Origin of the sequence: Pseudomonas sp. PDNC002, assembly GCF_016919445.1 — a bacterium.
GTDB lineage: Bacteria > Pseudomonadota > Gammaproteobacteria > Pseudomonadales > Pseudomonadaceae > Pseudomonas.
In genome coordinates this window covers 6,294,758-6,351,656 of record NZ_CP070356.1, presented here as the reverse complement: position 1 = coordinate 6,351,656, position 56,899 = coordinate 6,294,758, and the positions used below count along the sequence as shown (strand labels likewise).

Genomic DNA, 56,899 nt, shown 5'->3' with positions numbered 1-56,899 from the left:
GTTCTTCGCCGAGCCCGAGTACCGGCAGGCGCTGGTGGAGAGTGTGAAGCCGTATCTGGAACAGCCTTACGACCACCTGCTGCTGAGCTTCCACGGCTTGCCCGAGTCGCACATCCGCAAGCTGGTGAAGGACAAGGGGCATGACCTCACGGCCAGCTCCAGCCGTGGCGTGCGCGATGAGGTGTTGGCGGTCTGTTACCGCAGCCAGTGCCTGCGCACGGCGGAGGATTTCGCCGCGGGCGCGGGCCTGGAGGATGGCCGCTGGTCGGTGTCCTTCCAGTCGCGCCTGGGCCGCAACAAGTGGATCGAACCCTACACCGAGGCGCAGTTGGACAAGCTGGGCAAGCAGGGCGTGAAGCGCTTGTTGGTGATGTGCCCGGCGTTCGTCGCCGACTGTATCGAGACGCTGGAGGAAATCGGCCAGCGGGGGAACGAACAGTTCCGTGCGGCGGGCGGGGAAGAGCTGGTGCTGGTGCCTTGCCTGAACGACCAGGAGCTGTGGGCGCGGGCATTGGCCAAGTTGTGCGAGCGGATGCCGCAGGCGATCTGAGCTGGATCGGCGCTCGGGCCTCCCCTCACCCCAGCCCTCTCCCGGAGGGAGAGGGGGCGGATCGTGCCGGCTGACACCGCAGCTTCATCCTGCGTGATTGATCTCTGAGTGCGGTTCGCCGCCCTCACCCCAGCCCTCTCCCGGAGGGAGAGGGGGCGGATCGTGCGGGCTGATACTTCAGCTTCATCCTGCGTGATCGATCTTGGGGTGCGGTTCACCACCCTCACCCCAGCCCTCTCCCGGAGGGAGAGGGGGCGGATCGTGCGGGCTGATACTTCAGCTTCATCCTGCGTGATCGATCTTGGGTGCGGTTCGCCACCCTCACCCCAGCCTTCTCCCGGAGGGAGAGGGGGCTGATTGTGCGGGCTGAGACCATAGCGTCATCCTGCGTGATCGATCTTGGGGTGCGGTTCGCCACCCTCACCCCAGCCCTCTCCCGGAGGGAGAGGGGGCTGATTGTGCCGGCTGACGCCATGGCTCCACCCTGCGCCGAACGGTCCCCTCTCCCTCTGGGAGAGGGTTAGGGTGAGGGGCGCCGGTACGTCCGGCGAACACCTCGCGTACAGCCCGCTCCAACTCCTGCTTCCCGCAAAACCCTCCAGCCAGTCCCTGACCGCCCATTCATCAGCCAACGGTCGCCGCGCGCATTCAGAGACCTGATAGTGCGCGCGCGACGGATTCGCAATGCCTACTCTGCGGGTTCTCCCCTTCGCCTTCGCCGCGATTGGCGGCGTCTCAGGAGCCCGGCATGAACAACAACAATAACGGCTACCCCTCCAGTGCCGTGGCCTGGTCCACGGTTGCGATCCTCATGGTCGCCTACGTGCTTTCCTTCATCGACCGGCAGATCCTCAACCTGCTGGTCGGCCCGATCCGTCGCGACCTGGAGATCAGCGACACTCAGATGAGCCTGCTCATGGGCCTGTCCTTCGCGCTGTTCTACACCCTCTGCGGCATCCCGCTCGGACGCATGGCCGACAGCCGCAGCCGGCGCGGGCTGATCACCGTCGGCGTGTTGATCTGGAGCGCCATGACCGCGGCCTGCGGCCTGGCCCGGCAGTACTGGCACTTCCTTCTGTTCCGCGTCGGTGTCGGCGTAGGCGAGGCGGCGCTGTCGCCGGCGGCCTATTCGCTGATCGCCGACAGCTTCCCGGCCCAGCGCCGTGCCACCGCCATCAGCGTGTATTCCATGGGCATCTACCTGGGGTCGGGCCTGGCCTTCCTGCTTGGCGGGCTGGTGATCAAGTTCGCTTCCGCCCAGGGCGACGTGCACCTGCCGATCCTCGGCGAAGTGCGTCCCTGGCAACTGATCTTCCTGATCCTCGGCGCCGCCGGCGTGCTGTTCACCCTGCTCATGCTCGCGGTGAAGGAGCCGACCCGTCGCGGCGTCGGCGCCGGCGTGGTGGTGCCGATGAGCGAAGTCGGCGCCTATCTGCGCGCTAATCGCAAGACGGTGCTCTGCCACAACTTCGGCTTCGCCTGCATCTCCTTCGCCAGCTACGGCAGCGGCGCCTGGGTGCCGACCTTCTTCGTCCGCACCTACGGCTGGGATGCCGGCCATGTGGGCGTGGTGTACGGCAGCATCGTCGCCGTGTTCGGTTGCCTGGGCATCGTCTGCGGTGGCCGCCTGGCCGACTATTGGTCCAAACGCGGGCGCACCGATGCCAACATGCGCGTGGGCCTGCTGGCCGCCTGCCTGGCGATTCCGCTGAGCCTGGTCTATCCGCTGCTGGACAGCGGCAACGCCGCCGCCGCGATGATGGCGCCCATCGTCTTCTTCCTCAGCATGCCCTTCGGCGTCGCCCCGGCGGCCATCCAGGAAATCATGCCCAACTCCATGCGCGGGCAGGCCTCGGCCATCTACCTGTTCGTGGTCACGCTGCTGGGCCTGGGCGTCGGCCCGACCGCCATCGCCCTGGTGACCGACTACGTCTTTGCCGACGACATGGCGCTGCGCTACTCGCTGCTGATCGTCAGCGTGGTGGCGCTGCTGGCTGGCGCCATACTGCTCGCCAATGGCCTCAAGCCTTACCGCGCGAGCCTGGAGCATCTGAAGAGCTGGAGCCTGAAGGGGGAGAGTTCGAGCGGCGCCATGCAGCGTCAGCCGGCCTGATTGCCAGTCCGTGAAACACCGAGCCCCCGCGCAGCGATGCGCGGGGGCTTTTGTTTGGGCGATGCGGGCGAAGGCGGTGGCACAATGCGCCAGGCAACGGATTGGAGCGGAGGCCCGAGAGCATGGATGAGAAACGCATTCGCCACTGGCTGATCGCCCTCGGCGCGCTGGTGCTGGCTGCGCCTGGATGGGCCGCGGACGAGTCCTGGATCGCCTTCAGCGAAAACGACCTGATCGGTTTCAAGGACGCGCAGGGCAGGGTGAAGATCGCGCCGACGCTCAGCCCGATGTTCACACTGGCACGGCGCTTCGACCGCATCATCGCCACCGGCGAAGAGACGGCCAGCGGCTACCGCACTTATCACCTGCTCCGCGACGGCCGCCAGGTCGCGGCGGATTCGCTCTACTTTTTCGACAATGCCCCCATCTGCGAGAGCGAGGACAGCATCCGATTCCGCGACCGTGCGCGCGACATGGTCGGCTTCCTCGATGGCAATGGCCAGGTAGTGATTCCCGCACGATTGAACGACGCCACCGCGATGCGCAATGGCATGGCGGTGGCGCTCGTAGGCGCGACCCGCAGTTGCGCCGACCCAGGTGTGAACCTGCAGCAATGCGAGCACAAGGGCTGGAAGGGCGGCACCGAACTGCTGATCGACCGCCACGGCTCGACATTGGTCGAAGGTTTCGATGCGGCGCGCGCCGATGCGCTGGACTGGTTCTCCCTGGAGACCAGCGCCCAGCCATCGAGCGACCCGCGCCGCGTGTCCTTCAAGGGTGTCGATGGGCGCTACTACAGCTTCGTCGACATCGAGAAGGACTTCGCCGCCTGGTTCCGGGATAGGTTTCTACCGCACCTCGATGATGCGTCGCTGAAAGCGAACAGCCTGGGACAGGTCTGGACCGGACAGGGCAGTGAACCACTGGATGACTGGAAGGCAGCCACCGTGGCCGACATGCTGCGCCAGCACGGCCCCGCACTGCGCAAGCGGTTGGAAGCCCTGCGGGCCTCCGGCGGCTACGGCGTACGCCAGGATGATATGGGCTGGCCGTTCGACCCCGAGCGTGACCCGCAATACTTCGACAACTGCGGCGAATTCGCGGCGTGGAAGACGCCGAAAATGTCGGTCATGGAGCATTGGGAGCAGGGTTCTTTCGAGCCGGACAAGCACGCCAGCTTCGACTTCATCCGTACCGCCGAGGGATATCGGCTGGTGGCGTTTTCCCTTCCGACGAACGACTGATACGCGGACTTTTGTAGGAGCGGACCTTGTCCGCGTTGGCTTCCGGCGCGAGGAGGACCTATCGCGGACGGAGTCCGCTCCTACGCAGGTTTTACATCGGCATTCACGGGTAGGGGCGGATTCCGCCGCGCCATAAAAAAGCCCCGCAGGTGCGGGGCTTTTTCGTTCAGTGCGCCGTTGCCGGTGCGTGGTCTTCGGCAGGCTTCTTGTCCGGCTTGGCCAGCAGCGTATACACGCAAGGCAACACGAACAGGGTGAACAGCGTACCGACGCTCATGCCGGTGGCGATCACCACGCCGATGTCGAAGCGGCTGACCGCGCCGGCACCGGTGGCGAACAGCAGCGGCGTCACGCCCAACACCATCGCCGCGGTGGTCATCAGCACCGGGCGCAGGCGGATCGCCGCCGCTTCCTCGACCGCCTCGCGCACCGACAGGCCGCGCTCGTGGCGCAACTGGTTGGCGAACTCGACGATGAGGATGCCGTGCTTGCTGATCAATCCGATCAGCGTCACCAGCCCCACCTGGGTGTAGATGTTCAGGCTCGACAGGCCGAGGAACAGCGGAATCAGCGCGCCGCAGATCGACAGCGGCACCGTGACCATGATCACCAGCGGATCGCGGAAGCTCTCGAACTGCGCCGCCAGCACCAGGAAGATCACCGCCAGCGCCAGGGCGAAGGTGATCATCAGCGCACTGCCTTCCTGCACGAACTGCCGCGAGGCGCCGGCGTAATCGAACGAGAAGCCGCGCGGCGATTCCTCTTCGGCGATGCCGCGCACCGTCTCGATGGCCTCGCCCATGCTGACCATCGGCACACCGGAGATGATCGCCGAGTTGAGCTGCTGGAACTGGTTGAGCTGGCGCGGGCGCGCTCGCTCGTGGAAGGTCACCAGGGTGGACAGCGAGATCAGCTGGCCGCTCTGGCTCTTCACGTAGTAGTTGTTCAGCCAGCTCGGGTTGTCGCGGTAGGCGCGCTCGACCTGGGCGATCACCTTGTAGCTGCGCCCGTCGATGGTGAAGCGGTTGATCTCGCCTTCGCCCAGCAGCGCGCCCAGGGACACGCCCAGATCCTGCATGGTGACGCCCATCTGCGCAGCCTTGGCGCGGTCGATGTCGACTACCAGTTCGGGCTTGTCGAAGGCCAGGTCGAGGTCGAGGAAGGCGAACTTGCCCGACTCTTCGGCGCGCTTCTTCACCCGCTCGGCGACCTGCAGCAGGGACTGGTAGTCGCTGGCGGTGTTGATCACGAACTGGAAGGGCAGACCCTCGCCGGTGCCCGGCAGCGACGGCAGGTTGAAGCCGAAGATCTGCAGGCCGGGAATCTTGTCCAGCTCGCCCTGCACCGCATGGAGCAACTCCATCTGGCTGCGATCGCGCTCGTCCCAGGGCTTGAGCAGCATGCCGCCGATGCCGGTCTGCACGCCGTTGTAGCCATTGATCTGGAACGCCGAATAGTACTCGGGGAACTTGCGGAAGATGCCCTCGAACTCCGCCGTGTACTTCGACAGGTAGTCCAGGTTCGCCGTCTGCGGCGCGTTGGCCATGATGAAGACGATGCCCTGGTCTTCCTCCGGCGCCAGTTCCTTGTGGGTGAACATCAGCAGCAGCGGGATGATCGCCAGCACCAGCAGGGCGAACACGATCACCACCGGACGGCTGTTCAGCGTGCCGTGGAGCATGCGCTGGTAACGCCGCTTGAGTCCCTCGAAGATCAGGTCCAGGCGATGGGCAAGACCGCTGGGGTTTTCCTCGTGGCGCAGCAGGCGCGAGCACATCATTGGCGACAGGGTCAGCGCGACGATGCCGGAGATGATCACCGCGCCGGCCAGGGTGAAGGCGAACTCCTTGAACAGCGCACCGGTCAGGCCGCTGAGGAAGCCGATGGGCGCGTACACCGCGGCCAGGGTGATGGTCATGGTCACCACCGGCACGGCGATCTCCCGCGCGCCTTCGATGGCGCCCTGGAACGGCGACTTGCCCTCCTCGATATGGCGGTGGATGTTCTCCACCACCACGATGGCATCGTCCACCACCAGGCCGATGGCGAGCACCATGGCCAGCAGCGTCAGCAGGTTGATCGAGTAGCCCATCATCTGCATGAAGAACAGCACGCCGATCATCGACAGCGGGATGGTCACCACCGGGATGATCACCGAGCGGAATGCGCCGAGGAACAGGAAGACCACCACGATGACGATCAGGATCGCCTCGGCCAGGGTCTTCACCACCTCGTCGATGGAGGCCTGGATGAAACGCGTGGCGTCGTAGGCGATGGACACCTGCAGCCCTGGCGGCAGCTGTTCTTCCAGCTCCGGCATCTTGGCGCGGACTTCCTTGATCACGTCCAGCGGGTTGGAGCTGGGGGTGCCCTTGATGCCGATGTACACGGAAGGGATGCCATTGAACGAGCTGACCGCGTCATAGCTCGCCGCACCCAGTTCGATGCGCGCCACGTCGCCCATCAGCACGCGGCGGTCGCCCGCGGTCTTCAGCGGGATGGCGGCGAAGGCCTCCGGGGACTTCAGGTCGGTGGTGGCATTCACCGAGGTGACCACCATCTCGCCCTTCACCTCGCCGGCAGCGGAGAGGAAGTTGTACTCGCGCACCGCGCTGGCCACGTCGCCGGCGGTGATGCCGTAGGCGGCCATCTTCACCGGGTCGAGCCACAGGCGCATGGCGAACACCTGGTTACCGAGGATTTCGGCCTCGGAGATGCCCGGCAGGGTGGCAAGCTTGGGCTGGATCACGCGGGACAGGTAGTCGGTGATCTGCGGGTTGCTCATCTGCTCGCTGAAGAAGCTGATGTACATCAGCGCCGAGGCGTCGGCCGCTTCCTTGTCGAGGATCGGGTCCTCGGCGTCCGGCGGCAGCTGGGTCTTCACCTCGCCGATCTTCGACAGCAGTTCGGTGACCAGGCGATCAGTGTTGGCGCCGATGTGCGCGTAGATCGAGATCACCGAGTAGTTCTGCCGGCTCACCGAGGTCATGTAGTCGATGCCTTCGGCGCTGGCGAGACTCTGCTGCAGCGGCTGGGTGATGTAGCCCTGGATGGTTTCGGCGTTGGCGCCGGCATAGAAGGTGGTGACGGTGATCAGCGCGTTTTCCATCTGCGGATATTCGCGGATCACCAGCTTGCTGAAGGCCTGCATGCCGAGCAGGACGATCAGCAGGCTGACCACGGTCGCCAGCACGGGGCGACGGATGAATGGATCGGTAAACATGCTCTCAATCCTTTGTGTTCGGATTTGCTGCGCGTCGCCCATGCGGCGTTGGAGCGGAACGTCGAAATGCTCATTGGCTATGGCCAACTCCGCTTTCGCCGTCCCCCTCCGCCTTGCCTGGCTCTAGCTCGCGAAATCCGGGGCGGAGCGGTTGTCTCTGGTTACCTCCGCCCAAAGGCGAAGGCACTGTTGTGCGATTACTGCGGGTCCTTGACGATGGCCACGGCGGTGCCGTTGTCCAGCTTGAGCTGGCCGGAGGTCACCACCTGCTCGCCGGGCTTCAGGCCCTCGAGGATCACCACGCTGCCTTCGCGGCGTTCGCCGGTCTTCACGAAGCGGCGTTCGACTTCCAGCTTCGGCGCGTCACCGGCCTTGGCCTCTTCGGCTTTTTCGCCGTCCTTGGGCTTGTGCGGCACCACCACGTACACCGAGTTGCCGTACAGGGTGAAGGCCACGGCGGTCTCCGGGACGACCACGCGCGGCGCGCTGTCGGGCAATTGCACTTCCAGGTTGGCGAACATGCCCGGCAGCAGCTTGCCGTCGGGGTTGGCCAGGCTGGCGCGGACCAGCAGGTTGCGCGTCTGGTTGTCCACGCGCGGGCTGATGGCGTCGATCTGTGCCTCGAAGCTCTGGCCCGGATAGGCCGCCACGCGCACTACGACTTTCTGCCCGCGCTTGAGCAGCGGGAAATCCTGCTCGGGCAGGAAGAAGTCCACCTGCAGGGTGGAAAGGTCCTGCAGGGTGACGATCTCGGTGCCGGGGGAAACGTAGTCGCCGACGTCCACCTGGCGGATGCCGATGGTGCCGGAGAAGGGGGCGAGGATGCGCTTCTTCGCCAGGCTCGCGCGCAGTTGCGCGACGGTGGCGATGGAGCGGTTCAGTTGCGCGGCGAGGCGGTCGTACTCGCTCTTGGAGATCGCACCACGATCGATCAGGCTGCGGCCGCGCTCATACTCAACCTGGGCCAGCCCAAGGTCCGCTTCGGCGGTGCGCAGGGTGGCCTGCTCGACGTCGGATTCCAGCTGCACGACGGGCTGGCCGGCATTGACCTTCTCGCCGGAAACGAACTGCACGGCACTTACCGTGCCGGAGACTTCGGCGGTCAGGGTCACGCCCTGGATCGCCCGCAGGGTGCCGATGGCGGGCAGGCGGCTTTGCCAGTCGCGTTGTTCGGCCAGGGTCGCGTTCACGCTCACCGGCGGGCGCGGTGCCGAGAACATGGCGATCTGTTTGGTGATAGAGAGGTATTTCGAGCCGGCGAGCACCGCAACGATGACGGCAACTACGCCCAGCATGATCAGCATGCGGCGCAACATCTTCCTGTTCCTTGGTACGTGCCTGGCAGCAATCGGCCGCGATCCGCTCGCCCGGTTTTCACTGGACGGCCTTCCGTTCGCGTAGATGTCGATCAGGCTCTGAAGCCGATACGGGGACGCCCCATTGCGGGGCGAATTGCGCACCTTATTCCTGAATCGACGGCGAGTCAAAGGGCCGCGTTTACAAGACGTTTCCCGCAGGATTTGAAGGGATTACGAGAAATAGGCGCTGAATCGGTGCGGCAGTAAATACCGGAGGAGGGGCCACTTCCGTGTGGCCGAAGCAGGTCAGGCGCTGAGCTTGCGGGTGACCTCGGCGATTTCGCCGGAAAGACCGTGCAGGTGGCGGCTGGCGCCCTGGGTGCGCACCACGTTTTCCTCGTTGGTGGCGCCGATGGCGGTGATCTCGGTGAGGTTGCGCGAGATGTCCTCGGCGACCGAGGTCTGTTCCTCGGCGGCGGTGGCGATCTGGCGGTTCATGTCGCGGATCGCTTCCACGGCGAGGGTGATGCTGCGCAGCACTTCGCCGGCCTGGGTGACGCGCTCCACGCCCTGCTCGCTGCGGGTCTGGCCGTTCTCGATGGCGCGCAGGGCGTTCACCGAGCCGGTCTGCACGGTGTCGATGATCTGGTGGATCTCGGCGGTGGACTCGGCGGTGCGTTGAGCCAGGGTGCGGACCTCGTCGGCGACCACGGCGAAACCACGGCCGGCTTCGCCGGCGCGGGCGGCCTCGATGGCGGCGTTGAGCGCCAGCAGGTTGGTCTGGTCGGCGATGCCGCGGATCACTTCGAGCACCTTGCCGATGCGCCCGCTGTCGCTTTCCAGGCGGCGGATCACTTCGGCAGTGTTGGCGATCTCGTTGCTCATCTCGGTGATGGTGACGATGGTGGTCTTCATCACCTCGCCGCCCTGTTGCGCATGTTGGTCGGCGTCGTCGGCGGCGCGGGCGGCGTCCGAGGCATGGCGGGCGACTTCCTGCGCGGTGGCGGACATCTCGTGCATCGCCGTGGCCACCTGGTCGGTGCGCGAGAACTGCTCGCGGGTGCCTTCGGCCATCAGCGTGGCGATGGCGTTCAGCTCGCCGCTGGCGGTGTCCAGTTCGGTGGTGCTGTGCTTGAGGCGGGTGAAGGTCTCGGCCAGGAAGTCGCGCAGGGTATTGGCGGCGCGGGCCAGGCGGCCCAGTTCGTCGCGACGCGTGGCGTCGACGCGCTCGCCGAAGTTGCCTTCGCTGAGCTGGGCGATGTGCTCGATCAGGCGGGCGATCGGGCCGATCAGGTTGCGGTTGACCAGCCACAGGCTGAGCAGGCCCAGGGCGAGGCCGGAGATCAACAGGATCAGGCTGCCGCTGATGACGGTGCTGCTGGCGTTGGCGGAGATCGCCTGGGACTGCTCATGGGCTTCGCGATGCAAGCCGTCCACCAGGGCGGCCATCTGCTCGCTGGCGGCGCGGTCGATGCCTTTCACGGCGGCGTCACCGGCGCGCGGGTCGCTGCCGGCGGCGAGGTAGGCGTCGCGGCCCTTGCGATAGGCCTGGCCGAGCTGGCGGTGCTCGTCGCGCAGGCGGGTCACCTGGGCCTTGAGCTGCGGCTCGTCGCCGGCGTTCTGCTCCAGGCGACCGAGGATGTCCTGTACGGCGCGCTCCTGGTCCTCGAACTGGCCCCAGTACTTGTTCAGGTCGGCGGGCTGCTGGCCGCGCAGCAGGACGTTCTTCCACTCCTGCACCTGGACCTTGAAGGCGAGGTTGGCCTGGTCGACCAGTTGTGAGGATTGCAGCGGGCCGTCGAGCAGGCGCTGGTAGGCGCCGACGCTGCCGGAGAGGAAGTGGAAGCAGGCAAGGGCGATCAGCAGCACGAGCAGCAGGCTGCCGCCCAGCAGCGAAAGGATCTGGGTACGCAAGGAAGTGTTGGGGGACATCGGGTTTACGCCTCTAAGACGCAGAGTGGGAATCGGTCAGTCTCTGCATCGGCCGCGCGGGGCCCTTCCTGAGGGCGAGCAGACGAGTGGTATTGATGCGGCAGACGCTCTGGTACGGGCGTTCCGGGCGGGCGGATGGTGGGCGCAAGGCGGGTAGAGCGATTCCCAGCGGATAAGAAAAGGCCCGGCGTGAGCCGGGCCTTTACTCAAGCTCGCGGGATTACCACTGGTAACCCACGCCCACGGAGACACCGAAGTCCTGCTGGGTATTGGCGCTGCCCTGCAGTTTGGTGACCCAGTGGCCGTCGTTGGAGATGCGCGACACGCCCACCGCGAGGGCCGACTGCCCCCTGTAGTTACTGGCGCTGGCGGCCGTCATGCTGGCCCCCGGAACGTACGGCTGGGGCAGGGCGGCCTGGGCCATCGCGCCAGCGATACCGGCACTGAGGATGTCGTCCTGCTCCTTCAGGTCACCTTTCAGCTCGTTGTAGCGCTGGTCGGTGTAGCTGTGGTCGGTGGAGATGTTGGCCAGGCTTTCGTTCAGCTGGGCGACGTTGACCGCATCGGTATCGCTGGTGCCAGCGGCCACGTTGGTGACCTGCCGCTCGTTACCGGTGCTGCCCATCGACACGCTGTTCTCCCGGTCGGCCACCGAGTTGGCGCCCAGTGCGACGGAATTGCTCGCCGTGGCCTTGGACTGGGTGCCGATGGCCGTGCTGTTGGCCGCGGACGCCACTGCCCCCGAGCCGCCGGCGACGGCGTTGGTTCCAGTGGGCGTCGGCTTCGAGTAGCCGCCGGTGTTGTTCACCTGGAACATGCCGTCGGTGCCGTTCTGGATGTTGCTGATATTGGTTTCGGCGGCGTTGATGCGCACGTCGTTGTTGGCGACGTTGGTATTGAGCGTGCTGATCGAGTCGTCCGTGTATTGCTTGGCCTCGGCGACGGCACCGTCGAGCTGGCGCATGTTGACCGCGTCGTTCGCTTCCTTGCCATCGGCGACATTGCTGATGGTGCGGGTTTCACCCGTCGTCGCGTTACCCACCGATACAGTGCCCGCCGTGGTGTTGCTGGCGCCGGAATAGGCCCCCGCGTAGGTTTCCGCGCCACGGCCGCCGTCACTGGAGCCCTTGCCCAGTGCAACGCTGCCATCGGCGGATGCTGCCGCGCCTTCGCCCATGGCGACGGCGCCGGCTCCCGAGGCGCTGGCGTCGTTGCCGACCGCACTCGATCCGGCCGCGGACGCCTGGGCATTCGGCCCCAGGGCCAGGGAGTCGGCGCCACTGGCAACAGAGTCCGCCTTGCTGGAGTTCGCGTGCAGGTATTTCACACCGCCACCGCCCACCACGGCGTTCTCGATGGTGGTCACGCGGCCATCCAGGCCGATGATCTCGGTGGTGTTCTGGGTGACCCGGGAGTCCAGGTTGCCCAGCGCATTGTCCACGGTGACGAACGCGCTCCCGACGTCGGTTGCCGCCCCGCTGGTGTTGTCGATGCGGTTGGCGTTGCTCAGGGCGTAGCTGGGTGCCGCGATGAGGCCGTTGGTGGCGTCATAGGTCGCACCCAATACAGCGGCCGCCGAGGTGCCGAGCTGGTCGGCCTTGCCTTCCACGCGGGTCACATTGGCATTGGTGGTGTTGAGCTGCGACATGTTCACCGCATCGGTGGCGGCGACACCGGCGCTGACGTTGGTCAGCGAACGGCTGCTGCCGTTCTTGTCGGCGAAGCTCACGGCCACGCCATCGGTGTCCTTGCCGACGGTCAGGTTGGCGCCGGCGCTGGCTTGCTGCACGAGCCCGACGGTGCCGTTGTCGATGTCGTTGACCGTGGTCTGCAGGTCATTGATGTCGGTGGTGTTCTGGCTGACGCGGGTATCGAGCGCACCCAGGGCACCGTCGACCTTGCCGAAGGCCGAGCCGACATCGCTTGCCGCGCCGGTGGTGCCGCCAATGGTGTTCGCCTTGTCCAGGGCATAGCTGGGCAGGGACAGGCTTCCGGCCGCGCTGTCGTAGCTGGCGCCGCCGCCCAGCGCGGTGGCTGCCGTCGTGCCGAGCTGGTCGGCCTTGCCTTCCACGCGAGTCACGTTGGCATTGGTGGTGTTGAGCTGCGACATGTTCACCGCGTCGTTAGCGTCGACCCCGGCGGTCAGGTTCTTCAGTGCACGAGTGTTGCCGTTTTTGTCGGCCAAGAGGATGGCGGCACCGTCGGTTTTGGCGCCCACGGTCAGGTTGGCGCCAGGAGTGGCCTGTTGCACCAGGCCGGCCTTGCTGGTGTCGAAGTTGCTGATCGTGGTCTGTATATCGTCGATGTCGGAAGTGTTCTGGGATACGCGGGTATCAAGCGTACCCAGGGCGCCATCCACCTTGCCGAAGGCCGTGCCGATATCGCTTGCCGCGCCGACGGTGCCACCGATGGCGTTGGCCTTGTCCAGCGCATAGCTCGGTGCGGAAAGGCTGCCGGCGGTGCTGTTGTAGCTGGCGCCGCCACCCAGCGCGGTGGCTGCCGTCGTGCCGAGCTGGTCGGCCTTGCCTTCCACGCGGTCCACGTTGGCGTTGGTGGTGTTGAGTTGCGACATGTTCACCGCATCGGTGCCGGCGACCCCGGCGCTGACGTTGGTCAGCGAGCGGCTGCTGCCATTCTTGTCGGCGAAGCTTACGGCCGCGCCATCGGTGTCCTTGCCGACGGTCAGCACGGCGCCGGCGCTGGTCTGTTGCACCAGACCTACGGTGCCGTTGTCGATGTTGTTGACGGTGTTTTGCAGGTCGGTGATCGATGCGGTGTTGCCCGCGATGCTGGTGGTGTTCTGGCTGACGCGGGTGTCGAGCGCCCCCAGGGCGCCGTCGACCTTGCCAAAGGCCGAGCCCACGTTAGTTGCCGCGCCGGTGGTGCCGCCGATGCTGTTGGCCTTGTCCAGCGCATAGCTGGGTAGGGACAGGCTGCCGGCGGTGCTGTCGTAGCTGGCGCCGCCACCCAGCGCGGTGGCTGCCGTCGTGCCGAGCTGGTCGGCCTTGCCTTCCACGCGGTCCACGTTGGCATTGGTGGTGTTGAGCTGCGACATGTTCACCGCATCGGTGCCGGAGACCCCGGCGCTGACGTTGGTCAGCGAGCGGCTGCTGCCATTCTTGTCGGCGAAACTCACCGCCGCGCCATTGGTGTCCTTGCCGACGGTCAGCGTGGCGCCGGGGCCGGCTTGCTGCACCAGGCCAACCGTGCCGTTGTCGATATTGTTGACCGTGTTCTGCAGATCGGTGATCGATGCGGTGTTGCCCGCGATGTTGGTGGTGTTCTGGCTGACGCGGGTATCGAGCGCCCCCAGGGCACCGTCGACCTTGCCGAAGGCCGAGCCGACGTTAGTTGCCGCGCCGGTGGTGCCGCCGATGCTGTTGGCCTTGTCCAGCGCGTAGCTGGGCAGGGACAGGTCGCCGGCCACGCTGTCGTAGCTGGCGCCGCCGCCCAGCGCGGTAGCCGCCGTCGTGCCGAGCTGGTCGGCCTTGCCTTCCACGCGGTCCACGTTGGCATTGGTGGTGTTGAGCTGCGACATGTTCACCGCATCGGTGCCGCTGACACCGGCGCTGACGTTGGTCAGCGAGCGGCTGCTGCTGTTCTTGTCGGCGAAGCTCACCGCCACGCCATCGGTGTCCTTGCCGACGGTCAGGGTGGCGCCGGCGCTGCTTTGTTGCACCAGGCCCGCCGTGCCGTTGTTGATGTTGTTCTGCAGATTGGTGATCGAGGTGGTGTTGCCCGCGATGTTCGTGGTGTTCTGGCTGACGCGGGTGTCGAGGGAACCGAGGGCACCGTCGACCTTGCTGAACGCCGTGCCGACATCAGCTGCCGCGCCAGTGGTGCCGCCAATACTGTTGGCTTTATTCAGCGCATAGCTTGGAGCGGCGATGGTGCCGTCGGTATTCACCGCTGCGCTTGTGCCAAGCGCCTGCGTCACCCCTTGGAGTTGGCTGACGTTCACTGCATCGGTGGCCTGTACACCGTTGCTCATGTTCACGATCTGCCGTTCCGTACCAACGTCGCCCACCGAGACCGTATTGGCACGGTCGGCGACCGAACGTTTTCCCAAGGAAATGCTGTTAATCCCGGAGCTCGATACTGATGCAGCGTTACCAATAGCGACGCCATATGTAGCTGCGGCATCGACAGAGGCTGCGGAACCGATGGCAATGCTGCCATCCGATAGGGCGTCCGTCTCGCGACCCACTGCAACGGTGTTCGTATTAGGTGCATTGCTAAGCAGGCCGATGGCCACACCACCCCAACCCGCGGCAGCGGCGGTCTGACCCAGCGCGATGCTATTGGTTCCGGACGAGACGGCGCCCGGACCGATTGCCAACGACTCCTGTCCCGTTGCCTGCGAATCTGGCTGGGTCGTGTTTGCGTGGAAGTACGTGATACCGCTCACGGCCGTGCTGGACAGCTTGGCTGCACTGCGTAGTACCAGGGGGCAATTAGGCTGATTCGCGGTGCCCGGTTGCGCTGTTCCGTTCGAAATACCTGTGCAGCTACCGTCCGCACTCTCATTGACTGAGCCTGTGGCAGGCTCGGAGAGGGCGTATGACTGAATGCTTGCGGCTAGTAATCCAGCGCTTGCCGTAAGTCCGACGCGCGCTGATGACTTGACCCTATCCAGAATTCGCTCAGAAACAAAGGACGACTTGTTAGACGTGCTGCTTTTTTTACGGCCTTTGGCTGTTTCCACGGCAACAGTCCAGCAGGAGCGCGATGTGTTCCAAACGACAGAGAATACCTTATTCATAAGTGTGATTAGCTAAAGCTGACCCCCGGAGGTAATATAAAACTTTCTGCGAAGATCGAGTTTTATCGGCTCTTCGGTGTTGCTACTGAGTCAGTAGTCGAGGGTATGAAAAGGCATGGGGGAAGTTATGGCAATTCAAGGAATAACTAATAATATTATTGGTTTTTAATATATATTTCTGCTGATTAATCCCTTGTCGTGCCTGGGTTGAAGGCTTGGTTTGTGGTTTTGTAAGTTGTGGCGATAAATCTATGTTATTGGCGGGTTCTAGAATATTTCAGCGGTGAGATTTGCAGGTGTGCATGCGGCCGGTCAGATTCTTCGTCTGATATTTTGCGGGTAATTGACTCGTGAAACGAGGTGGGGACTTTGAGTTTTATATATTGAACGGATAAGCGAGCCAGTGAATGGCTTTGAAATCATGAGCAATGAATTGCCGATATTCCAGGTTGATTTTAGCGAATGATAGTCGAGGGCTTTGCAGTCTTGAACTCAAGGAAGACTTGGGCCTAATTGTCGCCGGGTATTCACCGACTCGCGGCACTGCGGTTGGACTTGTTATTCAAGTCCAACCCATTTCGCAGGGTCAGGCCAGGTGCAGGTGGTTGTCCCAGAACGCCGGGGGCAGGTCCAGCGGCGTGCCGGCGATGCGCTCGCTGCGGCAGTCGTAGACGCGGCAGCGGCCCTGGCCGGAGGTAACGACGAAGCCGTCCTTCACTGCGCCGACGCCGGCGCAATCGGGTAGCGGCGCGTCCAGGCGCACGGCGCCGGTGTCCAGGTCCCAGATGAAGAAGCGGTTGCCGCGCGGCGCGGTGAGCGCGACCAGGCGCAGTTCGTTGTGCACGGCGACACTGGCGGTGTACTGGGTCATGGTCAGGCGTTGCTCGTCGGCCAGCGGGAAGGGCTGGAACGGTTGGCCGGGGCGCTTGATGGCGAGCAGGTCGGCGCGGTCGTGGGCATCGCCCATGTATTGCTGGCCGGCGACGATGGTGCCGTCATCGGCAATCGCCAGGTGGCGCACGCTGTTCATCTGCTGCGGCAGGGTTTCCTTGGAGATCAGCGAGCCGTCGCGGCGCATCAGCACCAGGCTCGGCTCCATGGCGTCGAGGTTCATTTCCACGCGGCTTTCGGCTTCGGTGCGGATGCCGCCGTTGGCGACCACCAGCGTCTCGCCGTCGGGCATCCAGGACACCTGGTGCGGGCCGAGGCCGTGGGTGGAAATCTCGCCGGTATGCGCGAGGCGCTCACCGTCGAAGCGGTACACGCCGAGCATGCCGCGCCCCGGATCGGTGGTGTCATTCTCGGTGGCGTAGAGCCACTCGCCGTCCTTGTGCCAGACGCCATGGCCGTAGAAGTGGCGGTCGGCCTGCGAGTCGAGGGTCTGCAGCAGGCGGCCGTCGTTCAGGTCGATCAGGTAGCTCTGCCGCCCCGGACGCCGGGCCACGAACAGCGCCAGTGGCAGCTCGGGATGCTGCACCACGTCATGGCAGCGCAGGCCGACTTCGGTGGCGAAGGCACAGCTGCCATCCAGGCGATAGCCCACGGCGTAGTGCTTGCCATCCGCGTCGTCACGGGCGGACAGCACCAGGGGCTCCTTGCCCTTGCGTGACAGCGTCCAGCCGCCGAAGGTCAGGGCGCCGAGCAGCAGGCTGCCTAGGCCGATCACGTGACGTCGCAACATGGCGTTCACCTCGTTCGCTTCTTGTTTCCCGTCGATCTTGCGAGCTAGCGCCAGGCTAGGCGGGAAGGTGCAGCGGATGCGGAGTTGGCTCTAGCCAATGAGCAATCCGACGCACCTTTCCAACGACACCTGGCCGACGCGCAGCAGATCGAATCAATCGCCGTCGTTGGCGTTGAACCCCAGTTGTACGCCCAGGGCTTTCGCCAGGTCGCCTTCGTGCAGGCGGTGGACGACGTTGAGGCTGTCATACAGCTCGTTCAGTTGCTTGAGGCCAGCCTCGTCCTTCAGCAATTCGCTGAGGGGTTGGTTGATGGCTTTCAGCTTGCCGTGGACATCGGCGTAGGCCGCGTCGATCTTGCCGGCCAATTCTTTCTGCTCGGCCGGCAACAGGGCGCGCAGGCCCTTCTTGTCGGTGCCGTCCCACAGCGCCTGGGCGCCGGTCAGGCTGGAGTCCAGGCTCGCCAGCGACATGTCGCTACGCCAGCCTTCGGCCTGGAACGGCTGCGGGATGCCCTTGCTCTGGCGGCCCAGCGGGGTGCCGAGTTTTTTCTTCAGCATGTCCAGCGCGGTGACCTGCACGCGCAGCAGTTCGGCGATGGCCTCGTGGGCATCGGCGTAGCGCTCGTTGGGGAACTTGGAGAGCTGGGCGAGCATGCCGCCGTCCTGCTTCCACTGCGCCAGAATGCTCTCCGCCAGGGCCTGCTGGTGGCTGCCGATGGCTTCCAGCAGCGGGCAGTAGCGGGCCTTGGTCTCGGCATTGGCGAGGTCGATCTTGGCGTCGTAGAGGATGTATTCGTAGGCCGTCAGGCCCTGGACCACGACGCTGGATTTATCCAGGGTCGCCGGGGAAATCGCGTTGCCGCTGTTGAGCAGTTGCTCGACCTGGCGCGCCACGAGGTTCTTCTTGTCCGGCCAGAACTGTACCTGCCAGGAGCGGTTGCCCTCGGCCAGCGGGCCGACCAGCAGCGGTTGCAGTTCGGCCCAGGCCTTCTGCGCGGCCATGAAGTCGGCGCGCGCCTTGGTCAGGTCTTCCTTGCCCTGGCAGTAGGCCAGGGCGCTGGCGGCCAGCGCGCGGTCGGCATCGACCCAGCGGCTGTAGGTCGGCAGGATCACCTGCTGGGCCAGCGTGGCGCTGGTGGTGGCCTGCGGGTCGGTGGGCGAGCAGGCGCCCAGGGCGATGGCGAGGCTGGTGATCAGAAGTCGGGGGCGGAACATGGTGGGCTCGGCTCCTTAGAGTGAGTTCAGGAACGCCAGCAGGGCATCGCGCTGCCCGGCGTCGAAATTCAGTACGCGTTGCTTGGCCGCTTCGGCTTCGCCGCCGTGCCAAAGCACGGCTTCGAGCAGGTTGCGGGCGCGGCCGTCATGCAGGAACTGGGTGTGACCGTTGACCGTCTCGGTCAGGCCGATGCCCCACAGCGGCGCCGTGCGCCAATCGCGGCCGCTGGCAAGAAATTCCGGGCGATTGTCCGCTAGTCCCTCGCCCATGTCATGCAGCAGCAGGTCGCTGTAGGGGCGGATGACCTGGTTGGCCAGTTCGGGCTCGGCGGCGTTCGGCCCGGTGGTGAATTTGGGTGTGTGGCAGCTGGCGCAACCGGTGTCGAAGAACAGTCCCTTGCCGGTCAGCACCTGCGGGTCGTCGACCTTGCGCCGCGCCGGTACCGCGAGGTTGCGGGCGTAGAAGGCGACCTGGTTGAAGATGTGCTGGCTGACTTCCGGCTTGCCGCCGTCGATGGCGTTCTTGCAGTCGGTCTGCGCTGCCGTACAGTCGTCGCTGGGCAGCAGGTCGCTGGTCAGGCCCATGTCACCGGAGAAGGCGTGGGCGTTCTGTTGGGCGACGTTGGGCTGCCCGGCCTTCCAGCCGAAGCGGCCGAGGACGGTCTGTTGCGTGGCATCGTCCCAGACCCGGTTCGGTCGGCCGTGGATGCCGTCGCTGCCTTTGGCCTGAAGCTCGGCGTTGGCCAGGATGTCCGCTTCTCTGATGGACTCCAGCAGGCCCAGGCCGATCATCGGCGGGGCGATGCGGGCGGAGAACATCGTGTCCGCGTGCATCGGGCCATAGCCCAGGTCGCTGATGCGCAGCTTGGGTTTGCGCAACTCGACCACGGTGCCGTCCTTGAAGGTCACCGGCACCGCGTCGTACTCCACGCGGACCTTGCCTTCGGGCGCCACGCCGGGGATCGCCGAGTCCTGGAACTGGCCGCCGTACACCGGCTCGGGCACCACGCCCAGGCGCTTGATGGTCTCGACATCGGCGGAGCCGGCGGGGATCGACAGGCGCACCAGCATCGACACGGCGTTGACGTCGTTCAACTCCGGCGGATGGCCGCGGCCGTCCTTGATGTGGCAGTTCTGGCAGGCGTTGGTGTTGAACAGCGGGCCGAGGCCGTCGCGCGCAGTGGTGGTGGTCGGCGCGATCACCCAGGGATTGCGGAAGAAGCTGTTGCCCACGCTGAAGTCCAGGCGGCGGCTCGGCGTGAGGTTGGCCGAGGGCATGGAATAGGCGTTGCGGTCGCTCTGGCGGACCGTGGTGGCACCGCCGGACAGTGCTTCGCCGGGCTCGGCCACGGCGTGCTGGGAGGTCTCCGGCTTGCACGCGGCAAGGGCGAGGGCGGACAGCAGCGGCACGAGGCACAGGGCGGTACGGCGGTGGAGCATCGACAGGTTCCAGAGCGGTATATGGCAGCGCGCCATGGTATCAGGGGCGTCAAATGCAAATATGAAAAATTTGTATTTGAGAACGACATCGTTTGCCGCCCGGAAACGACAAAGCCCCGCAGTGCGGGGCTTTGCCTTTGCCACTTCAGTAGCTGCGGCCTGGAGCCGCAGTCACTTCAGGACGCGCGGATCAGAACTGGTGATCGGCGTTGTCCGGCTTCAGGTCCTGCACGCCAACCGCGGTAGCGGCTTTTTCGATGGCGCCGGTCTGCTTGACCAGCGAGGCGATGGCGTCGCGGATTTTCTGCTGATCGCCCTTGTCGTCCGGAGCGATCATCTGGTCGAAGTGCACACCGTCCTTCTCGGCACGGTCGACGATGACCTGCATCTTGGCTTCGGTGTTGGCCAGGTCATTCTTCAGATCGGTGTCGGCGGCGGCGTCGGCCTTGGCGACCAGGTCGGACAGGCTCGGGCCCTTCACGACGCTACCGTCGGTGCGCTTGTACTCACCCAGGTAGATGTTGCGGATGGACTTGGCGTTGAAGAACAGGGTGTTGTGGGTGTTGTCGCTGAAGCAGTCGTGCTCGTCTTCGGTGGAGTTGGCTTCCAGCGCGACCTTCATGCGCTCGCCGGCCAGCTCGCCCAGGGACAGGGAGCCCATGCCGAAGAACATCTTGCGCAGGTTGTTCTCGGCGGTGTCGGCCTCGACCTTGGCGCGGTAGTTGTCGGCGACGCCGGACTTGAAGTTGCCGACCATTTCTTCCAGGTCAGCGACCAGCAGGTCGGTGGCGGCTTTCAGGTAGGCAGCGCGACGGTCGCAATGACCGTTGGTGCAGTCCTTGCCCTGGGCGTAGTCGGTGTACTTGCGATCGCCGGCGCCCGGCTTGGTGCCGTTCAGGTCCTGGCCCCAGAGCAGGAATTCGATGGCGTGGTAGCCGGTGGCGACGTTGGCTTCGGAACCGCCCAGCTCGTTCAGGCCCTTGAGTTTCTCGCCGGTGATTTCCTTGACGTCGATCTTGTCTTCGCCGACCTGGATTTCGGTGTTGGCGATGATGTTGGCGGTGGCGCCGGCGTTGCCTTCGGCGTGCTGGTAGTCCTTGGCAACGTAGTCGATCAGGCCTTCGTCCAGCGGCCAGGCGTTAACCGCGCCTTCCCAGTCGTCGATGATCGAGTTGCCGAAGCGGAAGGCTTCGCTCTGCGAGTAGGACGGGCGGGAAGCGATCCAGGCTTCGCGGGCGGCCTTCAGGGTTGCTTCGCTGGGCTTGGCGATCAGCGCGTCGACGGCGGTCTGCAGGGCCTTGGCGGTGGTCAGGGCGTCGCCGTAGGTGGCTTCGGCGATGTCCAGGTAGTTCTTCACCACGGCCTTGACCGCGGCCTCGTCGACCTTGGCGGCCGCCGGGGCAGTGCTCTGGGTGCTGGCAGCCGGTGCGGCGGCGGCGGGGGCTTCGGCTTTCTTGTCATCGCCGCAGCCGGCGAGGGAGATGGCGATGGCGAGCAGGCTGACAGTGGCCCAGGGCATACGAGTCATGACGGGTTCCTTTGCATGGAGAGGAGGCGCACGAAAAAGGACTGCGCAAGAAAATCCGCAACATAATGCGAAAGATTTGCATTTTTGAAAAGAGAGATCGGTAGTGCTGTTTGGCCAGAGGGCAGCGGATGGCCAGCAGAAGGGGGATTGGCTTGTAGGCGCAACAGTCTACTTCTGAAGGTCTGTGCCTGGGTCTCCCTCTCCCCCGCCCTCTCCCTGAAGGGAGAGGGAGCAGATCGTAGAAGAGGGCGCCATGGTTTCATCCTGCACCGAACGGTCTCCTCTCCCTTCAGGGACAGGGAGCAGATCGTGCCAGAGCGCGCCATGGTTTCATCCTGCACCGAACGGCTCCCTCTCCCTTCAGGGACAGGGAGCAGATCGTGCCAGAGCGCGCCATGGTTTCATCCTGCACCGAACGGCTCCCTCTCCCTTCAGGGACAGGGAGCGGATCGTGCCAGAGGGCGCCATGGTTTCATCCTGCACCGAACGGTCTCCTCTCCCTTCAGGGACAGGGAGCAGATCGTGCCAGAGCGCGCCATGGTTTCATCCTACTCCGAACGGTGCCCTCTCCCTTCAGGGAGAGGGTTAGGGAGAGGGCATGCGCTTCAAGAGGAGATTGGGGGTCAATGGCGCTCGACGGACCCGCCCGGATTGCCGCCGGCCGCTTCGGCCAGGCGCCGTGCCTGCTTGAGGTAAAGCGTCAGCTCGCGCGCCGGCAGCGGCTTGCTGTAGAGGTAGCCCTGACCTTCGTGGCAGCCCTGGGCGATGATGTAGGCCTCCTGCTCGACAGTCTCCACGCCCTCGGCGATCACCTGCATGCCCAGGCTCTTGCCCAGCTGGATGATGGCGCGAACGATGGTGGCGTCGTCGTCGTCCAGCAGCAGGTCCTGGACGAAGCTCTTGTCGATCTTGATCTTGTCCAGCGGCAGGCTCTTCAGGTAGCTCAGCGAGGAATAGCCGGTGCCGAAGTCGTCGATGGCGATCAGCGCGCCGGCGCGGCGCAGGCTGAGCAGGTGTTGGGCGGCGGTGGAGATGTCCTCCATCAGGCCGGTCTCGGTGACTTCCAGCTCCAGCGAACGCGGCGGCAGGCGGTGCATCTGCAACAGGTTGCTGACCACGCGCGGCAGGGCGTTGTGGCGCAACTGCACGGTGGACAGGTTGACCGCCAGGCGCAGGTCGTCGAAACCCTGGTCGTGCCATTCGCGCAGTTGGCGGCAGGACTGGTCGAGCACCCATTCGCCGATGCTGAAGATGCTGCCGTTCTGCTCCGCCAGCGGGATGAACAGGTCCGGCGCGACCCAACCCTGGGTCGGGTGCTGCCAGCGCAGCAGCGCCTCGACGCCGACCACGCGGTGATCGCGGTAATCCACCTGCGGCTGATACACGAGATGCAGTTCGTTGCGCGCCAGGGCCTCGCGCAGGTCCTTCTCCAGTTCGCGGCGGCGGCGCATCTCGCTGTCGACGCTGGCGATGTAGAACTGGTAGCGGTTGCGCGAGCGGCTCTTGGCCAGGGTCATGGTCTGCTCGGCTTTCTGCAGCAGCTTCTCGGTGGTCTCGCCGTCCTCGGGGAACAGGGTGATGCCGATGGTGGCGCGCAGGTGTACCAGATGCTGGTCCAGTTCGAAGGGCGCTTCGAGGTCGTCGAGGATCTGCTGGGCGAGCTCCGCCGCTTCGTAGGGCTGTTCGATATCGGCCTGGACCAGGGCGAACTGGTCGCCGCCCAGCCGCGCCAGGGCGCCGAGGTGCGCGCTGCGGGTGCGCAGGCGGTCGGCGAGGGCGATCAGCAACTGGTCGCCGAACTGGTAGCTGTATTGCTCGTTGATGCCTTTGAAGTCATCCAGGCCCAGGCAGAGCACGGCGACGCGGCGTTGCAGGCGCGAGGCACCCTCGAGGATCTGGTCGAGGCGCTGTTGCAGCAGCTTGCGGTTGGGCAGGCCGGTGAGGAAGTCGTATTGGGAGATGCGCAGCAGGCTGTCTTCGGCCTCCCGGCGCAGATGACCATTGCGCTCGATGGAGGCCAGCAACTGGTTGGCTGTATTCACCCATAAGCCCAGCTCGTCCTTCTCGTGGCCGTCGGGCATCGGCAGCTTGTGTTGGCTGGGGCGGTCCGGATTGATCGAGGCCAGGTGCTCGATGATCTTCGACAGCGGCTTGGTCAGCAGCCAGTGGTAGACCATGAACAGCACCAGGCTCAGGGCCATGGCGCGGAAGATGCCGGAGATGAAGATGATCACCGAGGTGGCGACGAAGTCGTCGCCGTAGGGCGCGGTGTCGAGGGTGATCTTCAGGTCGCCGTAGTATTCGTTGGAACCGCCGCGGCCGGCGAGGCGGATGGAGTAGTTCTGCTCGGCGCCTAGGATCGGGTCGGTCAGCCAGCGGGTATTGGAGTCCAGCAGAGGGCGGGATTTCTCGGCCAGCATGGGTTCGTCGGGATGGCCGATGGCGGCGTAGCGCACGGCTTCGTGCTGGAACAGGCCTTCGAGGACCTGCATCGCCATGTCGCGGTCGAGGCTGTAGACGGCCTGGGTGGAAGGGTCACGGACCATCGCCAGGATGCGCTGGGCGTCGTTGTGTACGTTCTGGCGCGCCTTGTGGGCGTCATAGACGATCTGGGCACAGCTGAGTACCACCCCGACCACGAGGGCCGCGAGCAATACCATTCGCAGCAGCTTGAGGGAGAGGCTGTGCCGGGGATCCAGTTTCAAGGTCTTTCCTTGTTTCTCGCCAGGGGCGAACGACTGGGGCTGAGTATTGGCAATTGGCGCAATGACGTCAAAGGGCCATCGTTGTGTTTCGTGACGGTACCGGCCTTTCAGGTTAGCCGACACGAAGGTGTTACGCGCCCCTTACGAAAAAACCCGGCACAGGGCCGGGTTTTTTCAGATCAGTCGGGGTGCGATCAAGCAGCGAACTGCTCGGCCACGAAGTCCCAGTTGACCAGGTTCCAGAACGCCTCGACGTACTTCGGACGCAGGTTGCGGTAGTCGATGTAGTAGGCGTGTTCCCAGACGTCGCAGGTCAGCAGCGGGGTGTCGCCGCTGGTCAGCGGGCAACCGGCGCCGATGGTGCTGGCCAGGGCCAGGGAACCGTCAGCTTTCTTCACCAGCCAGCCCCAGCCGGAGCCGAAGGTGCCGATGGAGGTCTTGCTGAACTCTTCCTTGAACTTGTCGAAGGAACCGAAGGCAGCGTTGATGGCGTCAGCCAGGGCGCCGGTGGGCTGGCCACCGCCGTTGGGGCTCAGGCAGTTCCAGTAGAAGGTGTGGTTCCACACCTGGGCCGCGTTGTTGAAGATGCCGCCGGAAGAGGTCTTGACGATGTCTTCCAGGCTTTTGCCTTCGAACTCGGTACCCGGAACCAGGTTGTTCAGGTTCACGACGTAGGTGTTGTGGTGCTTGTCGTGGTGGAATTCCAGAGTCTCCGCGGAAATGTGCGGCTCAAGGGCATTCTTCGCGTAGGGCAGCGGAGGCAATTCGAAAGCCATGGTGTCTCTCCTATCTCACTCAGTCTGGGCTAGCGCGGCGAACGCGCGACCGGTACACGGGGCCGGTATCGTAGGTGTCGCGGCATCCGGGCGTAGCTGCAAGACGTCCCTCAAAGGGACAGGCAGCGCGCCAGTTGCGTCTGGCAGCCTTGGCCGCCAGCGCCGCGAAGGTCGGATCATAGCACCCGACCTGTGGCATATCCACGCAGCAACTGTAGGGGCAAAGGCCCTGCCAGGCGGCTTGCGTTGGCGCCCGGCCCTCACTCTATACGGACCGGGATGACGGAATGTCGTTCGGACTGATTTCGCGCGCTGCCCTGAATCAGTTGGCGAACACCAGTTGCGCCGCCATCCCCAGCATCATCACCGCGACCATCAGGTCCACCAGGCGCCACGTCGCCGGCCGTGCAAGCCAGGGCGCCAGCCAGGCGGCGCCGAAGGCCAGGGTGAAGAACCACATCAGCGAAGCACTGGCCGCGCCCATGGCGTAGGCGCCGGGTGCGGTTTGCTGGGCGCCGAGGGAGCCGATCAGCAGCACGGTGTCGAGGTAGACATGGGGATTGAGCAGAGTCACCGCCAGGGCCGCCATGAGCACGGTGCGACGGGAACGCGGACCGGTCTGCGTGGCGTCGGCCATGGCTTCGGGTGCGACTGCGCGACGCAGCGCCTTGAGCCCGTACCAGACCAGGAAGGTGACCCCGCCCCAGCGGGCGATGGCCAGCAGCGTCGGATTCTCGGCGAGGATCTTCGCCAGGCCGAAGACCCCGGCGCTGACCAGGATCGCATCGCACAGCACGCACAGCGCGGCGACCGACAGGTGATGCTCGCGGCGCAGGCTCTGGGCGAGGACGAAGGCGTTCTGCGCGCCGATGGCGATTATCAGGCCGGCGGCGACCAGCACGCCGTTGAGGTAGCTCTGCCACATGATTCAGACCCCTTCCGGGTTGAGCGCGAGCGCGTGCAAGACGTCCAGCGCGCGCGGGCCGTCGGCGTGGGCGACGAACAGGTGATCGTGGTACCAGGCTGCAACCACGTTGCAGCTGATCCCGGCCTTGGCCAGGGCGCTCGCCACGGCGGCGGTGAGGCCGACGGCCTGGAGCGCCGAGTGCACTTCCAAGGTCAGCCAGGCGGCGACGTAGTCGAAGGCCAGCCCAGCCTGTTCGGCCTCGGCGCGCGACAGGATCAGCGTCAGTCCTTCGCTTTCGCGGAAGCTGCCCAGCGGCTGCAGGCCGGCCGGAAGCTGGCTGTCGGGAAGGGTGCAGAACACGTACTCGCCGTCGTTGAGTACCGGGGTCATGTCGCGCAGCAGCGCGGCCAGGGAGGTTTCGCCAGCCATGGTGAAGTCCGTAAACAGTGGTGGAATGCTGGCGATTGTCCGCGTTGTGGCTGTATAAGAAAAACCAATACTGCTGATATCTCATTAGGAAAACTGATCATGTTCGACTACAAGCTGCTTGCCGCCCTGGCCGCCGTGGTGGAGCAGGGCGGTTTCGAGCGTGGTGCCCAGGTGCTGGGGCTGTCGCAGTCGGCGATTTCCCAGCGCATCAAGCTGCTGGAGGCGCGCGTCGGCCAGCCGGTGCTGGTGCGGGCGGCGCGGCCGCAGCCGACCGATATCGGGCAGCGCCTGCTCAACCATGTGCAGCAGGTGCGTCTGCTGGAGGGCGATCTGCAGCAATGGGTGCCTGCCCTGGACGATGGCGCCGCGCCCGAGCGCCTGCGCCTGGCGCTGAACGCCGATAGCCTGGCGACCTGGTGGGCGCAGGCGGTCGGCGACTTCTGCGGCGAGCGCCACGTGCTGCTGGACATTGTCGTGGAGGACCAGGAGGTCGGCCTCAAGCGCATGCGCGCCGGCGAGGTAGCCGGCTGCGTCTGCGCCAACCCACGCCCGGTGGCCGGTGGCCGCTGCGAGCCGCTGGGCGCCATGCGCTATCGCGGGCTGGCGAGCCCGGAATTCATCGCCCGGCATTTCCCCAAGGGGGTAAAACCAGAGGGATTGGGCCGCGCGCCGGCCATCGTCTACGGCCCGGACGATCAACTGCAGCACCGCTACCTGAAGGACCTGGGCGTCGACGGCCACTTCAGCTATCACCTGTGCCCATCTTCCGAAGGTTTCGTGCGCATGACCAGTGGCGGACTCGGCTGGGGCCTGGTGCCTGAGCAGCAGGTGCGCGGCGAGCTGGAACGCGGTGAGCTGGTGGACATGCTGCCAGGGCGGGTGATCGACGTGCCGCTCTATTGGCACCACTGGCGCAACGGCGGCGAGTTGCTCGCCGCGCTGACCCGGCACCTGCTGGCGAAGGCGCCGGGCCTGCTGGTGCCGATCAGCCGCGAATGACGATGCTGCCGCTGCCCGGCAACTGCTCGATGCAGCGCGCGCCGAACAGTTTCGACGGGGTGAAGTAGCCGGACGTGTTCGCGTTGGCCAGCAGGTGGCGCACGGCGAAGAGCACGCCGTGGATGGTCACGTCGTAGCCGTTGGCGGTTTCCAGGCGTGCCGTGCGGCGTTCGCCACGGGCGTTGCGCACTTCCCCCCAGACCCAGGTGCGCAGTTTGCTGCGCGCCACTTCGTCCGGACCGTGGACGCGCTTGTCCACCTGTTCCTTGAGCCAGTCCTGCACGCGGTCGCGGCCCAGTAGCGGGCGGAATGTATCCATCACCCGCATGCCGATGGCGGCGGCCGGCGGCACCGGCAGGTAGACCTCGATGTCGCCGATGCCGGTGGAGTAATAGGCCGTTGCCACGTCGCCCCAGGGGATGGTCACGGCGTGCTTGAGGCCGCGGCCGAAGTCGATGTCGCGGCGCTTGTAGCCCAGCGGCACGTCGCGCAGGCGTCCAGCCTCGCGCACCTTGCCGCCCAGCTTGAGGCCTTCCACGGTGGTCTTGGCGGTGCCCGGCGACAGTCCGCTGCCGCTGTCGAAGCCCAGCGCCAGGTGCGCGGCGTCGGGCATGGCTTCCTTGAGGCAGGCGGCGACGCAGTCGGTGGGGATCACGTCGAAGCCGACGCCGGGGCAGATCACCACACCCGCCGTACGCGCTACTTCGTCCAGCCCGTGGGCGTACTCGAAGACGGAAATCTCGCCGGTGATATCGACGTAGTGGGTGGCGCTGGCGATGCAGGCCTCGATCATCGGCGCGGCGGTGGCGGAGAAGGGGCCGGCGCAGTTGGCGAGCACGGCGACATCCTCCAACGCGGCCAGGGCGGCGGCGCTGTCGTTCAGGTCGAACACCCGGCACTCCAGTCCCAGCGAGCTGCCCAGTGCGTGCAGGCTGGCCGGGTTGCGGCCGCCGAGGATCGGCGTCAGGCCCTCGCGTTGCGCCTGCTCGGCCACCAGCCGGCCGGTGTAGCCATTGGCGCCGTAGATCATCCAGTGGGACTTGCTCATGATGTGGCCTCGTGGAAACGCGTCAGTGCCTCAAGGGTAGTCGCAACCACCCCCGGCATGTCGCCGAACTCAAGTCGTGCAACCCTGCCGGCGCGCTGCGGCCTGCAAGGATTCGTTTCTGGCGTGCAAGGCCAGAGTGGTAGCGTGCGGCGGCTGATAGAGTCGCCGGAAATAAAAACAGGAGTGGCGTGCATGAAGATTCTGGTCACCGGAGCCAGCGGGTTCATTGGCGGGCGTTTCGCCCGTTTCGCCCTGGAGCAGGGCCTGGCGGTGCGGGTGAACGGACGCCGCGAGGAAGCGCTGCAGCCGCTGGTGGCGCGCGGTGCGGAGTTCATGGCCGGCGACCTGTCGGACCCGACGCTGGTACGCGCGCTGTGCAGTGATGTCGATGCCGTGGTGCATTGCGCTGGTGCGGTCGGCGTTTGGGGTAGTCATGACTACTTCCACCAGGCCAACGTGGTGATGACCGAGTCCATCGTCGAGGCCTGCCTGAAGCAGAAGGTGCGCCGCCTGGTGCATCTGTCGTCGCCGTCGATCTATTTCGACGGCCAGTCCCATGTCGGCATCAATGAAGAGCAGGTGCCCAAGCGCTTCGCCAACCATTACGGCTCGACCAAGTACCAGTCGGAACTGGTCGCCCTCGGCGCCCAGGAGTTCGGCCTGGAAGTGCTGGCGCTGCGTCCGCGCTTCGTCACCGGCGCCGGCGACACCAGCATCTTCCCGCGGATGATCGCCGCGCACCGCAAGGGTCGCCTGCGCATCATCGGGCAGGGGCTGAACAAGGTGGATTTCACCAGCATCCAGAACCTCAACGACGCGCTGTTCGCCAGCCTGATGGCGGGTGACGAGGCGCTCGGCCAGGCCTACAACATCAGCAACGGCCAGCCGCTGCCGCTGTGGGACGTGGTGAACTACGTGCTGCGCCGCCTGGATATGCCGCCGGTGGAGGGACACATGCCCTACGGGTTGGCCTACAGCCTGGCGTTGATCAACGAAGGCGTGTCCACGATCCTGCCCGGCCGCCCGGAGCCGACCCTGCATCGCCTGGGCATGGCGGTGATGGCCAAGGACTTTTCCCTGGATATCTCCCGCGCCCGTCAGTACCTCGACTACGACCCGCAGAACAGCCTGTGGGATGCGCTGGACGAGTTCTGCGATTGGTGGCGGGTGCGGGGTGCCTGAGGGCTCGCTCCTACGGGATGCCTCTGCGCTTGGGTCGGCCCTCACCCTAACCCTGGCTACGCGCCCCGCTCCTGAGGGAGAGGGGACCAGTCGGTGCAGGGTGAAACCATGGCGTCAGTTGGCACGGTCTGCCCCCTCTCCCTTTGGGAGAGGGCTGGGGTGAGGGGAATGCAGTGGCACAGAGTGACCGAAGAAGATCGTTGCTCCTACTAGAACATTCCCAATCTAGCGCGCGCTGCGGGCACCGCCCCGCAAAGGCCCGGAGTATTGCTGCTCCCCGCCACCCTGCATCGGCAGGAAGCTCGGCTCCTGCACCACACGCGGCAGCTTCACGCCGCTCAATTCGCTGAGGCGCTCGCCCATCTGGCGAGTGTCTTCGCATACCGAGTCGGCACAGGCGCGCAGCATCCGCTCGATCGCATCGCTCTGCTGATACTGGATGTCCAGTGCCTGTTCTTCACGCAGACGGCGGCGCAGTTCGCGCATGCAATCCAGGATGGCCTTGTTGAGTTCGATCACCCGACTTCCTCCCCCGCGAAGGGCGCCAACACGGCGCCAAGTATCTGGAGCGGGAGCAAGGGGCGTGCCACGGTGTCGCAAAGCCACTATTGGCGGGTCGCCTGGGGAACTGCGACCTCCGTCACGGGTCTTCTGTGCGCCGACGAGGTGCGTCGCGCCCCGTGATGGCACGCTGCTCACGGCGTCACATGAACGGATATACTGCGCGCTGCGCAGGCAACACGCCGCTTTATCCCCACAGGTTCATTCCATGCGTAACGATGCATTCGACGAGTTCGATGATGTTCCCAGCCTCTCGACCGACTCCGCGGACCGCGACGAGTTCGGTCATCACCCGCGCCGCGTGGTCGAGCCCAATGGTCGCCCGCTGCCCGAACCGGTGAAACGCGGCGCCAGCACCGGCCCGCTGTGGGCACTGGTCGCGGCCATGGCCATCGCCCTGGGCGGCGTGGCCTGGTGGAGCCACCAGCAACTGATGCTGATGGAACAACAGCTGATCGCCACCCAGGAAAGTTTCGCCAAGATCAGTGAGGAAGCCGCCGGTCGCCTCGACGATATCCGTGGCAAGTTCGTCGCCAACGAGTCCAACGGCATGAGCGACCGCGAAGCACTGAAGCTGCAGGTCAAGCAGCTGCAGGGCCGTCTGGCCGAGCAGGCCAAGGCGCAGCAGACTTCCCTGTCGGAGTTCGACGGTGCCCAGGGCAAGCGCCTGGCGCAGATCAACGATGACCTCAAGGCTCAGCAGGACAGCGCCGCGCAACTGATCGCGCAACTGGACGGCAAGCTCAAGGCCATTTCCGATGAGCAGGCCAAGTTCAAGAACGTGCAGACAGACCTTGCCGCCGCCAATCAGCAGATCCAGGCGCTCAACACGGAAATCGCCAACCTGAAGAAAGACGGCAGCCAGGCCAAGGCGATCAAGAGCATTCAGGACGATCTGTTCGTGCTGCGCTCCGAGGTCGACGGTCGCCAAGGCCAGGCCAACAGCGATACCAAGGAGTTCGATGTCTTCCGCATCCAGGTGATGCGCAACATCAACACCCTGCAGACTCAGGTGCAGAACCTCCAGCAGCAGCTCAGCAGCCGCTGACCGCAAGCACTGCAAAAAGCCCCCGCGCCGTAAGGTCCGGGGGCTTTTTTCTGGCTATCCCTCTTTGGGGGTAGCAAGGGCATTTCTTGTCTTGAGTCAGGTTTGGCTCGGAGCGCGGGGCGAATAATGGCCGACAAATGAGAGTTATTTAGATTCTCTCGTGTCGCCGATTTCGCCAGGAGGCCCTCCATGCTCGACCTTCAAGCACAACGCCGGTACCGCATCACCGGCTACCGGCCCGGAATCGGCGCCGCCTTCCGCCAGCGGTTGTTTTCCATGGGGCTGTTGCCGGGCGCCGAGCTGAAGGTGCGCCGCGTGGCGCCGCTGGGCGATCCGGTGCAGGTGGATACCCGCCAGTGCAGCCTGGTGCTGCGCCGCCGCGACCTGGCGTTTCTCCAGCTCGAAGCGCAGGACTGATCGACCATGGATGAACTGCGCATCGGCCTGATCGGCAACCCCAACGCGGGCAAGACCACCCTGTTCAACCAGCTCACCGGCTCGCGCCAGCGCGTCGGCAACTGGGCCGGCGTCACCGTGGAGCGCAAGGAAGGCAGCTTCCGCACGGCGCGTCACAACGTGCGACTGGTGGACCTGCCAGGCACCTATTCGCTGACCACCTTGTCGACCCAGGCTTCGCTGGACGAGCAGATCGCCCGGCGCTGCATCGTCGATGGTGAGGTGGACGTGCTGGTCAACGTCGTCGACGCGACCAACCTCGAACGCAATCTCTACCTCACCGTGCAGCTGCGCGAGATGGGCCTGCCCTGCGTGGTCGCGCTGAACATGCTCGATATCGCCCGCACCCAGGGCCTGAACATCGACCGCGAGGCGCTGGCACGGGAGCTGGGTTGCCCCGTAGTGCCGCTGGTGTCGACCCGTGGCGAAGGCATCGATGCGCTGAAGGAGGCCATCGACGGCCTGACTGCCCAGACGCCGCTGCAAGTGCCGTATCCCGCTGCGCTGCGCAACGCCGTCACTCAACTGTTGCCCGCCGACGCGCCGCCAACCCAGGCGTGGATGGCCCTGCTGGCGCTGGAAGGCGACCTGCACAGCGCCCGTCAGCTCCAGCTCGAACCGGCGAGCCTGCTGGCCGCGCGTGACGCAATCCGCTGCGCCTGCGGCGAAGACCCGGAGCTGCTGCTGGTAGATGCGCGCTACCGTCTGATCGGCGAACTCTGCGAGCGCGCCAGTAACCATCGTGACGCCGCGCCGCATCGCCTGACCCAGGTGCTGGACAGCATTGCGCTGAACCGCTGGCTGGGCATTCCGGTGTTCCTCTTGGTGATGTACCTGATGTTCTTCTTCGCCATCACCCTGGGTGGCGCATTGCAGCCGATCTTCGACCAGGGCTCCTCGGCGCTGTTCATCGACGGCATCCAGTGGCTGGGCGCGCGCACCGGCGCGCCGGACTGGCTGACCGCGCTGCTGGCCCAGGGCCTGGGCGGCGGCATCAATGCGGTACTGCCGCTGATCCCGCAGATCGGCCTGATGTACCTGTTCCTCGCGCTGCTCGAAGACTCCGGCTACATGGCTCGCGCGGCCTTCGTCATGGACCGCCTGATGCAGGCCCTCGGCCTGCCGGGCAAATCCTTCGTGCCGCTGATCGTCGGCTTTGGCTGCAACGTGCCGTCGATCATGGGCACCCGCACCCTGGACAACCCGCGTGAGCGCCTGATGACCTCGATGATGGCGCCGTTCATGTCCTGCGGTGCGCGGCTGGCGATCTTCGCCGTCTTCGCCGCGGCCTTCTTCGGGCAGAACGGTGCGCTGGCGATCTTCTCGCTGTACCTGCTGGGCATCGTCGTGGCGGTGCTGACCGGGCTGCTGCTCAAGCACACGCTGATGCGCGGCGAGGCCTCGCCCTTCGTCATGGAGTTGCCGCTGTACCATGTGCCGCACCTGCGCAGCCTGCTGCTGCAGACCTGGATGCGCCTGCGCGCCTTCGTGGTCCGCGCCGGGACGGTGATCATCCTGGTCAGCCTGGTGATCGGCGGCCTCAACAGCGTCACCCTCGACGGCCGCCCGGTGCAGGGCGACATCGCCGACTCGGCGCTTTCCAGTCTCAGCCACAAGGTCACGCCGCTGCTCAAACCCATGGGCGTGCACGAGGACAACTGGCAGGCCACGGTCGGCCTGGTCACCGGCGCGCTGGCGAAGGAAGTGGTGGTCGGCACGCTGAATACCCTCTACACCGCCGAGCACATCCAGGGCGAAGCCTTCGACGCCGATGCCTACGATCTCTGGGGCCAACTGAAACAGGCTGGCCAGGACACTCTCGACGGTTTGCGCGACTCCTTCAGCCTCAGCGTGTTGGCCAACCCGGTCGCCGCGAGCATGGCCGACGGCGAGATGGAGGAGGGCTCCATGGGCACCTTCGCCGCCAAGTTCGGTAGCCCGCTGGCCGCCTACAGCTATCTCGTCTTCGTGCTGCTCTATGTGCCCTGCGTGGCGACACTCGGCGCGCTGACCCGCGAAAGCGGCCGTGGCTGGATGACCTTTGCGGTGTTCTGGGGACTCAACGTGGCGTACTCGCTGGCGACCCTGTGCTACCAGGTATTCAGCTTCGCCGAACATCCGCAGTACAGCGCGGTAGCTATCAGCGTGGTGCTGATATTCAACCTGGCGCTGTTCCTGATCCTGCGCTGGGTCGGCCGGCGCGGCCTGGAGCTGGATAGCGAGCGCGAGTTGCGCGCGGCTCCGGCGGGGAGCTGTCACTGATGGTCACGGCAATCGCGGTGCGCAACCTGCTGGGCGAGATGGGGGAGGCGGATGTGCCGACCCTCGCTCAACGCCTCGGCGCCTCCAGGGCGCTGCTCGAAGCTTTGCTGGAAAGGCTGCTGGTGATGGGCGTGGTGGAAAAGGTCGCGCCCGAGCCGGCGGTCTGCGGGAGTTGCAAGGGATGCGCGGAGGCGACGCGGTGTTCGACGACCGGGTATCGCCTCTCCGGTCGCCATGTCGCCACGCCCTTGCGCTGGAGCAGCTCCTATAGGTAACTCCGGGCGACCGGTGTAGGAGCGGACCCTGTCCGCGATGTGCCACCGGCCAACTCGGAGCTGTCGGTAATCGATCGCGGACGGAGTCCGCTCCTACGAGATGCCTCTGTGCTTGGGTCGGCCCTCACCCTAACTCTCTCCCAGGGGGAGAGGGGACCGTTAGGTGCAGGCTGAAACCTTTGCGTCAGCCTGCGCGGACGGCTCCCTCTCCCTCAGGAGCGGGGCGCGTAGCCAGGGCTGGGGTGAGGGGAAAGCGTCGGCGCGGGCTTCCCGAGAGACAGTTGCTCCTACACAGGGTTGTTGCCTTGCGCAGAAATGAAAAGGGCGCCTTCAAATGAAGGCGCCCTTTTCGTTGGCGCTAGTCCGAACCCTTACAGGCGCGGGTAGTCCAGGTAGCCGACCGGGCCCTTGCCGTAGAAGGTTTCCGGGTGCGGCTCGTTCCAGGCGGCGCCTTTCTGCAGGCGAGTCACCAGGTCCGGGTTGGCGATGAACGGAATGCCGAATGCCACCGCATCAGCCTTGCCGCTTTCCAGCCACTCGCTGGCGGTTTCCTTGGTGAAGCGTTCGTTGGCGATGTACACGCCGCCGAAGATTTCCTTCAGTTTCGGGCCGATGCTGTCGTCAGCGGCCTTCTCGCGGGTGCAGATGAACGCCACGCCGCGCTTGCCCAGCTCGCGGGCCACATAGCCGAAGGTGGCCAGTGGGTCGGCATCGCCCATGTCGTGGGAGTCCATGCGCGGAGCCAGGTGCACACCGACGCGGCCGGCGCCCCACACGCCGATGGCGGCGTCGGTGACTTCCAGCAGCAGGCGGGCGCGGTTCTCGATGGAGCCGCCGTATTGGTCGTTGCGCTGGTTGGTGCTGCTCTGCAGGAACTGGTCGAGCAGGTAGCCATTGGCACCGTGGATTTCCACGCCGTCGAAGCCGGCGGCCTTGGCGTTCTCGGCACCGATGCGGTAGGCCTCGACTATGTCGGCGATCTCTTCGGTTTCCAGGGCACGCGGGGTGACGAATTCCTTGATCGGGCGCACCAGGCTGACATGGCCGGCCGGTTTGAGGGCGCTCGGTGCTACCGGGGTTTCGCCGTTCAGATACAGCGGGTCGGAGATGCGGCCGACGTGCCACAGCTGCAGGAAGATGCGGCCGCCATTGGCGTGTATGGCCTTGGTGACGTTGGTCCAGCCGCGAACCTGATCGTCGGACCAGATGCCGGGGGTGTCCGGGTAGCCGACGCCCATCGGGGTCACCGAGGTGGCTTCGCTGAGGATCAGGCCGGCATCGGCGCGCTGGGAGTAGTACTCGGCCATCAGCGCGTTGGGCACGCGGCCTTCGTCGGCGCGGCAGCGGGTCAGCGGGGCCATGATGATGCGGTTGGGCAGTTCCAGGTCACCGATGACGATGGGATCGAAAAGCGTAGTCATTGCGTTACTCCAATACGGGGTGAGGGTGGAGGATCAATCGAGGACGGTTTGGGGCTGGTTGGGCTTGCCGCTGAACGCGATCATCACCGCGATCAGCGCGAGTACGGAGAGCACGGCGCCGGCCAGGGGCACGCGGGTCAGGCCCAGGCCGTGGTCGATGACGCTGCCGCCGACCCAGGCGCCAATGGCGTTGCCGACGTTGAAGGCGCCGATGTTCAGGGTGGCGACGAGGTTGGGCGCGGCGCCGCCGACGCGGACCACGTTGACCTGCAGGGCAGGCACGGCGGCGAAGGCAGCGGCGGCCCAGATGAACAGGGTGATTTCGGCCGGGATCAGCGAGGCGCTGGTCCAGCTCAGCACGGTGGAGACGACGGCCATGGTGGCGAACACGCCGGCCAGGGTCGTGCCCAGGCGCCAGTCGGCGAGGCGGCCTCCGATGATGTTGCCCAGGGTCAGGCCGAGGCCGATCAGTACCAGGGTCCAGGTGATGCCGCGCGGGGAAACCTGGGTGACCTCCCCCAGCAGCGGCGCGACGTAGGTGAACAGCGCGAAGACGGCGGCGGAGAACAGCACGGTGGTGCCCAGCGCCAGCCACAGCGGGCCGTTGCGCAGCGCGGCGACTTCCTTGCGCATGTCCACCGCTTCTTCATCGTGTTGCTTGGGCAGCACGCGCCACAGGCTGATCAGGGCGACGACGCCGATCAGGGTCACCGCCCAGAAAGGCGAGCGCCAGCCAGCGACCTGGCCCAGCGCGGTACCGGCCGGAACGCCGAGCACGTTGGCCAGGGTCAGGCCGGTGAACATCAGGGCCACGGCGGAAGCCTTGCGGTTGGCCGGCACCAGGCTGGCGGCGACCACCGAGCCGATGCCGAAGAAGGCGCCGTGGCAGAGCGCAGTGATGATCCGCGCCAGCATCAGCAGGCCGTAGTTGGCGGCCACCGCGCAGAGCAGGTTGCCGAGGATGAAGATGCCCATGAGCATCAGCAGCGCGGTCTTGCGCGGCAGTCGGGCCGTGAGCAGCGCCATGATCGGCGCGCCGATGGCGACGCTGAAGGCATAGCCGCTGACCAGCCAGCCGGCGGCGGGAATGGAGACGGACAGGTCGCCCGCGACCTCGGGCAACAGGCCCATGATCACGAATTCCGTGGTGCCGATGGCAAACGCGGACAAAGCGAGGACGAGAAGCGAAGTGGGCATGCGCCTGCTCCTGGAAAGTTGAAATTGTCTTGGCTGGCAGTAGCCGGTCAAACCCGTCCTGAATCTGCTGCGCGTCGGCATAGCTGCGTTGAAAACAGACTCGGAATGCTCATTTACCGCTTGTAAACTGCGCTTCCTCGTCTGTTTTCGCCTTGCTCTGCTCTAGCTCGCAAGATCCTGAACGGGTTTGTTACAACGCTTCGCTCAAGTGGCGAACAAAGGCCTCGATGGTCTCTTCATTGCGTTTGAAGAAGTTCCACTGGCCGACTTTTCGACTGGTCACCAGACCCGCGCGCTGGAGGGCGGCCAGATGCGCGGAGACGGTGGATTGCGACAGACCGGTACGCTGGTCGAACTTGCCGGCGCAGACGCCGATCTCGAAGGATTGGTGCTCCTGCTCGACGAAGAATTGCTCCGGGTCCTTGAGCCAATACAGCATGTCGCGCCGTACCGGATGGGCCAGGGCCTTGAAGATTTCGTCGAGGTCGAGATTGAGTTGTTCAGTCATGTGGGCGTATCGGTATATCGCGTTGGGACGAACTATATATCGGTCAAAAGCGATATGAATTCGTTTGGGGCGATAGTAATGATCACTATCGGTGATATTGCCCAGCTGGCGTATGAGCGGACTCCGTCCGCGATGGGCGCCCGGCGCGATACGGACCTATCGCGGATGAATCCGCTCCTGCGTGAAAGTTCTGCGCTCGGGTCGGCTCTCACCCTAACCCCCTCCCAGGGGGAGAGGGAACCGTTAGGTGCAGGATGAAACCTCAGCGTCAGCCGGCTCGGGCTGCCCCCTCTCCCTGAGGGAGAGGGCTGGGGTGAGGGGGATGCATCGGTACGGACTTCCCAGGAAAAGACAGCTGCTCCTACGCATCGACCAGGCATGGCGTTTACAGGTTGGCTACGGTTCCGCGCTAAGCTCACCTTATGAATTACCTCGCGCATCTCCATCTGGGCGGCGACCGGCCCGCCCAACTGCTCGGCAGCCTCTACGGCGATTTCGTCAAAGGCCCGCTCGCCGGCCAGTGGCCCGCCGAGATCGAGGCGGGCATCCGCCTGCACCGGCGCATCGATGCCTTCACCGACAGTCATCCCTTGATACACAGTGCCAAGACACGTTTCCCCAGCGAGCGCCGGCGCATGGCTGGCGTGCTTCTGGACGTGTTCTTCGACCACTGCCTGGCCCGTGACTGGGGGCGTTTCTCCGAGGAGTCGCTGGAGCACTTCACCCAACGGGTCTACGGTGTACTGGGCCGCACGCCCGGCCTGCCGGAGCGTCTGGCGCGCATTGCACCGCGCATGGCGGCGCAGGATTGGCTGGGCAGTTACCGGCAGTTCGAGGTGTTGCAGGACGTGGTGACCGGTATGTCCCGGCGCCTGTCGCGGCCATCCCTGCTGGACGGCGCCTGGGAGGAACTGGAGCGGCTCTACGTGCCACTCAGCGCGGATTTCCGCGAGTTCTATCCCGAACTGCAGGCCTTCGTCAGAAATCCGCCGAAATCGATGGACGGTCCGGCCTGACTTGATATGCGTCAACCGCCCGGCGGTCCATAGCGTGTGCAATAGACACATCTGAAGGACGACGAGAGGAACAGCATGATGAAGTCGTTAATGGTCGCAACGGATCTGTCTGGCCGTTCCGAAAAGGCTTTGCACCGTGCGGCGGCGCTCGCCAAGCGCTACGCCTGTCCCTGGACCGTGATCTACGTGGTCGATGAAGACCAGCCTGCCGCGCTGGTCGAGCAGGAAGTCACCCAGGTGCGCCTGATGCTCGAAGCGCGCCTGGTGGAACTCACCGAACTGGGCGGCACCTGCCCGAAGCTGCTGGTGGAGCGCGGTGACCCGAATCAGCAGATCCTCGCCGCTGCAAAGAAACAGAATTGCGAAGTCCTGGTGATGGGCGCGCACCGCAAGAGCGTGCTGCGCGACATCTTCGTCGGCACCACGGTGGAGCGAGTGTTGCGCGCCGGGCAAGTGCCGGTGCTGGTGGTCAACCAGCCGGCCGCCGGCGAATACCGCGATCTGCTGCTGGCACTGGACACCTCGCCAGCCTCGGCCCACGCGGTGGAAGTGGCCGATGAGCTGGGCCTGCTAGAAGGCGCCGTGCGCCGTGGCGTCTACGCCTTCAGCCCGCTGGCCAAGGGCATGATGCAGTACTCCGGGGTGAGCGAAGAGCGCATCGACGAATTCGTCAGCAGCGAATCGCGCCAGGCGGTGGACGAGCTGAAAAAGTTCCTCCACGACCAGCACCTGGAAGAACGCATCGACGAACAACTGGTGGCCGTCGGGCTGCCGGGCAACGTGTTGCAGCGGATGGTCGACAAGCATCGACCGGATCTGCTGGTCATGGGTACTCGGGGTATGGGTGGAATCAAGCGTGCCCTGATCGGCAGTGTCGCCGACTACGCTCTGCGCGAACTGGATTGTGACATCCTGGTCGTGCCGCCGGAGGCTTGAGCCTTCGGCGTCTGGAGACTGTTTTCAGGCTTCACCGGGCGGCTCGAGGGTGTCGCCCGGCGCAGTTTGAAAGCCGTTTCGTCAGAGTGGGAACCCGCCGGCCGTAGGTTACGGCGGGCTCCAAATTCTCTTCGCTGCTTTCGTCAGCGAACCTCAGGCCGCGATGGCCGACTCTTCCTGAATATCACACACCACGGCGTGGATCGCGCCTTGCGCCTGTTTCGCCAGCAGATTGCGATCCTGGTGGGCGCTGGACAGCGCCGGCAGCAGGTGGATTTCCACGACTCCCCGATCATTGTCGAACAGACGCTTCAAGTGGCTGACCAGATCATCGTCACCGATGAAGGGCGCCAACTCGCACGCCTGGCCGTTGCGGCGGTAACGCAGTGCCACCGGCTGTACCGGCACGCCGGCCTCGATGGCACTGGCCATCAGGCGACCGTGGAAGGTGCGCAGGCCCTGGCCGTCGGTGGTGGTGCCTTCGGGGAAGACCAACAGTGAACGCCCGCGCGACAGGTGCGTGGCCAGTTGCGCGTTGATCATCCGCGCATCGCCAGAACCCCGGCGGATGAACAGCGTACCGGCCTTTTCCGCCAGCCAGCCGGCGACCGGCCACTGGCGCACTTCGGCCTTGGACAGGAAGGTCAGCGGCAGCAGGGCGCCGAGCAGCGGGATATCGACCCAGGACACGTGATTGGACACCCACAGCATCGGCTGGCCGGGCAACTCGCCGTGCACCTTCACGTCGAAGGGCAGGGCGCCACCGAGACGCGCCAGGTACCAGCAGGTCAGGCGCTGGCGCAGGGGCATCCAGTCGCGGCCGGGCAGGCGCTCCAGCAGGCTGACGAAGGCAGCCAGCGCGAGGCCCACCGTCAACACCAGCAGCAGGCGGGCAACGCGCAGCCAGGCGCGCAGGCTGCGCATCAGACCGCGGCCTTGAAGTGGCGGGCGTAGCGTGGGCAGAGCTCGTCGCGCTTGAGCAGGATGAACACGTCGGCGACGCCGAAATCCGGGTCCCAGCAGGGCTCGCCGCAGATTTTCGCGCCCAGGCGCATGTAGGCCTTGAGCAGGGGCGGCAGCTCGGCGGTGAGGTTGTCCGGCACGTCCAGCTGCGGCAGCGGGGTCTTCGGCTCGGCACGCAGGTTTTCCTGGCACAGATAGCGATCACGCAGACGCTGCATGACGGCGCGGGCCTGGATGCCGCCATCGCGCATGGGGATGCTGGCGCAGCCCATCAGGTAGCGGTAGCCGCCTTCGTTGAGCACTTCCGCCAGCTCGCTCCACAGCACGGCGATGGTGCCGCCGTTGCGGTAGGCCGGGTCGACGCAGGTGCGGCCAATTTCCAGCACCGGGCCTTGCAGGTTGTCCAGGCCGTCGAGGGCGAATTCCTCTTCGCTGTAGTAGCGCCCCAGGCGCTGCGCGGCGCGGTGATCGAGCAGGCGCGTGGTGGCCACCAGCGCGCCGGTGTTCAGGTCGCGTACGCCGATGTGTGCGCAGTGGCGGTCGTAATCGTCCATGTCCAGGCCTTGGTCCGCGCCCTTGAGCTGGGCATCGAACTCGCTGCTGAACACGCGGTAGCGCAGGGCCTGGGCTTCGCGCAGGGCGCGGGCGCCGCGCAGACGCACGGCCTTCAGACGGCGTTCTGCGGGGGTGTCACAGGAGAGGGCGATCTGACTCATGCGAGTGCCTCCGTGAACCGGCCATGCGGGTTGCGGCCGGTCGGCTTTGTTGTGCAAGCTCAGGCTAGGAATGACCGGTGTCACCTCCGTGACGATGCGGTGATGCTTGTATGACAACAACAACGACCTCGAAGGAAGGAGTGCCTCGATGACCTGGAAATGCCTGATAGGCCAGCAGGAACGGTTACCGATCGGGCTGGCCCTGGACGACTGGTATGCCGAGTTGCTTGCGCGCGCAGGCCATGCGGGCAGCTTCGAGCTGGCGGTGCTCGGCGGACGCCTGGCGACTTCGCCGGGCCTGGCCTTCCTCGCCGGTTATCAGGCCGCCCTGCGCGCACTCTGGCCAGCGGCCCCGCTCAGCCTTGGCGCGCTCTGCGTGACGGAGAGGAAGAGCGTGCGTCCCGCCGACTTGCAGACGCGCCTCGACGGCCTGGTGCTGCACGGCCGCAAGGACTTCGCCACCGCCGCCGAGAGCGCCGCCTGGTGGCTGGTCGCCGCGCGCGATGAGGAAGAGGGGCAGTCTCCGCGCATCGCCATGACCGTCGTCCAGGCCGGTGCACCCGGTGCGAAGCTGGAGACACTGCCGGCCCTGCCGCTGATGCCGGACATCCCCCACGCCCGCCTGCTGCTCGACGGCGCCCATTGCGAGCGTTTGCCCGGCGATGGCTGGGAGAGCTACAGCAAACCGTTCCGCACCCTTGAAGACACCCATGTGCTGGCCGCGATCTGCGCGTGGCTCTATGGCCTCGCCGTCGAGCACAGTTGGCCCGCGGAGCTGACCCTGCGCCTGGTCGGCGTGCTCGCCGGTTGCGCGGAAGTCAGCCGCCAACCCGCCGGTCAGCCGGAAACCCACCTGCTGCTGGCCGGTGTGTTCAGCCAGTTCGAAAGCCTCGCTGCGACGCTGGATGCCGCCTTCGCCTCGGGCGATCCGGAGCTGGCGGAGGTCTGGAAACGCGACAAGGGCGTGCTCGCCATCGCCGGCGCCGCACGGGCCAAGCGCCTGGAAAAAGCGAGGGTGGCAATAGGCCTTGACCCACGTCAGTGAGGGCCTGGGGAGGGGACGTTAGCCTTACAGATGTTTCTGAGATACCAAGAAATTTCCGCAGGGCTACCCACTGTTTTCCCTCCCACTGCTTTAGGAAATCCCCTCATGCGACGCGAACCCATCGTGTTGTTCGACGACGGTAAACATCAATGCCTGTGTTTCGACGATCTGGTCAGCGGCGACGGTGTGCAATCCAACCAGTTCCTCATCGTTGACCACGACAAGCGCCTGCTGCTCGATCCGGGCGGCGACCTGACCTACACGCCACTGTCCCTCGAACTCTCGAAACTGTTCTCGCTGCAGGACCTGGACTATATCTTCGCCTCGCACCAGGACCCGGACATCATCGCCGCGCTGGACAAATGGCTGCTGCACACCCGCGCCAAGGTCATCTGCTCCAAGCTCTGGGCGCGCTTCCTGCCGCACCTGACAGCCAACTACCTGGCAGTCAGCCATGGCATTTCCACCTACGACCGGGTCATCCCGCTGCCTGACCGTGGCGAGTCGGTGCAACTGGGGCGCTGCCAGTTGAAGATGATCCCCGCGCACTTCCTCCACTCGGTGGGCAACTTCCAGATCTACGATCCGGTCAGCAAGATCCTCTTCTCCGGCGACATGGGTGCCTCCCTGGTGGACGACGCCAGCCCCGTGCAGGATTTCGCCGCCCACGTGCCGCACATGGAAGGTTTCCACCGTCGCTACATGGCCTCGAACAAGGTTGGCCGGCTGTGGGCCAACATGGTCCGCGGCATGGACATCGAGATGATCGTTCCGCAGCACGGTCGGCCGTTCGTGGGCAAGGCCATGATCGGTGCCTTCCTCGACTGGATCAGCGACTTGCAATGCGGCATGGACCTGATGGGGCCGGACGATTACCAGGTGCCACGCTGACAGGTTCCATGCTGACCGATTGCGCCAATCGTCCTTGATTACGGCACAATCGGCGCTTAATTCGTCATCTTCACCGTGCTAGGGTGCGGGCCGACCTGATAACAAGAGGCCCGCCGATGCCCGTTACTTCGTTCCGGCCAGCGCTACGCGCGCTGGCCCTCGCCACCTGTCTGCTCAGTGGCCACGCCCACGGCGCCGAAACCTGGCCCGAGGCCGACTGGCCCCACGGCGCCACGCCCAGCGGTGCCGCTGTCCAAGCCTTCGAAAGCTATGCCTTCCCCGACCGCGACGATGCGACCCGCAAGGGTGTGCGCACCGATGCGGTGGTGGTGATTCGCGATGGCCAACTGATCTACGAACGCTACGCCGGCCCGACGCGCGCCGAGACGCCGCACCTGGCCTGGTCGATGAGCAAGAGCGTGATGGCCAGCGTGCTTGGCGTGGCCTTTGGCGAGGGCAAGTTCCAGCTCGACGACCCCGTCGCCAAGCATTACCCGGCCTTCTCCGAACATCCGGACATCAAGATGCGCGACCTGCTGCACTGGGCCTCCGGCCTGGCCTGGCAGGAAGAGTACGAATACGCGCCGGTGCGCTCCTCGGTGGTGGCGATGCTCTACACCCGTGGCCGCGATGACATGGCGAAGTTCACCGCCGGTTTCCCCTCCGATGCCGAGCCGGGCAAGCGCTTCCGCTACTCCAGCGGCGACAGCAACGTGCTCTCGGCCTCGCTCAAGGAGATGGTCGGCAAGGCCTACGCGGATTATCCGTGGACCGCGCTGTTCGAGCCGCTGGGCATCCAGTCCGCCGTCTGGGAGCGCGATGCCAGCGGCACCTTCGTCGGTTCTTCCTACGCCTATATGACTGCCCGCGACATGGCACGCATCGGTCTGCTGATGGAGCGCGGTGGACGCTGGAAGGAGCGCCAGTTGCTGCCGCAGGACTGGCTGAAGTTTGTCCTGGCGCCGTTCCCGGAGTACCAGCCCGATCCCAAGAAGCCCAATGAAGCGGTCCCCGGCGGACAGTGGTGGCTCAACCGCCCGGTGGCCGGCTCGCCGGCGCCCTGGCCGGATGCCCCCGAGGATACCTTCGCCGCTCTCGGCCACTGGGGCCAGGCGCTGTACGTGATCCCCGAACAGAAGCTGGTGATCGTCCGCTACGCCGACGACCGCGACGGCAGCTACCAACACGACGCCTTCCTCAAACTTGCCCAGGCGGCCTTCGCCCACGGGGAGGTGCAGCCATGATCCGCCGCCATCCGATCCTCAGCGTTCTCGCCCTGCTGCTCGTCGCGCTGGCCGTGGTGATCTGGCAGAACCGCATCCATCTCGCCGCCTTCCCCGGCATCATCGGTGCCTACACCGCCAAGGAGTACTGTTCCTGCCGCTACGTTATGGGGAACTCGGCGGACTATTGCCGGGCCTATACCAAGCAGTACGTGCCGACCAGCGCCTTCCTCGACGACGAAGCGCGCAAGCGGGTGACCGCCCGTGGCCTTGGCAGTACGCAGACAGCCGCCTGGCTCAGTGCGCGCGAGGGATGCCAGCTGATGCCCCAGGCGGACGATTTGCCCGAATCGGGCAGCCACTGACGGGCGCGTTCCACGGAGCGGGGCGACCCGCTTCGGAGGATCAATGCATTCTTTTGTAACAGGAGCCGTGTGCGCAGTGCTGGTGCTGGCCAGCCCCCTGGCGATGGCCGAATGGCAACTGGATGGCGACACCTCGCGGATCAGCTTCGTGTCGGTCAAGCGCGGCAAGATGGCCGAAGTGCAACGCTTCGACCGCCTCTCCGGGCAGATCGACGACCAGGGCGCGGTGCGCGTCGTAGTGCCGCTGGAATCCATCGACAGCGGCCTGGCGCTGCGCGACGAGCGCATGCGTAATTCCTTCTTCGAGATCGAGCGCTTCCCGGAAGCGATCATCAGCAGCCAGCTGGACCTGAGCCGCTACGACGACCTGCAGGTCGGCCAGTCGCGCCAGGAAACCGTGGACTTCAATCTCGACCTGCACGGCCAGCAGCGCCGGCTCAAGTCCGAGGTGCTGGTCAGTCGCCCCAGCGAGAGCCGCATCGAAGTGACGACCATGGAGCCGCTGGTGCTCAAGCTGATCGACTTCGACCTGGAGGAGAAGCTGGAGCCGCTCAAGGAAGTCGCCAACGTGCCTTCGATCACGCCCGAGGTGCCGGTGTTTGCGGTGCTGGGGTTCCGCCAAATCATCAAGCAGGCGCCGTGACGGATCCTTTACCTGTAGAAGTATTGGTTTTCTTTTGATGAGTCCGCGCCTGCCCATGCCCTCACCCCAACCCTGGCTACGCGCCCCGCTCCTGAGGGAGAGGGGGGCAGATTGTGCCGGCTGACGCTGTGTTTTCATCCTGCGCCGAACGGTTCCCTCTCCCGCTTGCGGGAGAGGGTTAGGGTGAGGGGCTATTGATCTTGTGGGAGAGGGGCACGTTCGCGGAGCGTACGGCATAGTGCTGGCTACAGACGAAGATCGCTCTACACCAGCACAGCAACGACCGGCAGCTCCGGCTGAAAGCGAAAGCCGGAGCCGACGCTGCAACTGGAGGCGCTGATGAGCACGAAGGCGAGCAGCAGGAGGGTTTTCATGGCGGTATTCCTGTCAGTCAGGGGCGGGCCACCTCCAGTGTAGGCCGCGCCGCACGGCGCGCGCCGAACGCCGCGAAGCTGCCCGCTGCGAACAGCCAGGCGCTGATGCCGCCGTAGCCCAGCACCCAGCCGAAGCCCTGAACCAGCGCCGCGCGCGCGGTGGCCGGGTCAGCGTGCCCCAACTGGCCGGCGGCAATCCGGGCGGCCACTTGCAGCTGCTCGCTGCCATCCACACCGTGCAGTCCCGCGGCGACGCCCCAGAGCAGGATCAACCCCATCACCGCGATATTGATTGCCAGGGAGATCATTCGCGCGCTCATGTCGATCCCCGATGCCATCCCGGCACGGGCGGCAGGCACGGCGGCGGTGGAGGTGTTGGTCACCGTGGTGTTGGTCATGCCCAGGCCGACGCCGGCCAGCACGCAGCCGGGCAACAGGGTCAGCCAACTGGCGTGTTCCACGGCGCTGCCCCAGAGCATCAGGAAGAACCCGACGCCGATCACGAACATGCCGCCGGGAATCACCCAGCCCGGCTGGAAGCGATGCGCCAGGCGCTCGGCGATCGGGGGCACCACCAGTGTCGGCAGCGTATAGGCCAGCAGCGACCAGCCGGCCGTCACGTCGTCGTAGCCGAGTACGCCGTGGTAGTAGACCGGCAGGTAGATCATCAGCGGCCAGAAACTCACGTTCATCCCCGCCGAACCGAACATTGCGCCAGAGAAGGCGCGGATACGCAGCACGGAGAAATCGAACATCGGGTGGGCGACACGGCGTTCGATCAGGACGAATGCTGCCAGGCTGGCGATGCTGGCCAGCAGAATCACCAGCGCCGCGGGGCTGGCGAACCCCATTCCGGCGCCCTGGGTGATGTAGAAAACGAGGCCAAGCACTGCCAGAGACAGCGTCAGCATGCCGCCGAGGTCGAGCCGCTCGGCGTCCGGATCGCGGGACTCCACCGCCCCGTAGAGCGCCAACGCCATCGTCAGCAGGGCGATGGGGCCGTGCATCAGGAACACCCATTGCCAACTGGCCAGGGCGACGATGGCGCTGCCGATGATCGGCCCGAAGCCCAGGCCGATGCCGAAGATCACGCCCCAGGCCGCGAACGCGCGCACGCGCTCGGCCGGGTCGCTGAACTGGCTGCTCAGCACGGCCACCTGGCAGATCAGCATGACCCCGCCGGCGGCGCCCTGCAGGAAACGCCCGGCGATCATCGCCGGCATGTTGGTCGCCAGTCCGCAGAGCAGCGAAGTGATGCCGAACAGCGCCAGGCTGATGACGAACAGGCGCTTGCGGCCGAAGCGGTCGGCCAGGGTGCCGGCGGCCATCAGCACGCTGGTGACGGCGATGGTGTAGGCGTTCATCACCCACTGCAGGTCCTGGAAGTCGCCGTGCAACACGCGCTCCACGGCCGGCAGGCTGGCGGGGACGCTGGAGATTTCCAGGCCGAACATCATCGAGGACAGGCACACCGCCGCCAGGGCGATAAGATTGCGGGGATTGTGGATGGCAGTCATGGGGAGGGCTCCGTTTCCGAGCCGCCATTGTGGAAAAGAACAGGGTTCCCCATTGGCTCCATTTCGTCCCATCATTGGGGCTTGTCAGGATTCAAATGGGCAGTCCGATGGATGACCGACTCGATGGCATCGCCACCTTCGTCCAGGTAGTGGACGCCGGCAGCTTCGCCGTGGCGGCCGAGCGCCTGAACCTCACGCGCTCGGCGGTGGGCAAGGCCATCGCCCGGCTGGAAGCACGCCTGGGCGTACGTCTGCTGCAACGCACCACGCGCAGCCAGAACCTCACCGAGGACGGCCAGGTGTTCTACGACAGCTGCGTACGCGCACTGGCCGAGCTGGATGCCGCCCACGCCGAGCTCGAAGGCGGACGCAGGGAGCCGCGTGGTCGCCTGCGGGTGAGCGTGCCGATCTCCTTCGGTCACCTCTGCGTGGTGCCGTTGATGCTGGAGTTGGCGCGTGACTATCCGGCGCTGAAAATCGATATGTCCTTCACCGATCGCCGCGTCGATCTGATCGAGGAGGGCTTCGATCTCGCCGTGCGCATCGGCCCGCTGGGCGACAGCGCGACGCTGGCCGCGCGCAAGCTGGGCGTGCAGTACACCAGCATCGGCGCGGCCCCTTCGTACCTCGCGCGGCATGGCATGCCGAAGTCCCTCGACGATCTCGCCAGCCATGCCGCCATCAGCTACTCCGTCGCAGGCGTCACCTCACCCTGGAATTTGCGCGATGAGGACGGCCACACGAAACGCATCGACATCGAACCGCAGTTGAGCATGGACGACCTGCAGGCGATTTCCGCGGCCGCCGTGGCCGGCTTCGGGCTGGCGCGAATGCCTTCCTGGCTGCTGGCGCGGCACGTGAAGTGTGGCGAGCTGGTGGTGGTCCGCGGCCGCTGCAATCTGCCGCCGCAGGATGTTCACGTGGTGTGGCCGAAGACTCGCTACATGCCGTCGAAGATCCGCTGCGCCATCGATGCGCTGGTAGCGGGGATTCCCGCCTTGCTGACGGACTGAACCATTGCCGCTCGCATCTGCCCAACTGCGGTCGGTTTGCAAGCCGACGGTGGGCCGCTATCGTTGGCCGTTGATCCATCCGTTTTTCATGTAAGGGATTTCATGCGCTCGCTGTTCGCCTTCCTCTTCGCGGCCTGCTTCGCCGCTTCCGCCCAGGCTGCCTGGTACCTCGATTACGAGTCCTCGCGGCTGACCTTCGTCACCACCAAGAATGCCGACATCGCCGAGGTGAACCGCTTCCTGGTGATGCACGGCAAGGTGGAGGAACAGGGTCAGGTCGAGCTGCGCATCGAGATGGACTCGGTCAGCACCGGCGTACCGCTGCGGGATGAGCGCCTGCGCGACCAGCTATTCGCCACGGAGAAATTCCCCGAGGCGCGCATCACCTCGCGCCTCGACCTGCGCCCCATCACTGATCTGGCCAGCGGCGTGCAACTGGAGATGCGCCTGCCGCTGCGCCTGGAGCTCAACGGCCAGGCGAAGGATTACCGCACCGATGTGCTGATCACCCGTCTGGACGAGCACCGCTTCCAGGTCGTGACCTTGCAGCCGCTGGTGATCAACGCTGCCGACTTCGGTCTCGCACCGGGCGTGGCGCAGTTGCGCAAACTGGCCGGGCTGAAAAGCATCGGCCTATCGGTGCCGGTAGGCGCCGTGCTGATCTTCGCCTCGCGGTGAGCGGGCCGATCTTCCCCTGGCGAAGCGGCAACCGCTTCGCCCTGCTCTACGACGGGGAGCGCTTCTTCCCGCATATGTTCGCCGCCATCGACAGCGCCGAGCGGCAGATCGAGCTGGAGCTCTATCTCGTCGAAAGCGGCAGCTGCGCCGAAGCGCTACTCGATCGGCTGCTGGCGGCCCGCGCCCGTGGCGTGCGGGTGCGCTGCCTGTTCGATGCCTTCGGCAGCCTGAAACTGTCCAGCGCCTGGACGCGCCAACTGCTGGAGGCGGGTGGCGAGCTGCGCCACTACAACCCGCTGAACTGGAAGTCCGGCCTGCGCAACCTGTACCGCGACCACCGCAAGCTGTTGCTGGTGGACGAGCGCGTGGCATATGTCGGAGGGACGGGCGCCACCGACGAGTTCTGGTCGGCGCGGGATAACCACAGCGACTGGCACGAAGTCATGGTGGAAATGACCGGCAGTATCGTCGCCGACTGGCAGCGGCTGTTCGAGCGCCAATGGCATGCGACCTTCGGCGTGCGGGCCTGGAAGCCGCGTGAGGAGGTACTGCTGACGCGCCTGCCGCCGTTGCCCAACTATGGCGAAGGCCTGGCGCGGGTCGCCTACGCCGATGCCGGCCAGCACCGCGACATCGTCCAGGCGCTGGTACGCTCCCTGCGCGGCGCGCACCAGCGGGTGTGGCTCGCGACACCGTATTTCCTGCCAACCTGGAAGGTTCGTCGGGCGTTGCGCAAAGCCGCACAGCGTGGCGTTGACGTGCGCCTGCTGCTCACCGGGCGGCTGACCGATCACGCGCCGGTGCGTTACGCTGGCCAACGCTATTACCCGAGCCTGTTGCGCGCGGGTGTGCGGATCTTCGAGTACCAGCCGCGATTCCTTCATTTGAAGATGGTACTGGTCGATGATTGGGTCAGTGTCGGTTCGTGCAACTTCGATCATTGGAACCTTCGGTTCAATCTCGAGGCCAATGTAGAAGCGTTCGACCCAGAATTCACCGCGGCGGTAGCCGACTGCCTCGCCGCCGATTTTCAGCAGAGCCGGGAGATCGACCTGGGTTTCTGGCGCGCGCGGCCCTGGTGGAAGCGCTTGCGTGAACGTGTGTGGGGCTCGCTGGATCGACTGGTGGTGAATTTCCTCGACCGCCGCCGCTGACGTCGAAGTTGTCTGTCGAGAGGGAGAGAGGCGTGGAGACCAATCGCAAGGAACGTTTCATCGGGCTGGAGTGGTTGCGCTTCCTGATGGGCCTGTACGTGGTGATCTACCACACCCTGCACAGCTATCCGGCCGAGCAGAAATTCGCCGGTCTCGATGACATCACTGCCCTCGGTTTCTTCGCCACCAGCACCTTCTTCGTGCTCTCCGGTTTCCTGCTGTGCCACGTCTATGTCACCGACGGACAGTTGCGCGAGAGCCCGCGCAGTTTCTTCACCAAGCGGTTGTCCAATCTCTATCCGCTGCACATCTTCTCGATCCTGCTGACCATCGCGGTGCTTCTGCTGGTGAGTGGGCTCGGCATCGGTCCTGACCTGGACCAGGCCACGCCGCGCTTCGTCGTCTATGACACCAACGAGGCCATCGGCCGCCTGCAGCCGGAGCTGTTCCACCACTGGATGAGCGACCGCGAGTTGCTGTTCAACAGCATTCTCCAACTGACCATGCTGCAGGCGTGGAACCCCTACTACCTGACTTTCAATGCGCCGCTCTGGTCGTTGTCGACGCTGTTCTTCTTCTACCTGTGCTTCCCCTTCGTCGCGCCGCGCCTGGCCCGGATGAAGCACAAATGGCGCTGGTTGCTCGCGCTGTGGATTCTCTACCTGATCCCGCCGGTGCTGTTGGTGGCCAGCGAGCACTACGGCATGCCCTGGACCGGCCTGTTGCACCGCAACCCGCTGCTGCGCCTGCCGGAGTTTCTCAGCGGCATCCTCGCCTACGGACTGTTCCGCGAATACAAGGACGCCGGCCGCCTGCCGGGGCGTGGCATGTTGGTGGTGATGGGAGCCTTCGTCCTCACCAATTTCCTGCTGGCCGATTATCTCTACACCCACGGCGCCAAGTTCTGGTACTTCCTGCTGCACAACGGCCTGCTGCTGCCGGCTCAGCTGATGCTGGTGTACATGAGCGCGCTGCCGCGCGATCCGAAGAGCAGCCTGATTCGCCACTGGTCGCCAAGGCTGGGGGCGGCGTCGCTGTCGCTGTTCGCGCTGCACGTGCCATTGTTCACGTTATTCTCGCGCAGCGAGAAACTGATCCGTGCGCCGGGGGATTGCCTGGCCGACTGGGCCTTCTGCGTCGAATCGGCCACGCATCAGCAGCTTTCGCTGTGGCTGTATCCGCTGTTCCTGCTGTTCATGGTCACCAGCTGTGTGCTGGTGCAGGAGCGCTGCGTGGTGCCGGTGCGCAAATGGCTGGTGCGACACCTGCTGCCAGCTCCGCCTGCACCACCGACCGCGCGGCGGCGAGTGGTTACCGAGTCGTAATCCATCGTTGGGCCGTTCGCGCCGCCCCTCACCAGCTCTACCGACCTGCGCTGCCCGTGCTAGGTTTTCTGCAGCGCCGCCGCTGCGGCCCTTTGCGGAAGAAAACCATCATGCCCGTCGAGTTCCGCCTGCTTAGCGGCGACGCCCTTCGCCCGTTCGTCGATGATCTGGCGCGACTGCGCATCACCGTGTTCCGCGAGTATCCGTACCTCTACGACGGCAGTCCGGAATATGAAGCCGGGTACCTCGACGCCCATGTGCGATCGGCCTGGAGCCTGTGCGTGCTGGTGATCGATGAGGGCAGGGTAGTGGGGGCTTCGACCGGGCTGCCGCTGCTGGACGAGGCCGAGGCTTTCCAGCAGCCGTTCCTGGCCCAGGGCTGGAACCCGGAGCGAATCTTCTATTTTGGCGAGTCGGTGGTTCTGCCGGAGTACCGCAGCGCCGCTCTCGACCTGCGTTTCTTCGAGGAACGCGAGCGCTTTGCGCGTGGTCTGGGTCGCTTCGATTGGGCGGCCTTCTGCGCCCTTCGGCGGCCGCTGGAGCACTGCGCACGACCCGTCAGCTACCGCTCGCCGGACGCCTTCTGGCTGCAGCGCGGCTTCACTCCGCAACCTTCCCTGCAGACCGAATACCACTGGCGCGATATCGGCGAGCAACGGGAGACTGCCAAGTCGATGATGTTCTGGCTCAAGGAACTGACCTGACTCGGGTTCAGTAACCGGCTTCGCGCTGGTGGCGGATCGCGAGGATGACCAGTGTTTCTCCATCGATGTGGTAGCGGGCTAGGTAGCCGCTGTCACCGAAGTCGATGGGCCATTCGCGGAATTCGATCGGTAGGTCATCGATCAGTCGCCCCATCTGCGGATAGGCCCCCAGCGCCTGGGTGGCCTGGAGAATGATCTGGCCGGCACGGCGGGCGGCGGTGGGATTGGTTTCCCGGAGGAATCGGCGCAGGCGGTCGAGGTCGCGAAGCGCCGCGGGCGCATAGATCACTCGCATTTCGGTGCGGCTTGCTCGTCCTCATCGCCCCAGCTGTTCAGCCAGCTCTCCACCGCTTCGGCAGTGACGTGCTGGCCGGTCGCCTGGAATTCTTCCCAGGCCTGCTCGGTGTCGCGCTTGAGCTTCTCGCGCTGCTCTTCACGCACGACGTATTGGCCGATGGCTTCGCGCATGATCCAGTGCGGCGAGCGCTGGCGCAGTTCGGCCAGCTCGCGGACGCGGGCGAGCATTTCCTCGTCGAGTTTGACTGAAGTGGCCATGGCGGCACCTGTGTAGTTAAAGGTAATACCGGGTAATACTTCGCCCTAGGTGCAGCAGTGTCAAACTGGTTGGGATGAGCGGGGCTCGCCCTGGCGTTTGTGTGAACTCGTCGACCCGGACTTTCGACGGGTGGCAAGGCGTGGCGGCGTGGTTATGCTCCGGGCATAACCATAAGAGGGACTTTCCATGCTCCGACTGGCCCTGTGCGCCTTTCTCCTGATGCTGGCTGGCTGCAGTTCGCCCGGCGCCTTCTTCGGCGCGGTGGACGGGCCGCCGTTCGGTGCGTTGCCGACGGATTCGCAGCAGGCCACGGTGTACATCTATCGGCCACAGAACCAGTGGTCCGACGAGGAGTTGGAAGCTCCCGGACTGTTTATCAACAGGGAACTGATCGGCAGCCTGCCGAGCAACGGCTACTTCGCCCTGAGCTTCGCTCCCGGCAGTTATCCACTGCAGATGCGCCGTCCATTGCTGGGCAGCTTCTGGACTTTCTTCGCAGGCGGCAGCCTGGACTTCACCCTGATCGCCGGCTTCACCCTGGAAGCCCGCGCCGGCGAGGTCTACTACCTGCGCTACGACGAGACCCACACGCCGCCCAAGTACGAACACACGGCGGGGCAGGGTGCCGGCCCGCTGCAATTGGTGGGCAAGGAGCTGGGCTCGCGGGAAATCCCCGCCACGCGCCAAGTGCAGGAGCCCGTGAGCATCGCCGCCAGTGGCAAGGAAGTGGAGAAACCGGGGTTCTTCGAGCGCATCGGCCTCTGACCTAAAGCCCCTTCCGGAGCTATGAGCGCAAGTCATAGCTCCTTGAGTTTTTGTGGTTACCGGGCCGTTCGGGCCCGGTGCTAAAAATCGTCGCACCAGCTCATCGACAACAACAAAGAGCGACGCGACATGACTTCCTCCCTGCTTGCCCTGCCCTCGATCCGTCCTCTGCACTCCGGCCTCTCCGGTGCTTTCGCGCACCCGTCTGATTCGCCCGTCGATACCTGATCCCAAACCGCTTTCCCCCCCGGCGCCTCCGCCGGTTTTGCCACGGGCCGCCTCTGCGCGCCCGGGCTTTCTTACACCCCCACGATCCATGAGGTACCCCATGAAAAAGCTCGACCTGTATATCGGTGAAGGTTTCGAAGGCCCCGGCGTCAACGCCGCGCACATCAACATCCTGCTCGGTCCGCGCAGCGGCCCGGCCGGGCTGGCCTTCTCCAGCAGCCTCGCGTCGCCCAGCCAGGGCCATTGCCCGTTCATGGTGATCGCCCAGCCGAACATCCCGGTCAAGCCGATGACCCTCTACGTGAACAAGGCCGAGATCAACGGCGACCTGCACGCCAACGCCACCTGGGGCGCGTCCCAGGCCGGTATCGCCAAGGCCGTCACCGAAGCGCTGCTGGACGGCACCCTGCCGCCGGAAGCCGAGGACGAATGGGCCATCGTCACCGCCAACTGGGTCAACCCGGGCTGTGACGATCTCGATGCCGTCTACCTGAACAACTACAACGCCTGCCGCACCGCGATCCGCGCGGCGCTGAGCTGCAAGCCCGAGCGCGCGCAGCTGGCCGACGTGGTCAACGCCATCGCCAACCCCTTCTACACCCCCAAGGCCTGAGGTAAGCGCCATGCAATACATCCGTCTCGGCAACTCCGGCCTGCAGGTTTCCAAGCTGTGCCTGGGCACCATGAACATGGGCACCCCGGACTGGAAGCCGTGGATCTTCGATGAGCAGAAAAGCGAACCGATCGTGAAGCACGCGCTGGATGCCGGCGTGAACTTCATCGACTTGGCCGACTTCTACTCCGCCGGCGTCGGCGAGGAAGTGGTCTGCCGCATTCTCAAGCGCCTGGCGCGCCGCGAGGACCTGGTGATCACCACCAAGGTCGGTTACGGCACCCGCCCGGGCATCAACGCCAGCGGCCATTCGCGCAAGCACATCATGGACAGCATCGACGCCTCCCTGAAGCGCATGGGCATGGATTACGTCGATATCTACATGCTGCACTTCTACGACGTGAACACCCCTGTGGAAGAAGTGATGGGCGCGATGAACGACATCGTTCGTGCCGGCAAGGCGCGCTACATCGGCGTCTCCACCATGCTCACCGGCCAATTGGCGAAAATCCTCATGGCCTGCGAGCGCAACGGTTGGGTCAAGCCCATCAACATGCAGCTGCAGCTCAACTGCGCCTACCGCGAGGAAGAGCGCGAGATGATCCCGTTCTGCCGCGACCAGGGCCTCGGTGTGTCGGTGTTCAGCCCGCTGGCGCGCGGCTTGCTGACCGGCGATGTGAACTCCACGCGCAACCAGACCGACTTCTTCACCCAGCAGATGTACGCCGACGAGGCTTCCTTCGAGATCGCCCGCTCCGTGCAGCGCGTCGCGCAGCGTCGCGGGGTATCCAACGCACAGATCGCCCAGGCCTGGGTGCTGCAGCATTCCGGTGTGGATTGCATGCTCGTTGGCGCGGACACCACCGCGCAGTTCGACAGCGCCCTGGCCGCGCTGGAGACCCGCCTGGATGACGAGGAAATCTACGAGCTGGAGCGCAACTACACGCCCTGCGACGTGATCAACGACTACACCGCCGGCAAGCGCATCCTGCGTGCCGCCCGCCCCATGCGCGAAGCCTTTGCGCTGACGGAGGCGGTGGCATGAGCGCGCTGCTGAAAACCGGCCACTACATCGACGGCAAATGGGTGACGGGTGGCGCAACCTACCCGGTGCGCAACCCGGCCACCGGCGCGCTGATCGTCGACGTAGCCCGTGGCGGCGCCGAGGAAACCAATGCGGCCATCGCTGCCGCCGAACGCGCGTTGCCGGCGTGGCGCGCACTGACCGCCAAGGAACGCAGTGGGCGCATCCGCCGCTGGGGTGAGCTGATGCTTCAGCGCCAGGACGACCTGGCGCGCCTGCTCAGCACCGAACAGGGCAAGCCGCTGGCCGAGGCAAAGGGAGAAGTCGCCTACGCGGCGAGCTTCCTCGAGTGGTTCGCCGAGGAAGCCAAGCGCGTCTACGGCGACGTGATTCCCTCGCACAAGGGCGATGCACGCATCGTCGTGATCAAGCAGGCCATCGGTGTGGTCGCGGCGATCACGCCGTGGAACTTCCCGCTGGCGATGGTTACCCGCAAGGTCGGCCCTGCGCTGGCCGCCGGCTGCACCATGATCCTCAAGCCGTCGGAAGAAACGCCGCTTTCCGCCTTCGCCCTTGCGGTGCTGGCGGAAGAGGCGGGCATTCCGGCGGGCGTGTTCAATATCGTCTCCGGCGACGCGCCTGCTATTGGTGGGGCGATCCAGGCGTCCGGCGCAGTGCGCAAACTGTCCTTCACCGGCTCGACTCGCACCGGCAAGTTGCTGATGCGCCAAGCCGCCGAGACGCTGAAGAAGGTCTCGCTGGAGCTGGGCGGCAATGCGCCCTTCATCGTCTTCGACGACGCCGACATCGATGCGGCCGTGCGCGGTGCCATGGCGTCGAAGTTCCGCAACACCGGACAGACCTGTGTGTGCGTGAATCGCTTCTATATCCAGGAGCGCGTCTACGAAGCCTTCGTTTCCCGCTTGACCAAGGCGGTCAGCGCGATGCGCGTGGGCGATGCGCTGGAGGGCGACACGGAACAGGGCCCGCTGATCAACGAGGCGGCGCTGGCCAAGGTCGAGCAGCACGTCGGTGATGCGCTGGAGAAGGGCGCCAGGCTGCTGTGCGGCGGACGTCGACACGCGCTGGGCGGCACCTTCTACGAGCCGACGGTGCTGGCCGAGGCGAATCCGCAGATGCTGATTGCCAGCGAGGAAACCTTCGGCCCGGTCGCCGCCTGCTTCCGTTTCCGTGACGAGTCTGAAGTCCTGAGTCTGGCGAACGATACGCCCTACGGCCTTTCCGCCTACTTCTACAGCCGCGACATCGGTCGCGTCTGGCGCATGGCCGAAGGCCTGGAAGCCGGCATGGTCGGCATCAACGAAGGAATCATCTCCACCGAAGTCGCGCCCTTTGGCGGCATCAAGGAATCGGGCCTGGGCCGCGAAGGCTCGAAGTACGGCATCGAGGACTACGTGGAGATCAAGTACCTGCTCATGGGCGGCCTGTCTGCCTGACGCCCCCCAATCAAGGAGTTCTGCCACCGCCGCCGCGCCGTTGTTCATGGCGCGGCGGCCCAACCTCGCTGTGTTTCCTATAACAAAAAATCGGAGACGATCATGTCGGGTCAAACAGTCAAAATCGATGACCTGCCCATCGGCAGGTTCCACATCAAGATCGCCGGCCTCACCTTCGGCGCCCACTTCACCGACGGCTACATCCTCGGCCTCATCGGTATCGCCTTTACCCTGATCAATCCACAGATGCAGCTGACGCCATTCTGGCAAGGCCTGATCGGCAGCTCGGCGCTGCTCGGCCTGTTCATGGGCAGCCTGTTCTTCGGCTGGATTTCCGACCACCTGGGCCGGCAGAAGATCTTCCTCATCAGCTTCGTGCTGATCACCATCGCCTCGGTGATGCAGTTCTACGTCGAATCCGCGCTGCAGCTGTTCCTCTGCCGGGTGCTGATCGGCATCGGCCTGGGCGGCGACTTCAGCGTCGGCCACGCGATGCTCGCCGAGTTCTCCCCGCGCAAACACCGTGGCGTGCTGCTGGGCTCGTTCAGCGTGATCTGGACCTTCGGCTACGTCGCCGCCACCTTTGTCGGCACCGCCATGCTGCCCCTGGGCGACGACGCCTGGCGCTGGATGCTGGCGTCCTCGGCGATCCCCGCCGCGATGATCCTGATCGCCCGCATCGGCACGCCGGAGTCGCCGCGCTGGCTGGTCTACAAGGGCCGCGTCGAAGAGGCTCGTGCCATCGTCCGTAAGCACCTGGGTGCGAACGTGGAGATCGACGAGGAAGTCATCAATCGCAAGCACAGTGGCTACAAGGCGCTGTTCAGCCGCGAGTACCGCAAGCGCACGGCGTTCAACTGCCTGTTCTTCATCTGCATCGTGATGCCGTACTTCGCCATCTACACCTTCCTGCCGTCGATCCTGCAGAAGATG

General features: G+C 65.3%; 48 protein-coding genes (2 of these 48 cut by a window edge). 26 read left to right on the top strand and 22 right to left on the bottom strand.

Annotated features, from left to right (window positions below; all coding sequences use genetic code 11):
* From hemH to JVX91_RS28740, 3 genes are all read left to right on the top strand, one after another.
* Positions 1-550, top strand: partial view of a ferrochelatase gene (gene hemH, locus JVX91_RS28750; RefSeq protein ID WP_205337410.1) — the 3' portion only. The gene continues 473 nt to the left of window position 1, outside the view; 550 of the gene's 1,023 nt are visible here — the last part of the coding sequence; the start codon falls outside the window, past its left edge; the stop codon is at positions 548-550.
* Positions 551-1,298: 748 nt separating this feature from the next.
* Positions 1,299-2,663 carry an MFS transporter gene (locus JVX91_RS28745; protein WP_205337409.1) on the top strand — a complete coding sequence of 455 codons (1,365 nt, stop codon included), beginning with the start codon at positions 1,299-1,301 and terminating at the stop codon, positions 2,661-2,663.
* Between the two features lie 122 nt (positions 2,664-2,785).
* A complete protein-coding gene (locus JVX91_RS28740; RefSeq protein ID WP_205337408.1) occupies positions 2,786-3,907 on the top strand; it encodes a WG repeat-containing protein in 1,122 nt (373 codons plus the stop codon).
* A 166-nt stretch (positions 3,908-4,073) separates the two neighbouring features.
* Here JVX91_RS28740 and JVX91_RS28735 read toward each other — a convergent pair whose 3' ends face one another.
* The 12 genes from JVX91_RS28735 to JVX91_RS28680 all read right to left on the bottom strand — a co-directional run bounded on the left by JVX91_RS28735 (position 4,074) and on the right by JVX91_RS28680 (position 25,803).
* Positions 4,074-7,130: a multidrug efflux RND transporter permease subunit gene (locus JVX91_RS28735; RefSeq protein WP_205337407.1), complete on the bottom strand. Its 3,057-nt coding sequence runs from the start codon at positions 7,128-7,130 to the stop codon at positions 4,074-4,076.
* 197 nt (positions 7,131-7,327) lie between these two features.
* Complete coding sequence (locus tag JVX91_RS28730; RefSeq protein WP_205337406.1) at positions 7,328-8,446, bottom strand: efflux RND transporter periplasmic adaptor subunit; 1,119 nt, start codon at positions 8,444-8,446, stop codon at positions 7,328-7,330.
* A 288-nt stretch (positions 8,447-8,734) separates the two neighbouring features.
* On the bottom strand, positions 8,735-10,360 hold the full coding sequence (locus JVX91_RS28725) for a methyl-accepting chemotaxis protein (RefSeq protein WP_205337405.1): 1,626 nt from the start codon (positions 10,358-10,360) through the stop codon (positions 8,735-8,737).
* Positions 10,361-10,580: 220 nt separating this feature from the next.
* Positions 10,581-14,351 (bottom strand): YadA-like family protein, encoded by a 3,771-nt coding sequence (locus JVX91_RS29175; RefSeq protein ID WP_275892379.1) that lies wholly within the window; start codon positions 14,349-14,351, stop codon positions 10,581-10,583.
* 1,357 nt (positions 14,352-15,708) lie between these two features.
* Positions 15,709-16,803, bottom strand: coding sequence for a DUF1513 domain-containing protein (locus JVX91_RS28715; RefSeq protein WP_205337403.1), 1,095 nt, complete (start codon positions 16,801-16,803; stop codon positions 15,709-15,711).
* 153 nt (positions 16,804-16,956) lie between these two features.
* Positions 16,957-18,018, bottom strand: a complete 1,062-nt coding sequence (locus JVX91_RS28710) for an imelysin family protein (RefSeq protein WP_205337402.1) — start codon at positions 18,016-18,018, stop codon at positions 16,957-16,959.
* Positions 18,019-18,033: 15 nt separating this feature from the next.
* Positions 18,034-19,458: a di-heme oxidoredictase family protein gene (locus JVX91_RS28705; RefSeq protein WP_205337401.1), complete on the bottom strand. Its 1,425-nt coding sequence runs from the start codon at positions 19,456-19,458 to the stop codon at positions 18,034-18,036.
* 190 nt (positions 19,459-19,648) lie between these two features.
* Complete coding sequence (locus JVX91_RS28700; RefSeq protein WP_205337400.1) at positions 19,649-20,986, bottom strand: imelysin family protein; 1,338 nt, start codon at positions 20,984-20,986, stop codon at positions 19,649-19,651.
* Positions 20,987-21,609: 623 nt separating this feature from the next.
* Positions 21,610-23,691, bottom strand: coding sequence for a GGDEF domain-containing phosphodiesterase (locus JVX91_RS28695; protein WP_205337399.1), 2,082 nt, complete (start codon positions 23,689-23,691; stop codon positions 21,610-21,612).
* A 194-nt stretch (positions 23,692-23,885) separates the two neighbouring features.
* Positions 23,886-24,467, bottom strand: coding sequence for a Fe-Mn family superoxide dismutase (locus JVX91_RS28690; RefSeq protein ID WP_045211147.1), 582 nt, complete (start codon positions 24,465-24,467; stop codon positions 23,886-23,888).
* Positions 24,468-24,789: 322 nt separating this feature from the next.
* Complete coding sequence (locus JVX91_RS28685) at positions 24,790-25,392, bottom strand: LysE/ArgO family amino acid transporter (protein WP_205337398.1); 603 nt, start codon at positions 25,390-25,392, stop codon at positions 24,790-24,792.
* Between the two features lie 3 nt (positions 25,393-25,395).
* Complete coding sequence (locus JVX91_RS28680; protein ID WP_205337397.1) at positions 25,396-25,803, bottom strand: ACT domain-containing protein; 408 nt, start codon at positions 25,801-25,803, stop codon at positions 25,396-25,398.
* Positions 25,804-25,896: 93 nt separating this feature from the next.
* On the opposite strand from JVX91_RS28680, the gene JVX91_RS28675 reads away from it, so the two are divergent.
* The gene (locus JVX91_RS28675; protein ID WP_205340130.1) at positions 25,897-26,802 is read left to right on the top strand and encodes a LysR family transcriptional regulator ArgP; all 906 of its coding nucleotides are present in this window, start codon (positions 25,897-25,899) and stop codon (positions 26,800-26,802) included.
* On the opposite strand, the gene JVX91_RS28670 is transcribed toward JVX91_RS28675, so the two are convergent.
* Positions 26,789-27,850: a trans-acting enoyl reductase family protein gene (locus JVX91_RS28670; protein WP_205337396.1), complete on the bottom strand. Its 1,062-nt coding sequence runs from the start codon at positions 27,848-27,850 to the stop codon at positions 26,789-26,791. The genes JVX91_RS28675 and JVX91_RS28670 overlap by 14 nt on opposite strands.
* A 192-nt stretch (positions 27,851-28,042) precedes the next feature.
* On the opposite strand from JVX91_RS28670, the gene JVX91_RS28665 reads away from it, so the two are divergent.
* Positions 28,043-29,032: an NAD(P)-dependent oxidoreductase gene (locus JVX91_RS28665; protein ID WP_205337395.1), complete on the top strand. Its 990-nt coding sequence runs from the start codon at positions 28,043-28,045 to the stop codon at positions 29,030-29,032.
* A 225-nt stretch (positions 29,033-29,257) separates the two neighbouring features.
* Here the strand turns inward: JVX91_RS28665 and JVX91_RS28660 are convergent, their stop codons facing one another.
* The gene (locus tag JVX91_RS28660; protein ID WP_240201805.1) at positions 29,258-29,548 is read right to left on the bottom strand and encodes a hypothetical protein; all 291 of its coding nucleotides are present in this window, start codon (positions 29,546-29,548) and stop codon (positions 29,258-29,260) included.
* A 253-nt stretch (positions 29,549-29,801) separates the two neighbouring features.
* Here JVX91_RS28660 and JVX91_RS28655 point away from each other — a divergent pair, with 253 nt between their 5' ends.
* From JVX91_RS28655 to JVX91_RS28640, 4 genes are all read left to right on the top strand, one after another.
* Positions 29,802-30,641, top strand: a complete 840-nt coding sequence (locus JVX91_RS28655) for an ATPase (RefSeq protein ID WP_205337393.1) — start codon at positions 29,802-29,804, stop codon at positions 30,639-30,641.
* 189 nt (positions 30,642-30,830) lie between these two features.
* Positions 30,831-31,058, top strand: coding sequence for a ferrous iron transporter A (gene feoA / locus JVX91_RS28650; RefSeq protein WP_205337392.1), 228 nt, complete (start codon positions 30,831-30,833; stop codon positions 31,056-31,058).
* A 6-nt stretch (positions 31,059-31,064) separates the two neighbouring features.
* Positions 31,065-33,359: a Fe(2+) transporter permease subunit FeoB gene (feoB, locus tag JVX91_RS28645; RefSeq protein ID WP_205337391.1), complete on the top strand. Its 2,295-nt coding sequence runs from the start codon at positions 31,065-31,067 to the stop codon at positions 33,357-33,359.
* Positions 33,359-33,634, top strand: a complete 276-nt coding sequence (locus JVX91_RS28640) for a FeoC-like transcriptional regulator (protein ID WP_205337390.1) — start codon at positions 33,359-33,361, stop codon at positions 33,632-33,634. The genes feoB and JVX91_RS28640 overlap by 1 nt, the downstream gene beginning before the upstream one ends.
* Positions 33,635-34,005: 371 nt before the next feature.
* Here the strand turns inward: JVX91_RS28640 and JVX91_RS28635 are convergent, their stop codons facing one another.
* The 3 genes from JVX91_RS28635 to JVX91_RS28625 form a co-directional block, all read right to left on the bottom strand.
* Complete coding sequence (locus JVX91_RS28635; RefSeq protein WP_205337389.1) at positions 34,006-35,055, bottom strand: alkene reductase; 1,050 nt, start codon at positions 35,053-35,055, stop codon at positions 34,006-34,008.
* Positions 35,056-35,088: 33 nt separating this feature from the next.
* The gene (locus tag JVX91_RS28630; RefSeq protein ID WP_205337388.1) at positions 35,089-36,252 is read right to left on the bottom strand and encodes an MFS transporter; all 1,164 of its coding nucleotides are present in this window, start codon (positions 36,250-36,252) and stop codon (positions 35,089-35,091) included.
* A gap of 190 nt (positions 36,253-36,442) precedes the next feature.
* Positions 36,443-36,760, bottom strand: a complete 318-nt coding sequence (locus JVX91_RS28625) for a helix-turn-helix transcriptional regulator (protein WP_205337387.1) — start codon at positions 36,758-36,760, stop codon at positions 36,443-36,445.
* Positions 36,761-37,182: 422 nt separating this feature from the next.
* Between JVX91_RS28625 and JVX91_RS28620 the strand changes: the two genes are divergently transcribed.
* Together JVX91_RS28620 and JVX91_RS28615 are read left to right on the top strand one after the other, a co-directional pair.
* The gene (locus JVX91_RS28620; RefSeq protein WP_205337386.1) at positions 37,183-37,776 is read left to right on the top strand and encodes an ACP phosphodiesterase; all 594 of its coding nucleotides are present in this window, start codon (positions 37,183-37,185) and stop codon (positions 37,774-37,776) included.
* Between the two features lie 75 nt (positions 37,777-37,851).
* Positions 37,852-38,712 (top strand): universal stress protein, encoded by an 861-nt coding sequence (locus JVX91_RS28615; RefSeq protein ID WP_240201677.1) that lies wholly within the window; start codon positions 37,852-37,854, stop codon positions 38,710-38,712.
* A 153-nt stretch (positions 38,713-38,865) separates the two neighbouring features.
* Here JVX91_RS28615 and JVX91_RS28610 read toward each other — a convergent pair whose 3' ends face one another.
* Together JVX91_RS28610 and olsB are read right to left on the bottom strand one after the other, a co-directional pair.
* Positions 38,866-39,636: a lysophospholipid acyltransferase family protein gene (locus JVX91_RS28610; protein ID WP_205337385.1), complete on the bottom strand. Its 771-nt coding sequence runs from the start codon at positions 39,634-39,636 to the stop codon at positions 38,866-38,868.
* Entirely contained in the window at positions 39,636-40,391 is a 756-nt protein-coding gene (gene olsB, locus JVX91_RS28605; RefSeq protein WP_205337384.1) for an L-ornithine N(alpha)-acyltransferase, read from the bottom strand. The genes JVX91_RS28610 and olsB overlap by 1 nt, the downstream gene beginning before the upstream one ends.
* A gap of 148 nt (positions 40,392-40,539) precedes the next feature.
* Here olsB and JVX91_RS28600 point away from each other — a divergent pair, with 148 nt between their 5' ends.
* From JVX91_RS28600 to JVX91_RS28580, 5 genes are all read left to right on the top strand, one after another.
* Positions 40,540-41,436, top strand: coding sequence for an acyl-CoA dehydrogenase family protein (locus JVX91_RS28600; RefSeq protein ID WP_205337383.1), 897 nt, complete (start codon positions 40,540-40,542; stop codon positions 41,434-41,436).
* A 105-nt stretch (positions 41,437-41,541) separates the two neighbouring features.
* Positions 41,542-42,327 carry an MBL fold metallo-hydrolase gene (locus JVX91_RS28595; RefSeq protein ID WP_205337382.1) on the top strand — a complete coding sequence of 262 codons (786 nt, stop codon included), beginning with the start codon at positions 41,542-41,544 and terminating at the stop codon, positions 42,325-42,327.
* Between the two features lie 116 nt (positions 42,328-42,443).
* Positions 42,444-43,571 carry a serine hydrolase gene (locus JVX91_RS28590; RefSeq protein ID WP_205337381.1) on the top strand — a complete coding sequence of 376 codons (1,128 nt, stop codon included), beginning with the start codon at positions 42,444-42,446 and terminating at the stop codon, positions 43,569-43,571.
* Complete coding sequence (locus JVX91_RS28585) at positions 43,568-43,915, top strand: amidase (protein WP_205337380.1); 348 nt, start codon at positions 43,568-43,570, stop codon at positions 43,913-43,915. The genes JVX91_RS28590 and JVX91_RS28585 overlap by 4 nt, the downstream gene beginning before the upstream one ends.
* A 43-nt stretch (positions 43,916-43,958) precedes the next feature.
* Positions 43,959-44,558 carry a YceI family protein gene (locus JVX91_RS28580; RefSeq protein WP_205337379.1) on the top strand — a complete coding sequence of 200 codons (600 nt, stop codon included), beginning with the start codon at positions 43,959-43,961 and terminating at the stop codon, positions 44,556-44,558.
* Between the two features lie 391 nt (positions 44,559-44,949).
* On the opposite strand, the gene JVX91_RS28575 is transcribed toward JVX91_RS28580, so the two are convergent.
* Positions 44,950-46,449 carry an MFS transporter gene (locus JVX91_RS28575; protein WP_205337378.1) on the bottom strand — a complete coding sequence of 500 codons (1,500 nt, stop codon included), beginning with the start codon at positions 46,447-46,449 and terminating at the stop codon, positions 44,950-44,952.
* A gap of 107 nt (positions 46,450-46,556) precedes the next feature.
* On the opposite strand from JVX91_RS28575, the gene JVX91_RS28570 reads away from it, so the two are divergent.
* From JVX91_RS28570 to JVX91_RS28550, 5 genes are all read left to right on the top strand, one after another.
* The gene (locus JVX91_RS28570; protein ID WP_205340128.1) at positions 46,557-47,462 is read left to right on the top strand and encodes a LysR family transcriptional regulator; all 906 of its coding nucleotides are present in this window, start codon (positions 46,557-46,559) and stop codon (positions 47,460-47,462) included.
* Between the two features lie 102 nt (positions 47,463-47,564).
* On the top strand, positions 47,565-48,140 hold the full coding sequence (locus tag JVX91_RS28565) for a YceI family protein (RefSeq protein WP_205337377.1): 576 nt from the start codon (positions 47,565-47,567) through the stop codon (positions 48,138-48,140).
* Complete coding sequence (locus JVX91_RS28560; protein WP_205337376.1) at positions 48,137-49,294, top strand: phospholipase D-like domain-containing protein; 1,158 nt, start codon at positions 48,137-48,139, stop codon at positions 49,292-49,294. The genes JVX91_RS28565 and JVX91_RS28560 overlap by 4 nt, the downstream gene beginning before the upstream one ends.
* A 32-nt stretch (positions 49,295-49,326) precedes the next feature.
* Entirely contained in the window at positions 49,327-50,619 is a 1,293-nt protein-coding gene (locus JVX91_RS28555; protein ID WP_205337375.1) for an acyltransferase, read from the top strand.
* 110 nt (positions 50,620-50,729) lie between these two features.
* Complete coding sequence (locus tag JVX91_RS28550) at positions 50,730-51,323, top strand: GNAT family acetyltransferase (RefSeq protein ID WP_205337374.1); 594 nt, start codon at positions 50,730-50,732, stop codon at positions 51,321-51,323.
* Positions 51,324-51,330: 7 nt separating this feature from the next.
* On the opposite strand, the gene JVX91_RS28545 is transcribed toward JVX91_RS28550, so the two are convergent.
* Together JVX91_RS28545 and JVX91_RS28540 are read right to left on the bottom strand one after the other, a co-directional pair.
* The gene (locus JVX91_RS28545; RefSeq protein WP_205337373.1) at positions 51,331-51,618 is read right to left on the bottom strand and encodes a type II toxin-antitoxin system RelE/ParE family toxin; all 288 of its coding nucleotides are present in this window, start codon (positions 51,616-51,618) and stop codon (positions 51,331-51,333) included.
* A complete protein-coding gene (locus tag JVX91_RS28540; RefSeq protein WP_024762620.1) occupies positions 51,609-51,878 on the bottom strand; it encodes a ribbon-helix-helix protein, CopG family in 270 nt (89 codons plus the stop codon). Before JVX91_RS28540 ends, JVX91_RS28545 begins: the two co-directional genes overlap by 10 nt.
* A gap of 187 nt (positions 51,879-52,065) precedes the next feature.
* Here JVX91_RS28540 and JVX91_RS28535 point away from each other — a divergent pair, with 187 nt between their 5' ends.
* From JVX91_RS28535 to JVX91_RS28515, 5 genes are all read left to right on the top strand, one after another.
* Positions 52,066-52,644 (top strand): DUF2846 domain-containing protein, encoded by a 579-nt coding sequence (locus JVX91_RS28535; RefSeq protein ID WP_205337372.1) that lies wholly within the window; start codon positions 52,066-52,068, stop codon positions 52,642-52,644.
* Positions 52,645-52,972: 328 nt separating this feature from the next.
* On the top strand, positions 52,973-53,485 hold the full coding sequence (gene fae / locus JVX91_RS28530; protein ID WP_205337371.1) for a formaldehyde-activating enzyme: 513 nt from the start codon (positions 52,973-52,975) through the stop codon (positions 53,483-53,485).
* A 10-nt stretch (positions 53,486-53,495) separates the two neighbouring features.
* Positions 53,496-54,530, top strand: a complete 1,035-nt coding sequence (locus JVX91_RS28525; protein WP_205337370.1) for an aldo/keto reductase — start codon at positions 53,496-53,498, stop codon at positions 54,528-54,530.
* Positions 54,527-55,966: an NAD-dependent succinate-semialdehyde dehydrogenase gene (locus tag JVX91_RS28520; RefSeq protein WP_205337369.1), complete on the top strand. Its 1,440-nt coding sequence runs from the start codon at positions 54,527-54,529 to the stop codon at positions 55,964-55,966. The genes JVX91_RS28525 and JVX91_RS28520 overlap by 4 nt, the downstream gene beginning before the upstream one ends.
* A 102-nt stretch (positions 55,967-56,068) precedes the next feature.
* Positions 56,069-56,899, top strand: partial view of an MFS transporter gene (locus tag JVX91_RS28515; protein ID WP_205337368.1) — the 5' portion only. 531 nt of this gene lie beyond the right edge of the window; only the first 831 of its 1,362 coding nucleotides appear in the window; the start codon lies at positions 56,069-56,071; the stop codon falls past the right edge of the window.

What these genes read in the sequence shown, in the direction of transcription:
- JVX91_RS28745 (WP_205337409.1), top strand. Translation starts at nt 1,299, where the DNA reads ATGAACAACAACAATAACGGCTACCCCTCCAGTGCCGTGGCCTGGTCC.
- JVX91_RS28740 (WP_205337408.1), top strand. Translation starts at nt 2,786, where the DNA reads ATGGATGAGAAACGCATTCGCCACTGGCTGATCGCCCTCGGCGCGCTG.
- JVX91_RS28735 (WP_205337407.1), bottom strand. Translation starts at nt 7,130, where the DNA reads ATGTTTACCGATCCATTCATCCGTCGCCCCGTGCTGGCGACCGTGGTC.
- JVX91_RS28730 (WP_205337406.1), bottom strand. Translation starts at nt 8,446, where the DNA reads ATGTTGCGCCGCATGCTGATCATGCTGGGCGTAGTTGCCGTCATCGTT.
- JVX91_RS28725 (WP_205337405.1), bottom strand. Translation starts at nt 10,360, where the DNA reads ATGTCCCCCAACACTTCCTTGCGTACCCAGATCCTTTCGCTGCTGGGC.
- JVX91_RS29175 (WP_275892379.1), bottom strand. Translation starts at nt 14,351, where the DNA reads ATGAGCAACGGTGTACAGGCCACCGATGCAGTGAACGTCAGCCAACTC.
- JVX91_RS28715 (WP_205337403.1), bottom strand. Translation starts at nt 16,803, where the DNA reads ATGTTGCGACGTCACGTGATCGGCCTAGGCAGCCTGCTGCTCGGCGCC.
- JVX91_RS28710 (WP_205337402.1), bottom strand. Translation starts at nt 18,018, where the DNA reads ATGTTCCGCCCCCGACTTCTGATCACCAGCCTCGCCATCGCCCTGGGC.
- JVX91_RS28705 (WP_205337401.1), bottom strand. Translation starts at nt 19,458, where the DNA reads ATGCTCCACCGCCGTACCGCCCTGTGCCTCGTGCCGCTGCTGTCCGCC.
- JVX91_RS28700 (WP_205337400.1), bottom strand. Translation starts at nt 20,986, where the DNA reads ATGACTCGTATGCCCTGGGCCACTGTCAGCCTGCTCGCCATCGCCATC.
- JVX91_RS28690 (WP_045211147.1), bottom strand. Translation starts at nt 24,467, where the DNA reads ATGGCTTTCGAATTGCCTCCGCTGCCCTACGCGAAGAATGCCCTTGAG.
- JVX91_RS28685 (WP_205337398.1), bottom strand. Translation starts at nt 25,392, where the DNA reads ATGTGGCAGAGCTACCTCAACGGCGTGCTGGTCGCCGCCGGCCTGATA.
- JVX91_RS28680 (WP_205337397.1), bottom strand. Translation starts at nt 25,803, where the DNA reads ATGGCTGGCGAAACCTCCCTGGCCGCGCTGCTGCGCGACATGACCCCG.
- JVX91_RS28670 (WP_205337396.1), bottom strand. Translation starts at nt 27,850, where the DNA reads ATGAGCAAGTCCCACTGGATGATCTACGGCGCCAATGGCTACACCGGC.
- JVX91_RS28665 (WP_205337395.1), top strand. Translation starts at nt 28,043, where the DNA reads ATGAAGATTCTGGTCACCGGAGCCAGCGGGTTCATTGGCGGGCGTTTC.
- JVX91_RS28655 (WP_205337393.1), top strand. Translation starts at nt 29,802, where the DNA reads ATGCGTAACGATGCATTCGACGAGTTCGATGATGTTCCCAGCCTCTCG.
- feoA (WP_205337392.1), top strand. Translation starts at nt 30,831, where the DNA reads ATGCTCGACCTTCAAGCACAACGCCGGTACCGCATCACCGGCTACCGG.
- feoB (WP_205337391.1), top strand. Translation starts at nt 31,065, where the DNA reads ATGGATGAACTGCGCATCGGCCTGATCGGCAACCCCAACGCGGGCAAG.
- JVX91_RS28640 (WP_205337390.1), top strand. Translation starts at nt 33,359, where the DNA reads ATGGTCACGGCAATCGCGGTGCGCAACCTGCTGGGCGAGATGGGGGAG.
- JVX91_RS28635 (WP_205337389.1), bottom strand. Translation starts at nt 35,055, where the DNA reads ATGACTACGCTTTTCGATCCCATCGTCATCGGTGACCTGGAACTGCCC.
- JVX91_RS28630 (WP_205337388.1), bottom strand. Translation starts at nt 36,252, where the DNA reads ATGCCCACTTCGCTTCTCGTCCTCGCTTTGTCCGCGTTTGCCATCGGC.
- JVX91_RS28625 (WP_205337387.1), bottom strand. Translation starts at nt 36,760, where the DNA reads ATGACTGAACAACTCAATCTCGACCTCGACGAAATCTTCAAGGCCCTG.
- JVX91_RS28620 (WP_205337386.1), top strand. Translation starts at nt 37,183, where the DNA reads ATGAATTACCTCGCGCATCTCCATCTGGGCGGCGACCGGCCCGCCCAA.
- JVX91_RS28615 (WP_240201677.1), top strand. Translation starts at nt 37,852, where the DNA reads ATGATGAAGTCGTTAATGGTCGCAACGGATCTGTCTGGCCGTTCCGAA.
- JVX91_RS28610 (WP_205337385.1), bottom strand. Translation starts at nt 39,636, where the DNA reads ATGCGCAGCCTGCGCGCCTGGCTGCGCGTTGCCCGCCTGCTGCTGGTG.
- olsB (WP_205337384.1), bottom strand. Translation starts at nt 40,391, where the DNA reads ATGAGTCAGATCGCCCTCTCCTGTGACACCCCCGCAGAACGCCGTCTG.
- JVX91_RS28600 (WP_205337383.1), top strand. Translation starts at nt 40,540, where the DNA reads ATGACCTGGAAATGCCTGATAGGCCAGCAGGAACGGTTACCGATCGGG.
- JVX91_RS28595 (WP_205337382.1), top strand. Translation starts at nt 41,542, where the DNA reads ATGCGACGCGAACCCATCGTGTTGTTCGACGACGGTAAACATCAATGC.
- JVX91_RS28590 (WP_205337381.1), top strand. Translation starts at nt 42,444, where the DNA reads ATGCCCGTTACTTCGTTCCGGCCAGCGCTACGCGCGCTGGCCCTCGCC.
- JVX91_RS28585 (WP_205337380.1), top strand. Translation starts at nt 43,568, where the DNA reads ATGATCCGCCGCCATCCGATCCTCAGCGTTCTCGCCCTGCTGCTCGTC.
- JVX91_RS28580 (WP_205337379.1), top strand. Translation starts at nt 43,959, where the DNA reads ATGCATTCTTTTGTAACAGGAGCCGTGTGCGCAGTGCTGGTGCTGGCC.
- JVX91_RS28575 (WP_205337378.1), bottom strand. Translation starts at nt 46,449, where the DNA reads ATGACTGCCATCCACAATCCCCGCAATCTTATCGCCCTGGCGGCGGTG.
- JVX91_RS28570 (WP_205340128.1), top strand. Translation starts at nt 46,557, where the DNA reads ATGGATGACCGACTCGATGGCATCGCCACCTTCGTCCAGGTAGTGGAC.
- JVX91_RS28565 (WP_205337377.1), top strand. Translation starts at nt 47,565, where the DNA reads ATGCGCTCGCTGTTCGCCTTCCTCTTCGCGGCCTGCTTCGCCGCTTCC.
- JVX91_RS28550 (WP_205337374.1), top strand. Translation starts at nt 50,730, where the DNA reads ATGCCCGTCGAGTTCCGCCTGCTTAGCGGCGACGCCCTTCGCCCGTTC.
- JVX91_RS28545 (WP_205337373.1), bottom strand. Translation starts at nt 51,618, where the DNA reads ATGCGAGTGATCTATGCGCCCGCGGCGCTTCGCGACCTCGACCGCCTG.
- JVX91_RS28540 (WP_024762620.1), bottom strand. Translation starts at nt 51,878, where the DNA reads ATGGCCACTTCAGTCAAACTCGACGAGGAAATGCTCGCCCGCGTCCGC.
- JVX91_RS28535 (WP_205337372.1), top strand. Translation starts at nt 52,066, where the DNA reads ATGCTCCGACTGGCCCTGTGCGCCTTTCTCCTGATGCTGGCTGGCTGC.
- fae (WP_205337371.1), top strand. Translation starts at nt 52,973, where the DNA reads ATGAAAAAGCTCGACCTGTATATCGGTGAAGGTTTCGAAGGCCCCGGC.
- JVX91_RS28525 (WP_205337370.1), top strand. Translation starts at nt 53,496, where the DNA reads ATGCAATACATCCGTCTCGGCAACTCCGGCCTGCAGGTTTCCAAGCTG.
- JVX91_RS28520 (WP_205337369.1), top strand. Translation starts at nt 54,527, where the DNA reads ATGAGCGCGCTGCTGAAAACCGGCCACTACATCGACGGCAAATGGGTG.